Source organism: Acinetobacter psychrotolerans, from assembly GCF_048552595.1.
GTDB lineage: Bacteria > Pseudomonadota > Gammaproteobacteria > Pseudomonadales > Moraxellaceae > Acinetobacter.
Genome location: NZ_JBIMDK010000005.1, coordinates 173,015 through 230,685, shown reverse-complemented (window position 1 = coordinate 230,685; position 57,671 = coordinate 173,015). Strand labels below are relative to the sequence as shown.

The 57,671-nt window shown below is 36.6% G+C and carries 55 protein-coding genes and 1 pseudogene (1 of these 56 cut by a window edge); 33 read left to right on the top strand and 23 right to left on the bottom strand.

The window, feature by feature from the left end:
• The 3 genes from rbtA to cxpE all read right to left on the bottom strand — a co-directional run.
• Window positions 1-643: the beginning of a rhombotarget A gene (rbtA, locus tag ACG94X_RS06955; protein WP_419383009.1), read on the bottom strand. 1,169 nt of this gene lie to the left of the window's left edge; 643 of the gene's 1,812 nt are visible here — the first part of the coding sequence; the start codon lies at window positions 641-643; the stop codon falls past the left edge of the window.
• Window positions 644-823: 180 nt separating this feature from the next.
• A complete protein-coding gene (hda, locus tag ACG94X_RS06950; protein WP_419383008.1) occupies window positions 824-1,531 on the bottom strand; it encodes a DnaA regulatory inactivator Hda in 708 nt (235 codons plus the stop codon).
• A gap of 15 nt (window positions 1,532-1,546) precedes the next feature.
• Window positions 1,547-2,752, bottom strand: a complete 1,206-nt coding sequence (cxpE, locus tag ACG94X_RS06945; RefSeq protein WP_419383007.1) for a chloramphenicol efflux transporter CxpE — start codon at window positions 2,750-2,752, stop codon at window positions 1,547-1,549.
• A gap of 135 nt (window positions 2,753-2,887) precedes the next feature.
• Between cxpE and purM the strand changes: the two genes are divergently transcribed.
• A complete protein-coding gene (purM, locus tag ACG94X_RS06940; protein WP_419383006.1) occupies window positions 2,888-3,958 on the top strand; it encodes a phosphoribosylformylglycinamidine cyclo-ligase in 1,071 nt (356 codons plus the stop codon).
• 9 nt (window positions 3,959-3,967) lie between these two features.
• On the top strand, window positions 3,968-4,600 hold the full coding sequence (purN, locus tag ACG94X_RS06935) for a phosphoribosylglycinamide formyltransferase (protein WP_419383005.1): 633 nt from the start codon (window positions 3,968-3,970) through the stop codon (window positions 4,598-4,600).
• Window positions 4,601-4,673: 73 nt separating this feature from the next.
• Here the strand turns inward: purN and ACG94X_RS06930 are convergent, their stop codons facing one another.
• The gene (locus tag ACG94X_RS06930) at window positions 4,674-5,477 is read right to left on the bottom strand and encodes an alpha/beta fold hydrolase (protein ID WP_419383004.1); all 804 of its coding nucleotides are present in this window, start codon (window positions 5,475-5,477) and stop codon (window positions 4,674-4,676) included.
• Window positions 5,478-5,726: 249 nt separating this feature from the next.
• On the bottom strand, window positions 5,727-6,758 hold the full coding sequence (gene sppA / locus ACG94X_RS06925) for a signal peptide peptidase SppA (protein ID WP_419383003.1): 1,032 nt from the start codon (window positions 6,756-6,758) through the stop codon (window positions 5,727-5,729).
• Window positions 6,759-6,895: 137 nt separating this feature from the next.
• Here sppA and ACG94X_RS06920 point away from each other — a divergent pair, with 137 nt between their 5' ends.
• Window positions 6,896-7,843, top strand: a complete 948-nt coding sequence (locus tag ACG94X_RS06920) for a lysophospholipid acyltransferase family protein (protein ID WP_419383002.1) — start codon at window positions 6,896-6,898, stop codon at window positions 7,841-7,843.
• Here the strand turns inward: ACG94X_RS06920 and ACG94X_RS06915 are convergent.
• From ACG94X_RS06915 to ACG94X_RS06900, 4 genes are all read right to left on the bottom strand, one after another.
• Window positions 7,811-8,653, bottom strand: a complete 843-nt coding sequence (locus ACG94X_RS06915; protein ID WP_419383001.1) for a ComEC/Rec2 family competence protein — start codon at window positions 8,651-8,653, stop codon at window positions 7,811-7,813. The genes ACG94X_RS06920 and ACG94X_RS06915 overlap by 33 nt on opposite strands.
• Window positions 8,654-8,668: 15 nt before the next feature.
• Window positions 8,669-10,321, bottom strand: coding sequence for a ComEC/Rec2 family competence protein (locus ACG94X_RS06910; protein WP_419383000.1), 1,653 nt, complete (start codon window positions 10,319-10,321; stop codon window positions 8,669-8,671).
• Between the two features lie 180 nt (window positions 10,322-10,501).
• Entirely contained in the window at window positions 10,502-11,185 is a 684-nt protein-coding gene (lolD, locus tag ACG94X_RS06905; RefSeq protein WP_419383032.1) for a lipoprotein-releasing ABC transporter ATP-binding protein LolD, read from the bottom strand.
• 7 nt (window positions 11,186-11,192) lie between these two features.
• Complete coding sequence (locus ACG94X_RS06900) at window positions 11,193-12,425, bottom strand: lipoprotein-releasing ABC transporter permease subunit (protein WP_419382999.1); 1,233 nt, start codon at window positions 12,423-12,425, stop codon at window positions 11,193-11,195.
• Window positions 12,426-12,448: 23 nt separating this feature from the next.
• Between ACG94X_RS06900 and ACG94X_RS06895 the strand changes: the two genes are divergently transcribed.
• On the top strand, window positions 12,449-13,018 hold the full coding sequence (locus ACG94X_RS06895; RefSeq protein WP_419382998.1) for a PilZ domain-containing protein: 570 nt from the start codon (window positions 12,449-12,451) through the stop codon (window positions 13,016-13,018).
• Between the two features lie 32 nt (window positions 13,019-13,050).
• Here ACG94X_RS06895 and ACG94X_RS06890 read toward each other — a convergent pair whose 3' ends face one another.
• Together ACG94X_RS06890 and ACG94X_RS06885 are read right to left on the bottom strand one after the other, a co-directional pair.
• The gene (locus ACG94X_RS06890) at window positions 13,051-13,959 is read right to left on the bottom strand and encodes a DMT family transporter (protein ID WP_419382997.1); all 909 of its coding nucleotides are present in this window, start codon (window positions 13,957-13,959) and stop codon (window positions 13,051-13,053) included.
• A 196-nt stretch (window positions 13,960-14,155) separates the two neighbouring features.
• Window positions 14,156-14,626, bottom strand: a complete 471-nt coding sequence (locus ACG94X_RS06885; RefSeq protein ID WP_419382996.1) for a YaiI/YqxD family protein — start codon at window positions 14,624-14,626, stop codon at window positions 14,156-14,158.
• 312 nt (window positions 14,627-14,938) lie between these two features.
• On the opposite strand from ACG94X_RS06885, the gene ACG94X_RS06880 reads away from it, so the two are divergent.
• Window positions 14,939-15,868, top strand: coding sequence for a hypothetical protein (locus tag ACG94X_RS06880; RefSeq protein ID WP_419383031.1), 930 nt, complete (start codon window positions 14,939-14,941; stop codon window positions 15,866-15,868).
• A gap of 975 nt (window positions 15,869-16,843) precedes the next feature.
• On the opposite strand, the gene serC is transcribed toward ACG94X_RS06880, so the two are convergent.
• Entirely contained in the window at window positions 16,844-17,923 is a 1,080-nt protein-coding gene (gene serC / locus ACG94X_RS06875; protein WP_419382995.1) for a 3-phosphoserine/phosphohydroxythreonine transaminase, read from the bottom strand.
• 361 nt (window positions 17,924-18,284) lie between these two features.
• A complete protein-coding gene (locus tag ACG94X_RS06870; protein ID WP_419382994.1) occupies window positions 18,285-18,710 on the bottom strand; it encodes an SRPBCC domain-containing protein in 426 nt (141 codons plus the stop codon).
• Between the two features lie 183 nt (window positions 18,711-18,893).
• On the opposite strand from ACG94X_RS06870, the gene ACG94X_RS06865 reads away from it, so the two are divergent.
• The 5 genes from ACG94X_RS06865 (at window position 18,894) to gltP (ending at window position 25,457) form a co-directional block, all read left to right on the top strand.
• Window positions 18,894-20,387 carry a TolC family protein gene (locus ACG94X_RS06865; protein ID WP_419382993.1) on the top strand — a complete coding sequence of 498 codons (1,494 nt, stop codon included), beginning with the start codon at window positions 18,894-18,896 and terminating at the stop codon, window positions 20,385-20,387.
• A gap of 11 nt (window positions 20,388-20,398) precedes the next feature.
• Window positions 20,399-21,643: an HlyD family secretion protein gene (locus tag ACG94X_RS06860; RefSeq protein ID WP_419382992.1), complete on the top strand. Its 1,245-nt coding sequence runs from the start codon at window positions 20,399-20,401 to the stop codon at window positions 21,641-21,643.
• 23 nt (window positions 21,644-21,666) lie between these two features.
• Entirely contained in the window at window positions 21,667-22,788 is a 1,122-nt protein-coding gene (locus ACG94X_RS06855) for an ABC transporter permease (protein WP_419382991.1), read from the top strand.
• Window positions 22,781-23,890: an ABC transporter permease gene (locus tag ACG94X_RS06850; protein ID WP_419382990.1), complete on the top strand. Its 1,110-nt coding sequence runs from the start codon at window positions 22,781-22,783 to the stop codon at window positions 23,888-23,890. The genes ACG94X_RS06855 and ACG94X_RS06850 overlap by 8 nt, the downstream gene beginning before the upstream one ends.
• 277 nt (window positions 23,891-24,167) lie before the next feature.
• Window positions 24,168-25,457: a glutamate/aspartate:proton symporter GltP gene (gltP, locus tag ACG94X_RS06845; RefSeq protein ID WP_419382989.1), complete on the top strand. Its 1,290-nt coding sequence runs from the start codon at window positions 24,168-24,170 to the stop codon at window positions 25,455-25,457.
• Window positions 25,458-25,682: 225 nt separating this feature from the next.
• On the opposite strand, the gene ACG94X_RS06840 is transcribed toward gltP, so the two are convergent.
• From ACG94X_RS06840 to purL, 3 genes are all read right to left on the bottom strand, one after another.
• The gene (locus ACG94X_RS06840; protein ID WP_419382988.1) at window positions 25,683-25,808 is read right to left on the bottom strand and encodes a KGW motif small protein; all 126 of its coding nucleotides are present in this window, start codon (window positions 25,806-25,808) and stop codon (window positions 25,683-25,685) included.
• Window positions 25,809-25,932: 124 nt separating this feature from the next.
• Window positions 25,933-26,460, bottom strand: coding sequence for a hypothetical protein (locus ACG94X_RS06835; RefSeq protein ID WP_419382987.1), 528 nt, complete (start codon window positions 26,458-26,460; stop codon window positions 25,933-25,935).
• Between the two features lie 53 nt (window positions 26,461-26,513).
• Window positions 26,514-30,347 carry a phosphoribosylformylglycinamidine synthase gene (purL, locus tag ACG94X_RS06830; protein ID WP_419382986.1) on the bottom strand — a complete coding sequence of 1,278 codons (3,834 nt, stop codon included), beginning with the start codon at window positions 30,345-30,347 and terminating at the stop codon, window positions 26,514-26,516.
• An 855-nt stretch (window positions 30,348-31,202) separates the two neighbouring features.
• On the opposite strand from purL, the gene ACG94X_RS06825 reads away from it, so the two are divergent.
• From ACG94X_RS06825 to ACG94X_RS06790, 8 genes are all read left to right on the top strand, one after another.
• On the top strand, window positions 31,203-32,543 hold the full coding sequence (locus tag ACG94X_RS06825; protein ID WP_419382985.1) for a deoxyguanosinetriphosphate triphosphohydrolase: 1,341 nt from the start codon (window positions 31,203-31,205) through the stop codon (window positions 32,541-32,543).
• A gap of 132 nt (window positions 32,544-32,675) precedes the next feature.
• Entirely contained in the window at window positions 32,676-33,278 is a 603-nt protein-coding gene (gene ruvA, locus ACG94X_RS06820; protein ID WP_419382984.1) for a Holliday junction branch migration protein RuvA, read from the top strand.
• Between the two features lie 17 nt (window positions 33,279-33,295).
• Window positions 33,296-34,300, top strand: a complete 1,005-nt coding sequence (gene ruvB / locus ACG94X_RS06815; RefSeq protein ID WP_419382983.1) for a Holliday junction branch migration DNA helicase RuvB — start codon at window positions 33,296-33,298, stop codon at window positions 34,298-34,300.
• A 401-nt stretch (window positions 34,301-34,701) separates the two neighbouring features.
• Window positions 34,702-35,016: a hypothetical protein gene (locus ACG94X_RS06810; RefSeq protein WP_419382982.1), complete on the top strand. Its 315-nt coding sequence runs from the start codon at window positions 34,702-34,704 to the stop codon at window positions 35,014-35,016.
• A gap of 732 nt (window positions 35,017-35,748) precedes the next feature.
• Window positions 35,749-36,684, top strand: coding sequence for a hypothetical protein (locus ACG94X_RS06805; protein ID WP_419382981.1), 936 nt, complete (start codon window positions 35,749-35,751; stop codon window positions 36,682-36,684).
• A 251-nt stretch (window positions 36,685-36,935) separates the two neighbouring features.
• The gene (locus ACG94X_RS06800; RefSeq protein ID WP_419382980.1) at window positions 36,936-37,490 is read left to right on the top strand and encodes a lipocalin family protein; all 555 of its coding nucleotides are present in this window, start codon (window positions 36,936-36,938) and stop codon (window positions 37,488-37,490) included.
• A 196-nt stretch (window positions 37,491-37,686) separates the two neighbouring features.
• Window positions 37,687-38,187, top strand: a complete 501-nt coding sequence (locus ACG94X_RS06795) for a GNAT family N-acetyltransferase (RefSeq protein ID WP_419382979.1) — start codon at window positions 37,687-37,689, stop codon at window positions 38,185-38,187.
• Window positions 38,188-38,835: 648 nt separating this feature from the next.
• Window positions 38,836-39,279: an N-acetyltransferase gene (locus ACG94X_RS06790; protein ID WP_419382978.1), complete on the top strand. Its 444-nt coding sequence runs from the start codon at window positions 38,836-38,838 to the stop codon at window positions 39,277-39,279.
• 39 nt (window positions 39,280-39,318) lie between these two features.
• On the opposite strand, the gene ACG94X_RS06785 is transcribed toward ACG94X_RS06790, so the two are convergent.
• Entirely contained in the window at window positions 39,319-39,468 is a 150-nt protein-coding gene (locus ACG94X_RS06785; protein ID WP_419382977.1) for a glycoside hydrolase family protein, read from the bottom strand.
• 102 nt (window positions 39,469-39,570) lie between these two features.
• Here ACG94X_RS06785 and ACG94X_RS06780 point away from each other — a divergent pair, with 102 nt between their 5' ends.
• On the top strand, window positions 39,571-40,008 hold the full coding sequence (locus ACG94X_RS06780; protein ID WP_419382976.1) for a hypothetical protein: 438 nt from the start codon (window positions 39,571-39,573) through the stop codon (window positions 40,006-40,008).
• 197 nt (window positions 40,009-40,205) lie between these two features.
• Here the strand turns inward: ACG94X_RS06780 and ACG94X_RS06775 are convergent.
• A pseudogene (locus tag ACG94X_RS06775) lies at window positions 40,206-41,150 on the bottom strand (IS5 family transposase).
• A gap of 525 nt (window positions 41,151-41,675) precedes the next feature.
• Here ACG94X_RS06775 and ybgC point away from each other — a divergent pair.
• The 6 genes from ybgC to pal all read left to right on the top strand — a co-directional run bounded on the left by ybgC (window position 41,676) and on the right by pal (window position 47,011).
• Window positions 41,676-42,083, top strand: a complete 408-nt coding sequence (gene ybgC, locus ACG94X_RS06770; protein WP_419382975.1) for a tol-pal system-associated acyl-CoA thioesterase — start codon at window positions 41,676-41,678, stop codon at window positions 42,081-42,083.
• Window positions 42,084-42,106: 23 nt separating this feature from the next.
• Window positions 42,107-42,805 (top strand): protein TolQ, encoded by a 699-nt coding sequence (gene tolQ / locus ACG94X_RS06765; RefSeq protein ID WP_419382974.1) that lies wholly within the window; start codon window positions 42,107-42,109, stop codon window positions 42,803-42,805.
• Window positions 42,805-43,260, top strand: coding sequence for a protein TolR (gene tolR, locus ACG94X_RS06760; protein ID WP_419382973.1), 456 nt, complete (start codon window positions 42,805-42,807; stop codon window positions 43,258-43,260). The genes tolQ and tolR overlap by 1 nt, the downstream gene beginning before the upstream one ends.
• A 3-nt stretch (window positions 43,261-43,263) precedes the next feature.
• On the top strand, window positions 43,264-44,742 hold the full coding sequence (gene tolA, locus ACG94X_RS06755) for a cell envelope integrity protein TolA (RefSeq protein WP_419382972.1): 1,479 nt from the start codon (window positions 43,264-43,266) through the stop codon (window positions 44,740-44,742).
• Window positions 44,743-45,097: 355 nt separating this feature from the next.
• Window positions 45,098-46,381 (top strand): Tol-Pal system beta propeller repeat protein TolB, encoded by a 1,284-nt coding sequence (gene tolB / locus ACG94X_RS06750; protein ID WP_419382971.1) that lies wholly within the window; start codon window positions 45,098-45,100, stop codon window positions 46,379-46,381.
• A 60-nt stretch (window positions 46,382-46,441) separates the two neighbouring features.
• The gene (gene pal / locus ACG94X_RS06745) at window positions 46,442-47,011 is read left to right on the top strand and encodes a peptidoglycan-associated lipoprotein Pal (RefSeq protein WP_419382970.1); all 570 of its coding nucleotides are present in this window, start codon (window positions 46,442-46,444) and stop codon (window positions 47,009-47,011) included.
• A 58-nt stretch (window positions 47,012-47,069) separates the two neighbouring features.
• Here pal and ACG94X_RS06740 read toward each other — a convergent pair whose 3' ends face one another.
• Window positions 47,070-47,255, bottom strand: coding sequence for an NF038105 family protein (locus ACG94X_RS06740; protein ID WP_419382969.1), 186 nt, complete (start codon window positions 47,253-47,255; stop codon window positions 47,070-47,072).
• Window positions 47,256-47,434: 179 nt separating this feature from the next.
• On the opposite strand from ACG94X_RS06740, the gene ACG94X_RS06735 reads away from it, so the two are divergent.
• The 5 genes from ACG94X_RS06735 to ACG94X_RS06715 all read left to right on the top strand — a co-directional run bounded on the left by ACG94X_RS06735 (window position 47,435) and on the right by ACG94X_RS06715 (window position 50,800).
• Window positions 47,435-48,409 (top strand): class 1 fructose-bisphosphatase, encoded by a 975-nt coding sequence (locus ACG94X_RS06735; RefSeq protein WP_419382968.1) that lies wholly within the window; start codon window positions 47,435-47,437, stop codon window positions 48,407-48,409.
• A gap of 115 nt (window positions 48,410-48,524) precedes the next feature.
• Entirely contained in the window at window positions 48,525-49,301 is a 777-nt protein-coding gene (locus ACG94X_RS06730; RefSeq protein ID WP_419382967.1) for a TrmH family RNA methyltransferase, read from the top strand.
• A gap of 168 nt (window positions 49,302-49,469) precedes the next feature.
• On the top strand, window positions 49,470-50,084 hold the full coding sequence (locus tag ACG94X_RS06725; protein ID WP_419383030.1) for an RNA polymerase sigma factor: 615 nt from the start codon (window positions 49,470-49,472) through the stop codon (window positions 50,082-50,084).
• On the top strand, window positions 50,077-50,403 hold the full coding sequence (locus tag ACG94X_RS06720) for a hypothetical protein (protein WP_419382966.1): 327 nt from the start codon (window positions 50,077-50,079) through the stop codon (window positions 50,401-50,403). Before ACG94X_RS06725 ends, ACG94X_RS06720 begins: the two co-directional genes overlap by 8 nt.
• On the top strand, window positions 50,393-50,800 hold the full coding sequence (locus tag ACG94X_RS06715; protein ID WP_419382965.1) for a DUF3106 domain-containing protein: 408 nt from the start codon (window positions 50,393-50,395) through the stop codon (window positions 50,798-50,800). Before ACG94X_RS06720 ends, ACG94X_RS06715 begins: the two co-directional genes overlap by 11 nt.
• A 366-nt stretch (window positions 50,801-51,166) precedes the next feature.
• Here ACG94X_RS06715 and rnk read toward each other — a convergent pair whose 3' ends face one another.
• The 3 genes from rnk to ACG94X_RS06700 form a co-directional block, all read right to left on the bottom strand.
• Entirely contained in the window at window positions 51,167-51,574 is a 408-nt protein-coding gene (gene rnk, locus ACG94X_RS06710) for a nucleoside diphosphate kinase regulator (protein ID WP_419382964.1), read from the bottom strand.
• 178 nt (window positions 51,575-51,752) lie between these two features.
• Entirely contained in the window at window positions 51,753-53,003 is a 1,251-nt protein-coding gene (gene glyA / locus ACG94X_RS06705) for a serine hydroxymethyltransferase (protein WP_419382963.1), read from the bottom strand.
• A 150-nt stretch (window positions 53,004-53,153) separates the two neighbouring features.
• Window positions 53,154-54,392 carry an alpha/beta hydrolase gene (locus ACG94X_RS06700; RefSeq protein ID WP_419382962.1) on the bottom strand — a complete coding sequence of 413 codons (1,239 nt, stop codon included), beginning with the start codon at window positions 54,390-54,392 and terminating at the stop codon, window positions 53,154-53,156.
• Window positions 54,393-54,859: 467 nt separating this feature from the next.
• On the opposite strand from ACG94X_RS06700, the gene ACG94X_RS06695 reads away from it, so the two are divergent.
• The 3 genes from ACG94X_RS06695 (at window position 54,860) to ACG94X_RS06685 (ending at window position 56,769) form a co-directional block, all read left to right on the top strand.
• On the top strand, window positions 54,860-55,555 hold the full coding sequence (locus ACG94X_RS06695) for a putative quorum-sensing-regulated virulence factor (RefSeq protein ID WP_419382961.1): 696 nt from the start codon (window positions 54,860-54,862) through the stop codon (window positions 55,553-55,555).
• A gap of 92 nt (window positions 55,556-55,647) precedes the next feature.
• A complete protein-coding gene (locus ACG94X_RS06690; protein WP_419382960.1) occupies window positions 55,648-56,313 on the top strand; it encodes a hypothetical protein in 666 nt (221 codons plus the stop codon).
• 165 nt (window positions 56,314-56,478) lie between these two features.
• The gene (locus tag ACG94X_RS06685; protein WP_419382959.1) at window positions 56,479-56,769 is read left to right on the top strand and encodes a hypothetical protein; all 291 of its coding nucleotides are present in this window, start codon (window positions 56,479-56,481) and stop codon (window positions 56,767-56,769) included.
• A gap of 111 nt (window positions 56,770-56,880) precedes the next feature.
• On the opposite strand, the gene ACG94X_RS06680 is transcribed toward ACG94X_RS06685, so the two are convergent.
• Entirely contained in the window at window positions 56,881-57,105 is a 225-nt protein-coding gene (locus tag ACG94X_RS06680; protein ID WP_419382958.1) for a hypothetical protein, read from the bottom strand.
• Between the last annotated feature and the right edge of the window lie 566 nt (window positions 57,106-57,671).

Here is a 57,671-nt window from a genome sequence, read left to right as displayed (position 1 = left end):
CTTGTTCAGCTTTATTGCCTTTAATCAAGGTACTACTAATCAGAACAGAGCTTAATACTTTATTAGCCTCATAGGCACCTGCATTATAAATTGCACCACCTTGACGTGCGATGCCATTAAGAAGCTGTCCATTGATGATAACCAGTGACTCTGTGTTATAGATCAGACCACCTTGATCTGCACACACCGACTGACCACAGCCTTTCATCGTGATTTCAGTGAAAGAAACGCTCAGCATCGCAGGAGTAGTCGTCACACTCGAATCAATAATTTTTTCGATATGAAATAAACGATCTTTGCCGGACATGCTAATAATTGCATTTTTTTTGCCGACTACATTTTCTACGTCAGTGACATCTTTCTCATAACTAGAAGAAAAATCCATATCTTTTGAGATACGTATTTGACTATTCAAGACATATTCTTTATTTGCTTCAAGGAGAATTTTAGCCGTTGAATCCTTACCACCACAACCATTGTATCCCGCTTCTGGCATACCCTGATTGACATATTCGACGGCTTCTCGTAATGAACACTGAGTATCAGCTTTTATCACGTCTTCTGTTGTATTCACAGTAATATTGGCACTGAATGCGTGACCACTAATACATAACAATCCTAAGCCTATGCCCCGTTTGAGCATTATAGTCTCCTTGATTTCTTTTAATTATTTCTTATTAGCCAGCATTATGCTTGGCTATAAATCCTTTTTGCGTACTCTGTCACAGCTAAATAAAATTCTCAAGAATTTTTATTATTAATTCTGTTGACATTGCATCACTGCCTAAAACCTTTTAAGCCAAAACCAAGACTCTTCCAACCATTACTGTCTATATTCATCAATCAAAGCATAGATTTGTCTTAAAGTAGCAAGAGATAACTTTGTTTTCTCACCTTTCAATAACTTTTCTAGTTGTTCAACCGATTGCAGCAGTGTACTGGTTTGGTGTGGTCCATGTAATAGCAAATATTCCGTTATTTGTGGGTCAAAATGTACACCCCTGCGTTCCAAGACTGAATAAAGAAGAGATTGGCGATCTGCATATGAGTGCCCACTTGGCACTTTTACACTAACTGCTTGAGTTAAACGAGATTGTAAATCAGGTAATTCTAGCTTGAGCTCGATTGGTGCAAATCTTGATGAAAACACCAATTGCCCACCATCTTCAGTATTATTATTAATGAGATGAAAAACTGCTTTTTGCCAATGCGGCACACCACTAATTGCCTCAATATCATCCAAAGCAACCAAATCATAACTTTCAAGTGATGTAATGGCTTCAATGGGTGCATCGAGTAGTTCAAGTAACGACACTTTTATCGCCGATTTACCTACCTCTAAATAGGAATCGCATATTGCAGTGAGTAAATGACTTTTCCCCGTACCTGCACCACCATAAATATAGAAACGACTCATCAGTCCTGCATGCAATTGACGCACAGCATCAATTACAGGACCCCATCCTGGTCCAGAAAAATCACTAATTCTAGCATCCAGTTGTGGTTCTATATCCAACTGCAATTGACGCATATATTCAAATCATTCCTAAAGTGGGTCTTGATCAGACTTGACCTTTTCTTCATTATCTTGCGTGTTTTTGACTTCAATATCAAGATTAACATGCTGACTATCGATAGAAATCGTTTCTGAATTTCCATCATTTTGAATAACCACTGCTGGCTGTGTACTCAATTGATAAAATTGACTTTGCTCATACCATTCTTTTACATGTTTGAGCAGCACAACAATGACCGCAGCAACAGGGAGTGCAATTAGCATTCCAATAAAACCACTCAGTTGAGCACCAGCTAATACAGCAAAAACCACAGCTACTGGCGATAAACCAATTTTATCTCCAAGTAAAAAGGGTTGAAGAATATATCCTTCGATAAGCTGCCCAATACCGAATACCGCAAGTACCATCAACAAATGTTTCGGATCTAGACCAAACTGGAAAAAACAAGCAATCACTGCGGCAATAATACCGACACCAAAACCAAGATAAGGGATAATGCTACATAAACCTGCCACCATGCCAATAATCAGACCGACTTCAAGCCCAACTAGCTGCAATCCAACCGCATAGACGATTCCGAGTAACACCATCACCAAGAATTGCCCTTTAACAAATGCGCCAAGCACACTATGACATTCCGAAACAATTTTCAGCGTACTGGCTTCATATTGACGAGGAATGAGGCTCTTAAGACTGAGTAACATGCGATTCCAATCTAACAAAAAGTAGAATGCAATAATTGGAATCAGGACAATCGTACCACCCACGGAAATAAAACTGAGTCCCGATTGCGCTATTTTTAACGCCAGACTTTGAATGCTGTCCGCACTATAATTAGTTTGCACATATTCCATTACCACTTTGGAAATTTGATCTGTGTCAATCTCCATATGTTCTACACTAAACGTGTTGGAAACCCATGGTAAAAATGTTGAGTTTATCCAATGAATCCCTGCTGGAATTGAGTCTCTCGCATAAATCAATTGCTTCCAAACCAATGGTGCAACAAACCACATTGCCCAAGTGAACACAACACCTATACCAATAAAAACGATGGCTATAGACATCCAACGAGGTAAAATTTTTGATAATTTTTCAACCACTGGGCTAAATAAATAAGCAACCAGAAAAGCGGCAACAAAAGGAATCACTACTGGTTTAAGCAGATAGAGGATCCATAGAATTAAAGCAATTCCTGCTAGGATAAAAATTCGTTTTAATGTCCGATCGTGCATGCAGTCACGCCTTTTTCAGATTTAATCGTTATTGGAAGTAAAATATTTCAATAAAGATAACATTTTAGTTCAGAAATAACATAAGAGTTTCGTATATTCGGGTATAATCTCCGCGCGAATGCGGAGACTTCAAATATGAGCAACTCAACTTCTACCCCAAATACTGGTTTAAGCTATAAAGACGCAGGTGTCGATATTGAAGCGGGCGACGCACTTGTCGATCGTATCAAATCTGTCGCGAAACGTACTTCTCGTCCTGAAGTTATGGGCGGATTAGGCGGCTTCGGCGCACTTTGTAAAATTCCTAAAGGTTATGAAGAACCTGTTCTCGTATCTGGCACAGATGGTGTAGGTACAAAATTACGTTTAGCATTGAATCTAAATCGTCATGACACAATTGGTCAAGACTTGGTGGCGATGTGTGTAAACGACTTACTTGTCTGTGGTGCTGAACCATTATTTTTCCTCGACTACTATGCTACTGGTCACTTAAATGTAGAAGTTGCTGCGAATGTCGTAACAGGAATTGGTGCGGGTTGTGAACTTGCAGGTTGTGCATTGGTCGGTGGTGAAACTGCTGAAATGCCAGGTATGTATGAGGGCGAAGACTACGATCTTGCAGGTTTCTGCGTAGGTGTCGTTGAGCAAAGCAAAATTATTGATGGTACCAAAGTCAAAGCTGGCGACGTATTGATCGGTGTTGCTTCTTCAGGTGCACATTCAAACGGTTACTCTCTACTTCGTAAAATTTTAGACGTGAAAAACGTTGATCTTAAACAAATTGTCGATGGTCGTCCACTTGCCGATGTTGCAATGGAACCAACGCGTATTTATGTGAAATCTATTCTTGAATTGCTTAAGCACGTTGATGTTCATGCAATGGCGCATATCACAGGTGGTGGCTTACCTGGTAACTTACCTCGTGTACTTCCAAATGGTGCGCAAGCGATTGTTAATGAATCTTCTTGGGAATGGCCAACATTATTTCAACTTCTTCAAAAAGAAGGTGGTGTAGAACAATTTGAAATGTACCGCACATTTAACTGTGGCGTAGGTATGGTTCTTGTTGTTGATGCAGCAGATGCGGATAAAACTGTTGAACTATTAAACTCACTTGGTGAAAAAGCATGGGCAATGGGTACTATTCAAGATAATGCTGAATCTGTTGAAGGTGCTGACGAAAAAATCCGTGTGATTTTTGCATAAGTAGCACTCATGATCAAAATTGCTGTACTTGTTTCGGGTAGTGGAAGTAACCTACAAGCCCTGATTGATGCAAATCTTTCAGGGAAAATTGTTGGAGTAATTTCCAATAAACCTGAAGCTTATGCACTTGAACGTGCAAAAAAATCAAATATTCAAACTGCAATTATCGAACATAAACAATATCCAAACCGTGAAGCTTTTGATGATGTCATGCATCAACAATTACTCGCTTGGGATGTCGATTTAGTGGTACTTGCAGGCTTTATGCGAATTTTGAGTGAAGGCTTTGTGCAGAAATGGCAAGGGAAAATGGTCAACATTCACCCTTCCCTATTGCCACATTACAAAGGTATGCATACTCATCAACGTGTGTTAAACACAGGTGATATTCTGCATGGTTGTACTGTTCATTATGTCACTGCTGAACTCGATGCAGGACAGGCTTTAACACAAGGTATCATGCAAGTTAATTTACACGACACAGTACCTACTTTAGCCGAACGCATACATCGCCTTGAGCATGTGATTTATCCGCAAGCTATTGAATGGATCTGCAATGGAACCATTCAACATCACGAGAATGGTCAAGTTCTGTATAAAGGACAACAACTCGAAAAGCCTATTCAATTCTGTCAGTTTTAACTGAGTTTGAATTAAAATTTTGCATAAAAAACGCATCTTAGGATGCGTTTTTTATTGACGATTAGATTAACTTTTAAATCTTTATAATCAGAGATTTGACGACTTTGACTGTTTCATCAGGATGCTCTAAAGGAAACATATGTCCACCCCCTATGACCGTAAAAGGGATGCCTAATTTCTTTTCAGCCATCTGAGGAAATTTTTGCTGTAAAAAAGGACTCTCACTTCCTGCAACCATATGTACAGGAACTTGAGTTTTTTTATGGGGTAGCCACCAACTGGATGGCCCACTTCTAAAAATGGCCACTTCAGCTGCTTTAGGAATAGTCAGAGTGACACCACCTCTTTCTACATCTTCAACCAATGCATAGTCTATATAAGCTTGAAAGCAAGATTCATCAAACTTCTGATATAAGCTTTTAGGGCGCAATAATTCATATGCCTGTTCACGGCTATTCCAATGATCACGGCGTCTAAGACTTAACTTTGCAGGTGTCATTTTATCTAATTGATTTGGAAAAAAACGTTTTGCCACATCAAAAGCGAAAGAAGCTTTACCCATAATTAATGGCGGATCAAGCAAAATAACTTGTTCAAATAAATCAGGACGTTTAAATGAAGCAAGTAGAGTTGAAACAGCACCCAATGAATGCCCGACACCAATCACCTTACGACCTTGAGCCTGTTGTTCAATATTATTGATGATTTGATCTGCAAAATTAGACCAATTTTTATCGGTAGGATAACTCGGATCTGTACCTAATGTAGAGACATAAACCACATCATATTCATCTGCAAATAACTCAAATAACTTTTTATAGACCAGAGATGGAATGCCATTGGCATGTGCAAAATGTATTAATGGGCGGCTAATCATCATTTTTCCATTATTTGTTTTATAAAAAATAAACTTCTTTCATTCGTCTTTTATTTCTCTGAACTTTTCATTTTAAGAAAAGTTCAAATCACTTAAGTAGCAATGAAAGAAGTCTAATTTATATCATCTTTTAAAATTTACTTGCTGACTCTCAAGTCTAAATATTGCCACACTGAATTTTTAATTTCTAAAAATGTGACAATACTTAATCCCTAGACCTACAAATGAATCTATAAAAACATTGACAGATTATTGCATGGTCACTGTTTTACTTGTTCCCAATTGCTGATTGATAGATTCCGCTACCCCATGTCCCATTTCAGAACCTAAGCGCCCTAAAACTGACTCAAAAGGACTACGTTCAACAGTGTAATTCACAGTCTTTCTCACTTTTAATTCACGTTTTAGTGACTCAATATTACCCGCTTTATCTGCAATGCCGAGTCCAATCGCTTGCTCACCCGTCCAAAATAATCCCGAGAAAATAGCAGGATCATTAGACTTCAACTTCGCACCACGACCTTGTTTAACTGCAGTAATAAAATGCGAATGAACATTATCCAACAATGCCTGAATATGTGCTTTTTGCTCAGGTTTAATTGGCTTAGTCATGCTTAAAATATCTTTATTACTCCCAGAAGTCATGGTTCGATCCTCTACACCCAATTTCTGAGCTAAGCCATTCACACCATAATTTGGCATAATTACGCCAATCGAACCGACCAGACTTGATGGATTAACCCAAATTTCATCGGCAGCGGAAGCAATATAATAAGCACCTGAAGCCCCCATATCACCAATCACAGCATAGACTTTTTTATCTGGATTTTGCTTTTTAAGATATTGAATCTCTTGCCAAATATCATCAGATTGTACTGGCGAACCACCTGGTGAGTTCACATTTAAAACCACAGCTTTTGCCGATTTTGCTTCAAATGCTTTTTTAAGTGATTTAATCGTATCGGTACTATTCACACCTTGATTACTGGAATCAATGGTTCCCACAATATTGACCACACCTAAATGTTCACCTGTCGATGTCGCATCATCACTTTCATCCGACATAGAACAGCTCTTCATCATAGTAAAAAGGATGAAGAAAATATAAAGGAACGTTAGAATTTTAAAGAATATTCCCCAACGTCGACTACGGCGTTGCTCTTCTACAGAAGCAAGAACAGCCTTTTCTAAAATCTGCCATTCTTTTCCTGTAGGTTGTTCACCCGCAGATGAAGTCACTTGGGTATTATCATTTTGTGGTTTCGGTGGCCAATCGGACATATATACTATCCAAATTAATTATTTAGGCATCATTATATACAAGGAATACGTATAATCTGTTTAATCGTTGCAATTTAACCTATAATATTTCGCTAAATCACAACATTTTTTAAACTCAGCATTTACTTTTGACTTCAATGACTGAAAAATATAATACTATAATCAATCGACTTTTAAATTTCTTCAGTCGACAGCCCATTCCTATAGCGCGTTTTATTGCTCGCTCATTGGCAGGACTTGTCAATTTATTACATATCACCAAGACTTCAGAAACGATTCGCCTCAATATTGAAATTTGCTTGCCGAATTTAGATAAACAACAACGTGAGTCTATTACACGTCATGCAATTAGTAATGAAATTCAATCGTATATGGAATTTTTTACAATTTGGGGAAGTTCTAACCAAAAAAATATTGCTCGCATTCATAATATTCAAGGTGAAGATTACTTTCATAAAGCCATCGCACAAGGTAAAGGTTTAATTTTAATCGCCCCCCATTTTGGTACATGGGAAATCATGAATGCATGGTTAGCGCAATATACGCAAATGACCATCATGTATAAACCCATTAAAAATGAAGATGCTGACCAATTTGTTCGCGCAGCGCGCAGCCGTGAAAATGCCCATCTTGTGCCTACAGATGAATCAGGGGTTCGTCAAATTTTCAAAGCATTAAAACAAGGTGGTACAACTGTAATTCTACCTGACCACACTCCACACCATGGTGGCGAACTGATTGAATATTTTGGTGTTCCACTTTTTTCCAGTAATTTAAGTGCAAAACTTATCCAGAAGACGAAAGCTCAAGCCCTATTTTTACATGCAAAACGAAATGATGAGCATGGTTTTGACATCATCATTGAGCCTATCGATCGTAATATTTATCAAGTCAATGCCAATGAGGGTACGCAAATCATTTATACCGCTTTGGAAACATTGATTCACCAATATCCAGAACATTATCATTGGAGTTATAAACGCTTTAAGGCAAATCCGCAGCTTAAGCAGATTTATAACATCCCACATAATGATGCAATTGCTTTAGTAAATTCAGTCAGAGAGAGTTCGATCACTGAAATTTAACCATTTTCGAGTGGATCTAAAATCTATAATCTTCATTTGGCCATCAGACTGTAAATTGAATTCGATTGAACCCTGTTCAATCGTGGTTTTTAATGGAATATCCAATTCTTTTAATCTTTTTAAAACAATTGGATGTGGATGACCGTAGCGATTTTCAAAGCCTGCTGATGCAATCGCAAGTTTCGGTTTCAACTGTTTTAAAAAAGCATATGAGGAACTGTGCTGACTGCCATGATGACCCAATACCAAAACATCAACTTTTAGATCGGGATATTGCTGTAACAACCTAAATTCGGTTTCCCAACCTGCATCACCCATCAATAAGAAATTTTGATATTGCTTGGATTGCGGAACCTGAATATAGATCACACAAGAGAGTTCATTTTGATTATTAGGAACTTCGCTTAGGCTATTTTCAGGTGGCGAAAGCACTTGAATGTTCACACTTCCATGCTGCCACTGTTGCCCTGAATGACAATATTCAAAATTAGCATGATCAAAGCGTTGATCTTTTTGATTTGAGAACACCTTCTTAATATTTATTATGTCAGCAACTTCCGTGTATGCACCACTATGATCCAAATCCAAATGCGTCAAAACCACCTGATCTAAACGAGGAAAACTCTGCCGCATTAAAAATGGAATGATTAAGCTCTTGGCAACGCTAAACTTTTTCTCATCAAAAGTACCACCTGTATCAACCATCATTTTATGATCTGGTAAATTAATGAAAATAGCTTGCCCTTGCCCAACATCGAGTATATTTAACTGAAATAATTCATGATTTTTATTGGGAAATAATACAGGCAAAATACAAATCAATGCCTAAAATTTAGGAATAACACCTCTCGGTAAAAATAAGACCAGAACAGCTAAAGCAATACATATGATTTCAGCTGTATTGAACGCCCACCAATTCAATTTGAAATTGAATAACTGATCTAAAGCAATAAGTAAGCTATTTAATAGGCTCAACAAAACATCTGAAAATTTAAACAAAAATAAGCCTAGAGGTTCAAATAGCAAACTTATACATGCTGCGAACACTTCAATCGGTACAATTAAAGTGCCGATCATGGGAATTGCGATTAAATTACTGAATGGTGTGACCCATGAAAACTGTTGAAATATCCACAAAACTAACGGTAATAATGCAATAAAAGTTTTCCATTGTGACGCAACCAGAACATGTAGATAAAGTTTTAGCTTACTTTTCCATGTCTGTATTTGCGCATTGGATTGCTGTTGAATGGTCTGATAAACACGAATCAAAATCAGGCATGCGCCAAAAGACAACCAAAATGCTGCAGATAAAATACTAAATGGATCAATCAGTAATAAGAGACTGGCTGTAAATAATAAATGTTTAAACGGTTGAATTTTTTGTTTTAATAATAAAATCAGACTGAGAATAGCAACCGTCAGCATCGTTCTCAATGCAGGAATTTCAAAACCGACAAATGCTGTATAAAAAATTACACAACACAAAAATGGATAAACCAATAAATATGGACGCGGAATTTTCAAATAAATTTGTGGATAAATTCGTTGAATCATCCAGTTAAAAATAAAACAGAAAATTGCTGCAAAAATCAGAACGTGTGGACCTGATATTGCCAATAAATGTGAAATTCCCAATTTTTTAAATAAATTTTGAATATCATCAGAAAGTAAACTCTCATCACCTGTTAACAATGCCAATAATAAGCCTTTATTGTGCAATGATGAATGTTCAATTAGGTCTCTAAAATGCAGCCTTAAGTTTTCTATTTTCAAGCTAAGCTGTTGAAAAAATGCATTCTGCTGAGATACAAATTTTAAGTAACCCAATTGCTGAACCTGATACTCATCAATGCTTTCAATATTTTGAATTTTCAAAATACCCAGTATATTTTCTTGAATAAACCAGCGTTCTTTATCAAAAGTTCCCTCAATTGCATAACCGTGAATCGATTTCACTTGCCCAATGACACGATAATACTGCCCTATTCTAATCTTTTCAGCTTGCTGTTTATTGATATACATCAACATTTGAATGGGTTGTTGATTGGCATTGAGCACCACAACTTGTTGTTGGATCGATTGCTGAAATTGACTTTGCTGTGGAAAATTTTCTGCTGGTTCAAGTTTTTGGATATTCTCCACACGCTGACTAAAATACGTTGAGGAATCATTTAAATGTGTTGTTTGTAAATCCGTCGTTTTATTTTTAATTTTATTGATTGAAGCAATATAAATAATATATTCAGTTTGTTGTTGTGGAATAGATTTTAAAGCCAAACGCTTTTCTAAAGCATGGTCTGCATAATATAAACCGATGAAATAACTGAGTAACCCGACTAAAATCCAACTTAATATCATGAAGAAAAAAAGTTGTGTGAATCGAAATTTCAACCAATTCAATGTAAATAGTATTGCACTCAAAGCAATGACTAAGTACAGATAAAGATTGAAATATTGCGGTATTTGATGTCCCATGAATGAGATACCGAGTATCCATCCAATAAAAAGCAGATATATATACATAATTAATTATTCTAATTTATTGTTATTTAATTTTTATTTACAGACCAAGCACAATTGAATTGGACTTGGTCTAATCATTTATACTAATGGATTCAAACAACACATGCAGCATTGTTTTTTAACACAAGAAAGCTATTCTTTTATCCACAATCCATCTTGCATATGCAAAATTCGATCTGCCGATTTCGCCAACTGTTCATCATGAGTCACGATAAGCATTGCCATATTAAATTCTTGACGTAAATCACGCAACAGTTCAAAAATAGATTTCGCCGTTTTACGGTCTAAATTTCCTGTTGGCTCATCTGCCATCATTAATTTAGGCTGCGTAACCAAAGCACGTGCCAAAGCCACACGCTGACGCTCACCACCTGATAATTCACCAGGTTGATGCGTTAAACGATGCGAAAGCCCAACGCGTTCAAGTAAATACTCTGCCTGCGCTTTAGCTTTCTTAAACTCCACATCTTTTCGCAACATCAGCGGCATTGCGACATTTTCAAGCGCAGTAAATTCTGGCAATAAATGATGGAATTGATAAACAAATCCAAGATGTTCATTACGTAAATAGCCACGCTCTGTTTCATCTAGACGGTCAAAAGGTTTGCCATTTAAATTTACTGAACCTTGACTCGGACTGTCTAAGCCGCCCAAAATATGCAAAAGCGTACTTTTACCCGAGCCACTCGATCCAACAATCGATACAAACTCGCCTTGATTGACTTGCAAAGATAAACCTTTGATCACATCTACAGTCGATTTTCCATCTGTAAACGATTTATAAATATCTCGGGCTTCTAATACAATTGGGCTCACTACAGCACTATTCATAACGAAGTGCCTCTGCTGGTTGAATTTTAGCTGCACGTCTTGCAGGATAAATTGTCGCTATAAAACTTAATAAGAATGATAAGGTGACAATAATGACAACATCAGACCATCTTAAGTAAGACGGTAAATAGCTAATAAAATACACATCAAACAAATGCAACTGGAACGTCGTATCTATCCATCCAACAATTTTACCAATACTCAATGCAGAGATAACGCCTAAAATTGTTCCTGCAACCGTACCGACCACACCTATCACAGTGCCTTGAACCATAAATATTCGGGTAATGGTTTTAGGAGATGCTCCTAATGTTCTTAAAATCGCAATATCTGATTTTTTATCAGTCACGACCATCACCAACGAAGACACAATATTAAAAGCAGCAACGACAACGATTAATAAAAGTAAAAGCCCAACCATTGCCTTTTCCATTTGGATCGCACTAAATAAATTGCCTTGTGTATACGTCCAATCTGAAGCATAAAAATTGCCAGGTAATTCCTGAACAATTTCTTTTGAAACAACAGGTGCTTGGAAAATATCATCAAACTTCATACGTACACCTTGCGCACCATCTGGTAGGCGCAACAATGTAGACGCGTCATTTAAAGCAATATAACCAAAGGTGCTGTCGACCTCTCCAATACTGAAAATACCAACAATAGTAAACCGTTTAAAACGTGGCACGACACCTGCTGGCGATGGTGTTGCTTCAGGCAATACGAGCGTAACTTTATCGTTCATTCTCAAGCCTAAGGCATCAGTCATTCGTTTACCTAAAACAATGCCATACTCACCTTTTTTTAACTGATCTATGCTACCTTCAACCATGTGATTTTGGATAATTGAAACTTTCTTTTCATATTCGGGTTCAATGCCCGTGACCATGATTCCAGCCACTTGCCCTTGTGCTGTAAGCATTCCTTGTAATTGTGTGAATGGTGCAGCACCTGTTACATGCTTATGTTGTTCAATTTTGTTTGCAAGAACGGGCCAATCTGTTAAAATTTGTGTTGAAGAAACAGTGGCTTGAGGAATCATTCCTAAGACACGGTTCTTAAGCTCGCGGTCGAAACCATTCATAACAGATAAAACTGTAATAAGTACAGCAACCCCTAAGGTTAGACCGATCATGGAAACCAGAGCGATAAAAGAAATAAAGTGATTACTACGCCGTGCGCGAGTGTATCTCAACCCTATATACAGCGAAATTGGTTTAAACATACCATCTAAGTCCGAGGTGTTTTATGGAAGCGTTACAGCAACAGAATGAAGCAACTGAACGTCGTGTAATGTCACGTATTGATGTAGCATTAAGAATCAACTATCAAGTCATTTCTGAAGAAGTTGCGCTAAACGATCCATATGATCCAAATTTTGTATTGCCGCGCTATTTTCTACTACTTGCAGAATTAGATCAATTTGATCATGCACTTCACTACGAATTAGAACAATTAAATGAAAAAGATCAACAAATTGCTCGAATATTATCCTTATTCAACCAAAAATTAAACCTTATTACGGGTTCTCTTTACGATTCTATTGTACAAACCATGTTACCAGTACCCCAAAATGTGAATTTTTCAGAGAGTGGCTTTAGCTTTAATAGCGAACAACACCTCAAACAAGGGACATTTATTCATGTCACCCTGAGTCATCCTGAAAATTTCTTTCACATCGCGGCTACAGCACAAATTGCCTATTCAGAAGAAGAAAATGAACGATATCGTGTAGGTGCATACTTCATTACCTTACACCCACAAGACAAAGTAAAACTTTCAGATTGTATTCAAAAAAATCTAATACCGAGTGATTAATAGCTAGAACAATTGAATGAATACATTAAAGCTCAAATTTTCGTTTTTCTAGCAAGAAAACGGCTCGATTTAAAATCTTTATAGAAATACAAAAGTACCCCAAAAATTAAAACAGCAGCGCCTAAAAATACGCTTATTGTCAGTTTTTCATTATTAAGCATAGCGCCCAAAAGCATTGCTAACAAAGGGGTCATGACTGTCGTTAAGGATAATGTCGTTGCCTTGATATTTTGTACCAATTTAAAATAGCAAAACATAGCCAATAACGATGCTATAAAGACTGTATATAGCAATGCAATCAAAGACCTTGCATTTGGAATATGTGTAGGTGCGTATTGCCAAATAAACGGAATAATACAAATTGCAGCAATCGTCGAAAGTAGAATCGATCCTGTTGCTTGAGCCATTGGAGCAATTTCCGCATTGATTTTTTTCACCCAAAAAATCGATATTGAATATGCAAATACACTCATGAACATCAAAGCGATTCCAATCGGATGGACATGCTTACTTGCCCCACTACTGGTACAGATAATGGTTAAACCAGACAGTGCTACGAGCATGCCGATCCATTGAATATTGTGTAATTTTTGCTGAAATCCAAAACGTCCAATCAGACCTGCAATAATCGGAGCTAGACCAAACATTAAAGCAATAATGCCTGAACTGAGATAATGGGTCGCTGCATAGGTAAATATTTGCGAACCAATCAAACTAAAAGAACCTGCAAAATAACTATGCATCGCTATTTTATCGCAAGGTAATTTAATTTTTAAAACGACCAATAAAAGAAAAGCGATTGGTAATGCGATTAAGAAGCGTAAAACTAACGCCCACATCATATTTAAATCGGTCACACTCCAGACAATCGCTAGCGGTGTACTCGCCCAAATGAAGACCAATAACACATACGTCGTTACAAGGTTTGATTTGGAGGGCATACACGTTCCTAACTAATATTGAATAGAATGAATAAAGTTCTTACTCAAAAATCCTGTTCATGAGCAACCCTTTATTGTTCATCATAAAACGATGATATGAATTTTTAAAATAGTCATACGATATCTAATCGAACGACTTCATTGAACCCATACATACATACATACATGGATTCAATTTTATTGTATTGAGAATAGCTTACACTGCGGTTTTTCGTTTTTGCTTTAAAATAGTTTGATCTAAGCTGCTTGAAAACTCACGTTTATCACGTTCTGAAATTGGGGAAGGTCCACCTGTTTGCACACCTGCGCCACGTAACGTATCCATAAAGTCACGTAAATGTAGTCGTGCCTTAATATTTGACTCGGTATAAATTTCACCACGAGGGTTAATAGCAATACCACCTTTTTCAATGACTTGTGCAGCAAGGGGAATATCTTGTGTCATGACAATGTCATGCTCTTTCATACGGTCAATAATTTCTTGATCTGCTTGATCCGCACCTTGCATAACTTGAAGAGAATTTATACGCACTGAAGGTGTAATCCCGACAGGCTGGTTCGCAACAAAAGTGACTTCTAATTGATAACGATCTGAAGCACGTAAAATCACTTCACGGAGAATTCTAGGTAAAGCATCTGCATCAACCCAAAGCTTAAATGGCAGCACAACGCATCTCGATTTAAATCTATAAGTTTATTCTAACAAAATGCCCTTCCAGTGTCTTATTCATATCATGTTATTTCTGCTTTCATTTCCCGTCATAGAATTCTGTCTAAACAAATGATAAAAAATTGCATCAATGGTGATTTTAAAAGGATCGAAAACTTAACTTTGATGGTTTTAAATACGATTTTTATCTTAATTCACTACAATGCAATTTAATATTCTGATTTTTTTTATCATTTTACACTTCGGGACTTGAAATATAACAATCACCCTCGATTTAATAGCATAAGAGAGGCATTTATAACTGTGAAAATGAACAATCAAAATAGACCAGAAACCATTATTATTGAAGATCAAAGTTTCGGCAGCCATGTCGAGCATTGGAATTTGCTAACAGAAAATCCTGCCACTGAAGTACCTAAATGGTTAGGTCAGGCTTTAGATGCTCCAATTATGCCCATGGGTTTATGTTCAAAAGAATGCGACATGGATGAAGCAACATGGCTAATCCAAGGTCCAAGTGGCTCAACTGTACAACTGTGTCAGGTCATTGATGTTGAAAATAATAAGCCTAAAGCGGTGAAAACAGCATTTCCAAGTTTTGAAAGTCCTTACCAATTAAATGCTTCGATTGACCGAATTATTACCTGTAAAACCAATACCCAAGCTGTATTGAGTTTAAACGTCGGTACAAATTGTACAGTCTATGCTTTTGATAGTTTATATAGCGTCAACTACCATCAATACCAAAAAGATCAGCAATATAAAGTTCAATTAAATGCTTGGGCTTATGAACTTGAAAAAGTCTCTGACCACGAACAAATTATTGTCGATGATCCTGCTTCGATCAAACATCATCGCGCTTTAAATGATATCCTTTCGCAAAATAATGGTATCGCACCAGACAACCTACAAGAACAGATAGATGCTTGGGAAGCAAAGTCAGAAGATGATAAAGCACCTGTAACTGTAGATTTCTCTAAAATGGTTGCCTATTTATACGGCGAAACTTTAGGGCAAGAAGATGAAGCTTGGTTCCAAGGTAAAATTGTGGGCAAGACTCAAATGCAGTTTATGCAACAAGAATATACCCTTTATGATGTCACTTTGATTCTAGAAGAAAACCAACCTGCAATTCTTGTACGAATCGCAACCAAAGATAGTACTTTTAAAGACTTTGACATTGGACAATATATTCGTGGCAATATTTGGATTCAAGCCAATATTTATGCTGCTGCCTAGTTTCTATTCTTTCGTTTTGTATTGATAGGTTTTTTATACTTCGGATTAACCTATATCGTTGATTTTAAAATTCTTAAAAAGCATGATGTATCACATCATGCTTTTTTATCAACGAATTTTTACCCTACTTGTAGAATCTAGTTTTTCATAATTTAAAAAATATAAAATTTTCAATACAAATCAAAAATTGATAAAAATTACTCTCGTGAAAAGCCTACTACATATTTTGTAACACTTTTATTCAATAAGAATGATTCGATCTTAATTCTACCTTTTGAATTCAAAAAACAGAGTTATCCACAAACAAAAATCAAAAATCCTTAATATCAAAATTTGATTTTGATTTAACTCAAGGAATAAACAACGTTTAATGGCTTAATATAAAACTTTAACCTATTTAAAAAATGAAGATAATATAAATTCAAAATTGAATTTAAAAACACCATCTTATATAGAAATTTTAACTTAATAAATATCATGTGCTTGTTGAATAATAATTAAACAACATTCCATTAAAAGTTAATATTTACTAGATATTGACTAAAATTCAACCAAGTTATCCACAGATCAACATCAAAACATCGTATTTTAAATTCAGAATATTTTTATTTATTCAGAGATAATAAAATCTTATGCCTATATATAATGCAATTTAGCACTTTATTTAACCGATTAACTATGTTAAAAATACGACGAACCAATAGGATTTAACAATAATTTAAAAATCTAGGCTCAGTAATGAAAATTATACCTGAACAATCGACTAGTCTGATTCATGAAAATAGCGGGTTTCTCTTACGCTTGGATAAAGGAGCTTGCTGCTTTTTTGTTCTAGGTATGTTTTTAGCTGCAATCATTATTCATCTGTTAGGCATTTTCCCAAGCGCTTAATTCGCACTGAATGCAATGAAAAGCGATCTATACAAAAAATCCCTCAATATTGAGGGATTTTTTATTCTTTCTATAATTTAATACTTAACCATTACGTTTAGCAAAATCATCCATAAAGTTTACAAGTGCTTGTACGCCTTCAAGCGGAACAGCATTGTAAATACTTGCACGCATGCCACCCACTGAACGATGCCCTGCGAGATTCAATAAATGATTTTGTTCAGCTTCTTGTAAGAACAATTTATCCAAAGCGTCATCTGCAAGTGTAAATGGTACATTCATAATTGAACGATTAGGAACAGCAATTGGATTGCTATAAAAATCACTCGCATCGATATAACCATAAAGCAGTTTAGCTTTTCCTAAATTGATTTTATGCATTGCGTCTACACCGCCACGCTCTAGCAACCATTCAAAAACTAAACCAGACAAATACCATGCATAAGTTGCAGGTGTATTCACCATTGAATCATTTTTTGCTTGCGAAGCATATTTTAACAAGCTTGGAATTTCAGGTTTTGCTTGATCCAATAAATCATCACGAACAATAACCAGTGTTAAGCCCGCAGGACCAATATTTTTCTGCGCGCCTGCATAGATTAATCCAAATTTAGATACATCTAATGGTGCCGATAAAATACTTGATGACAAATCTGATACTAAAGGTTTATCTGTTTTTGGAATATTGGAAAATTGAATACCGCCAATCGTTTCATTATCTGCATAATGGACATATGCAGCATCATCAGATAAGTTCCATTGGCTTTGGTCAGTAATAGCAAGTTTACCGTCGATGCTTGTACCCGCCTCTACAATGTTGATGTCGCCATAACGCTGTGCTTCTTGAGTCGCTTTTTCTGACCAAATTCCTGTGTGGATATAATCTGCTTTTGAGTTTTTACCCAATAGATTCAAAGGAATTGCAGAAAACTGTAGTGATGCACCACCTTGTAAGAACAATACTTTATAGTTCTCTGGAATGTTCATCAATTTGCGTAAGTCTGCTTCAGCTTTTTCAGCAACAGCCACATAGTCTTTGCTACGGTGGCTCATTTCCATGATGGATAAACCTTTACCACGCCAATCTAACATCTCTTGTTGAGCTTTTTCTAAAACGGCAGTAGGTAATGCAGCAGGACCAGCACAGAAATTGTACGCGCGCATGATTTTTCCCTTTTATAAAGTGAAACGGATGAAATAGGCGCATTTAACCACAAAACAGCTTTTCTTGCAGCAGCTTTGTTAGTCAATCTTTCAATCTAATCATGCTTTTAAAGTTAATATTTCAATAACAAATTTCAATTTTATTTTCATCTGTTCAGAGTAAGATCAGTGATTGATTTATATTTTTCTTCACAAGAACAATTTATTGCAATTCCATTTGATAGCGTTATAAATTCAAAGCTTTCATCTGCGTCATGTGTTGTAAAAATTGTAAGATCAAATGAGCCGAAATAATCTGCAAAGTATCTATGCAGATTATTATCGATAAAAAATGATATGTTCAATAATCTTAAATTAAAATTTATGCATTTTTGGTTTCTACATATTTGGCGAAATTATCCAAAATTGCCTGCCACCCTGCACGCTGTTGTTCAACTGGATAAACATCCTCTGGATCAAAACTAATCTGCACAAGAATAGCTCGACCCTGCTGATCATGCTGTTGTTTGAAAAGGATTTCTGCATTTCGATCACCAAAACTATAAGCAATTTTTTGATCTGGAACGATTTCGGTATACGTGCCAGAAAAATCAAAGCCCATACTACCATCTTTGGCTTCCATACGATTTGAAAATTGCCCACCAATACGTAAATCATTTTTAGAGTTAACCGTATGCCAATCTGCTGACGCAGTATTCCACTGTTCGATATCCTGCGGATTATTATAGCTATCCCATACAACTTCTAAAGGTGCTTTTACCAATGATTCAACAACAATTTTTTCCATATTGATAATCCATGCTTATTTTTAGACATATTTAACCACTTTAATTATTTTAAATGCAAAAAATATTTAACTTGAGCATAAACTACAAAATTTACACATTTCGAAATATGCTTTTAGATTATTTATTCTAGTCATTACAGGTTAGAATGATTTAAATTCAAACAAATATTGATGATTTTTCAGATGAAATTTAAAATACTATATTCTCGAAAAGCATTATTTTTATCTATACAACAAGTCGCACTATTGAGTGTATTTTCATGTGTGAGCACTTTTAGTTTTGCCGAAAACCTAAGCTATGCACAAGCCGAACAGTCGGTTTTAGACAGTTCTTATACCACTCAAGCCAATACAGCATTAGACCAAGCCGCTAAACTTCAAGCAGATGCTGTTAAAAATATTGGTTTACCTCGCATCGATCTGAATGTACGTGCTTATAAATTTCACACTGAAACTGACATTCCACTCAATGGTGTAAAAAATAATTTAGAACAAACATTGTCTTATGGTGTAAACGAAAAAGTAGATCAGTGGCAATCTCAGCAAAATATTCCCAGTAATATCATCGATCCGTTAAAAGAAGCTTTAGGACAAGGTATTCATAGTGGAATTGGGCTATTCCCAGATACTGCACATGTGGTGTTGGAGGATGAAACAATTCGCCCAACGGTTTCGGTGATGATGCCGATTTATACAGGTGGTTTGACCACATCGACTAAAAATATTGCCAATTTAAAATCTGAACGCAGTCAACTGAATAGCAAGCAACTTCAAGATACTCAACGCTTTGAAGTGATTCAGGCTTATTTCAATGTGCAATTACAACAACAACTTTTGCAAGCTGCATCTTTTAATTTGTCTGCGATGCAAAAACATTATGATAATGCTTTGAAAATTGAACGACAAGGTTTCATCAGTAAAGGTCAGCGTATGCAGTTTGAAGTGGCTCATAATAACGCACAACGTGGTTTTCAAAATGCTCAGGCCAACTTACAAGCCAGCCAATTCCAACTACAAAACCTACTTAATAAAAATTCAGTAGACCAATTAACTACGCCATTGTTTATTAATAATGAAAATAATCAACAATTCATCACATTTTTAAAATCCTATCCAGAGTCTTCAAGCCTCGTTCGTAAAATGCAAATGGATACACAATTGGCGAATGAAAATATCAAAATACAAAATGCAGCAAAAAAACCGACACTATTTGCCTTTGGCGAATACAGTTTAGATCAGGATCAAAATTGGATCGTCGGTGTGGCTGCTCGTTATAATTTATTTTCAGGCATTGATAAAAATAAAAATGTGCAAGCGGCTGAATTACAACACCATGCCACTGAATTAATGACCGCTAGAACTAAGCAAGAGATCGAAAATTTAATTTATAAATCCTACAATGAAATGAATTCATCACAGCAAAGTCATCAACTTTTACGCCAAAATGAGAAAGCGGCTCTAGAAAATTTACGCATTCAAACGCTTTCATTTAAAGAAGATATGGGTACTGCAACCCAAGTGATTGATGCACAAAATCAATTAAGTGCTTTAAAAACCGATATGGCGTTGAATGCTTATAAATATGTGATTTCACTTGCTAGTTTATTACACAGTCATGGCTCAATAGATCAGTTTAAAGGCTATGTAAATCAAATTCATACTGACTATATTCGTTAAGGATTCAGCGCATGACTCAAGAGCAAAATAACAGTAAAGACCTAGACAATATTCTGCAAAATGATCAAAAAAGTGATCAAACTAAGGTAGATGAATTAGCGCCATCGAATCATCAATCATCTGTAAATATCACAAAGCCTATTGTAAATGATGAACAAACTGAACTATCAAATACTCAATTATCAAATATTGACAATGTAAATACTGCAGAAGAAAGTAAAAATAACGATTATCAACAGAAACAAAGCTCACAAGTGCCAACACCTAATAAAAAGAAAGCTTTGCTTGTAATCGGTTTGGTCGTATTGATTGCTCTACTTGGGCTTATTGCTTTTGGTCTATGGAAAAGTTATCAACCTAAAATAGTGGATGTACAAGGTCGTGTTGAAGCCGAAACGTTGCATGTGAGTACCAAAGTACCGAGTCGTATTGAAGAAATTTTTGTGCAAGATGGTCAAAAAATCAAAAAAGGACAAGTACTGGTACGTTTAACCAGTCCCGAAATTGATGCAAAAAAACAGCAAGCTTTAGCCACTTTACAATCTGCATTGGCATTACAATCCACTGCAAATAGAGGCTCACAACAAGAAAATATTGAAACTTTGTATGCCAATTGGCAAGCCTTTAAAGCCCAAGAGAATCTTGCGAATACAACCTATCAACGGGGTGAAAATTTATATACTCAAGGTGTTATTTCCCGCCAACGCCGAGATGAAATGCATGCCGCAGCAATTTCTGCTAGTCAAATGACTGAATCTGCGTATCAACAATACCTTCGTGCAAAACGTGGCAGCACGTCTGAGCAAAAATCGAGTGCCGATGCACAAGTAGAAATTGCCAAAGCAGCTGTTGCAGAAGCCAATGCACTTGAAGCCGAAACCCAATTGTCTTCTCCCATCAATGGTACTGTTTCAAAAATATATGGTAAGCCTTCTGAATTGGTTGCAATAGGTGTACCTGTAGTCAGCATTATTCAAGATGATGAAATGTGGGTCAGTTTAAATGTTCGAGAAGATCAATATGCACAAGTCTACACAACCCGATCGTTGCAAGGTTTTATTCCTGCCTTAAATAAAACAGCGGCATTTAACATTAAAAATATTGATGCTGAAGGTGAATTTGCCACTATTAAAACCACAAGACAAACTGGTGGTTATGACATACGCAGCTTTAAAGTAAAGTTAGCACCTGCTCAACCCATTTCAGATTTAAAAGTTGGAATGAGTGTGATTTTTAAATTACAAGAGAGCAAATAAAGATGATAAATGTGTGGCGAAGTATGCATCGAGAACTACTCTATTTGCTTAAAAACAAATGGGATTTATGTCTTGTCACGCTTGCCCCATTATTCATTATCATTCTTTTTAGTAGCATGTTTTATGCAGGTAAAGCTGAGCATTTACCCATTGTGATTATTGACCAAGATCATAGCGAATTGAGTCGAAATATTGAAAAATATCTGAGTCATAACAGCACAATTGATATTTATACAATTACCGAAAGCCAAGATGAAGCTGAAAAATTATTGAATCAAACTCAGGTTTGGGGCTTTGTCTTTATTCCTGAAGGCGCAGAACAACGGCTAGTCCAAGCTCAAGATGCTCAGATCAGTATTGCTTATAATCAGTCTTATTTTAGTATTGGTAATAGTATTTCTTCTGCAATGATGGTTTCAACTGTACAGGCTATTGGTGATTTTGCCAAGAATAGTCATTATGCCAATCAAATTCCTTATGTAGACATTGACACTGCGCACGTTAAAATTTCACCACTATTTAACCCAAATCTAAATTATGAATTGTATTTAGAGCCTTATATGATTCCTGCAATTCTGCATTTATTACTCTGTTGTTGCGTGGCTTTTGCAGTGGGTCAAGAACTGAAATACGGTACAGTCAATCACTGGGTCAATGGTAAATTGGTTTTTCAAGCGCTACTGGGTAAAAACCTACTTTACATCCTGATCTTTTGTTTTTGGACTTGGCTATGGATGATTTGGTTGGTCGTGATTCGTGGATGGTTTATTACAGGCAGTTTATGGATAATCTTACTTGGTCAGTTCTGTTTATATAGCGCCTATGCTTTTATTAGCAGCGCTGTCGTTTTAGCCACAAAGAATCTAGCAAAAAGTTTTGGATTTATTGCTGTGTATGGCGGTTCATCTTTAAGCTTTGCAGGTGTGACTTTACCTTTAAATAATGCCCCCATCTTTACTAAATTTTGGGCGCATATTATTCCCTATACACCTTATGCAAAATTACAAACCGAGCAATGGGTGATTGGCAGTCCTATCTATATTTCTTTAATTCCTTTATCTATTTTAGCAATATATTGTATTTTTTATTTTCTATCAGCGGGATGGTTCTTGAAAAAAGTAGTTCAGGAGACTCCTCATGATTAAATTTATCCAAGATATTTTTAAATATTATTTACAAACATTTAAAAATATTGGGAAGAACTCATCCATTCTCACAACCATGGTGTTCTCTGTTTTTTTATACAGTTTCTTCTATCCAACGGCTTATAAAGCAGAACATGCGGCATCTTTACCTATTGTGATTGTAGATGAAGAACAAAGTGTGGTGACCAACAGCATTATTAGCCAAGTTGCCAATAGCCCAAATGTTAAAATTATAGCTGTCACTGGAAATTTTGAGGATGCAAAAAAACAGGTTCAAAGCTTAAAAGCTGATGGGATTTTATTGCTTCCCGTAAACTTATCCAACAGTTTGATACGTGGTGAAGTCGGTGGAATTGGTTTATATTTAAGTAGCGCTAACTTTTTAAAAACCAAACAGATCGGTTTAGGTCTAGCTACTTCTGTAGAAAATGCACTTGCTGAACAAGCTGAAAAATTTGGGAAAATTTCACATTTTCATGCAAGCTTACCCATTCACCAAATTCCGCTATTTAATACATTGTCAGGTTATGGAAGTTATATTTTCCCTGCAATTGCGCCATTAATTATTCATCAAACCATTGTACTTGGTTTATGTATGCTGCTCGCAGGCTATAGAGAACAAAAATGGCGCGCAAAACCTGCCGAATTTTGGGGAATTTATTTTTCAGCTTTGACCATTGGCTGTTTAGGCTGTTTATATTTTTTTGGCTTTACCTATTGGCTGAATGATTACCCACGAGGTGGAAATTTTTGGGGAATGTTAATCGCCCTTCCTATTTTCATGAGTTGTGTGATTGGAATGGCAATGGTCTTAGCCAGTTATCTCGATATTTCTGAACGCGCTGGACATTTGATCATTTTCACCTCTATTCCTTTATTTTTACTTTCAGGTGTCGCTTGGCCATTACAAGCCATGCCACAGTGGATACAAGGATTATCGATAATTTTACCGTCTACACATGGGATTAATGTATTCATCCAACTGAATCAAATGGGTGTTCCACTTGAAATCGTGATTCCGAAACTGATTTACTTACTCTGCCTTGGTAGCATTCTACTGGTTTGGGCTTATTACCGTTTGGCTCATATTAATAAAAAATAAGACTGAATGCTCACAATATTATTTATATAATGAATTAAACTTAACATTCCAATCGTATAATTAAATTAAACTGAACTAATTTCAATCAATCAGACCCCAATATTGAAATAACATTAGTAGCTTGTTAAGAATGTATGCAAAATGCACCATTTTCGAAATACTCTTAACGTTTACAATCTCCCATGCTGAGACTCCCACATAGATTTGTGAGGGGGATTTTTACGTTTTTTTCTTAGAGATTTCCTTTTCGCCAAAATCTGAAATTTAAGGGCTCAGTATGAAGAGAATGAAAATTAGCCTTGCTTGGCAAATTGTTATTGCGCTCATTTTAGGTGTTCTGGTCGGTGCTTTCCTGCACAACGCACCTGAAATCCGTGATGATATTGTCGCTAACTTCTTACAACCATTGGGTAAGATTTTTATTAATCTTATTAAAATGATTGTCATACCACTTGTACTGTCGATGCTTATTTTAGGTATCGCCAATGCTGGAGACAGTAAAAGTATTGGTAAACTTGGTTTTAAAACCATGGTTTATTTTGAAGTTATTACTACAGTTGCCATTATTGTTGGTTTAGTCGCTGCCAATGTATTCCAGCCAGGTGCTGGTATTGATATGTCGAAATTAACCACTTCAGACATTTCACAATATCAACAAACGACACAAGAAGTGAGTCACCAAGCTCACGGTTTAGTGAATACTGTTCTTTCACTTATTCCATCGAATATTTTCTCTGCAATGAATGATGGGCATATGCTGCCAATTATTTTCTTTGCTGTGATTTTCGGTATTGGTTTAGGTTCTCTTGCAAAAGAAACCAAACAACCGCTGATTGATGTCCTAAAAGCTGTTTCTGAAACCATGTTTAAAGTAACGCACATGATCATGATGTTTGCACCTTTTGGTGTATTCGGTTTGATTGCTGCAACTGTTGCAAACTTTGGTTTTAGTTCACTTGTACCACTCATCAAATTAGCAATTTTAGTATATGCATCAATTTTCTTCTTTATCTTTATTGTGCTTGGTTTTGTGGCTAGATTCTGTGGATTCAGTATTTGGACAATTATCAAAATATTAAAAGATGAATTGATTCTTGCCTATTCTACTGCAAGCTCTGAAACCGTTTTGCCACGTATGATGGAAAAAATGGAAGCTTATGGTGCGCCAAAATCAATCACCAGTTTCGTTGTTCCAATCGGTTATTCATTTAACTTAGATGGCTCTACGCTTTACCAAAGTATTGCAGCAATTTTTATTGCTCAGCTTTATGGAATTGATTTAAGCATTACCCAACAAGTCGTTTTAGTTTTAACTTTAATGATTACGTCTAAAGGTATTGCAGGTGTTCCAGGCGTATCTTTCGTTGTGTTATTAGCAACTTTAGGCAGTGTTGGTATTCCACTTGAAGGTCTTGCATTTATTGCAGGTATTGACCGTATTTTAGATATGGCACGTACTGTATTGAATGTAATTGGTAATGCACTTGCTGTTCTTGTCATTAGTAAATGGGAAGGCAAATTCGATACCGAAAAGCAAAAATCTTATAATTTTGATGCCACACATTAAGTTATAAAATTTTGATAAAAACCACCTTCGGGTGGTTTTTTTATTTCGAGATTTATCCAAAAATGGACTGATGAATTTTGATTTTATAAGACTCAAACAATACTGATGATCACAAAATTGCAGATGAATACTTATACTTTTATGAAAATATATTCACAGACTAGAATTAAATTTACTTCAAATCATTTTCAATCATTTATTTAACTCAAATCTACTTTCTCTCATTTAAGTAATGAGATACACACAAGCAATCATCAGCAATTGTAACCCCATTACCACAGCAAACCACTTCCAGCCTTTTTGACGTAAAGCCACTCGGTCTATACTTGAATAATTGACTGTTCTTATCATTTTATCACCTCAGACTTGCTACATTATGGAACATTTTTGGGGCAAAACATCGGTCTTTTAATAGACAATGTATAACATGCAAAAAATAAACCAACCCTAAAAGTGTAACAATTTTCCAATACCTTCATTGATGTTCATTCGAGGCTTCCCAGTAAAATTTTTTTTGTTCTAATGACAATGAGTCAATCAATTTTCTTTGTTGAACCCATTCAATATGAGGAAAACAATAACCATCCGACTCAGCAAAAAAACGCTGACCTTTTTGATCTATCAACTCGACTTGCACACAAAAATAATCCCCATATAACGTCGAGGCCTTTAAAAGATGATCGCGATCAATGTCAATTTTAATCATGGCTATGCTTAATTCAGTCACAAATTTATGATGGATAGTTAAATAATGGACTAAATATTTAGAGAATTTTTGATGGACTTTCTCTAAAAAAATATCGTTAATGTCATGGTGTTGATTCAACAATTTAAAAGTAAAACTCGATGTATTTAAATGCCTTGCATGGGTATACAGTACACCTATACCCCAAAAGCCATAATAATCATGATAGCGATTGCTAAACTTATCCAAAATAACTCTTGTCACATCCAATAATCTTTTTTTCATTTTTAGTAAATATGCAATATTTTCAAACATCATAGATTAAAAAAGCCCCTTTCGGGGCTTCTTTAATTAGCATTTGAAAAAATCAATTAACCGATAAATTTGCGGGCATTACGGAACATTCGCAACCATGCACCATCTTCAGTCCATTCTTCAGGTTTCCAAGAATGTTGAATCGCACGGAAGTTACGTTCAGGATGTGGCATCATAATCGTTGCACGACCATCTTTAGACGTTACGCCAGAAATCGCTTCAGGTGAACCATTCGGATTCATTGGATACTGTTCTGTAGCATTACCCAAGCTATCTACATAACGTAGAATGACCTGATTGCTTGTATTGAGTGCAGCAATTTTTTCCGCACTTGCAACAACACGACCTTCACCATGCGCCACGGCGATAGGAAGGATCGAACCATCCATACCTTCTAACAATACAGAGTTCGATTTCTCAACACGTACGTTTACAACACGCGCTTCAAACATTTCTGAAGTATTTCGATGGAAACGTGGCCAAGCTTCTGCACCAGGAATTAATGGAGATAACTGAGACAACATCTGACAGCCATTACAAATACCTAAGCTGAAAGTATTGTCACGGTTAAAGAATTTCTCAAACTGATCACGTAATTTTGGATTGAAAAGAACAGACTTCGCCCATCCGCCGCCAGCGCCCAATACGTCGCCATAAGAGAAACCACCACATGCAACGAGACCTTCAAAATCATCGAGGTCAATGCGTCCAGCAAGTAAGTCGCTCATGTGAACATCGACAGTATTAAAGCCGACTTTGTCGAATGCCGCAGCCATTTCCACATGACCATTTACGCCTTGTTCACGTAAAATCACCATGTTTGGACGACGTTCGTTAATAAATGGCGCTTCTACAGGTTCATTCAAGTCAAATGTCGGTAGTGCGATCAAGCCCTTGTGTTCTTTATTAGCAATCAGGCTATATTCCTGATCCGCTGTTTCTACGTTGTCACGTAAGCGTTGAATTTGATGAGAAACTTCAGTCCACGCCTGTTGTAATTCAGTACGTTCAAACACTAAACCATTGACAGACAATTGGTCAGTCGTATTTACAGTACCAATCACAGCAATTGCATCTTTTAATGTTGATGCTGCAACTTCTGCTTCTAGTGCAGTCCAATCTGCTTTGCTGATCTGTAACACTGCACCAATTTCTTCTGCAAATAAACTTGCAATCGATTGGTCTTCCAGTGCAACACCTAAACGTGAAGCAAACATCATTTCTGCAACAGTTGCAAGAACACCACCATCACCAATGTCATGGTAAGCCTTGATTAAGCCACTATTGTTCCAATCCTGTACTAATGCAAAAAATGCTTTGAAATCATCAAAACTATCTACATCTGGTGTAACCGAACCAATCTCTTTATAGACCTGAGTAAGAATCGAACCACCTAAACGGAACTGACCTTTAGATAAGTCCATACGAACCAATACAGATTCTTCATTTTTCAATTCAGGTGTTAATGTTTTACGCACATCCAATACAGGAGCAAAAGCAGTAATCACACCTGACATTGGTGAAGTTACAGCTTTGTCTTCACCTTCATCATTCCAAGTCGTACGCATTGACAATGAGTCTTTACCGACTGGAATTGCAATACCAAGTGCAGGACACATTTCCATACCGATGGCTTTTACGCCTTCGAATAATGCTTGGTCTTCGCCTTGTTGCCCTGCTGCTGCCATCCAGTTTGCAGACAATTTAATGTCGCTTATCTGTTCAATGTTGGCACACATAATGTTAGAAATAGATTCTGCTACAGCCAAACGTGCAGAAGCCGCAGGATTAAGCAATGCAACAGGTGGACGTTCGCCCATTGCCATTGCTTCGCCTGTAAAACCTTGCAAGCTTGTCGTTGTTACAGCAGCATCAGCCACAGGAACCTGCCAGCGACCAACCATCTGATCACGTGCAACCATACCTGTAATTGAACGGTCACCAATGGTGATGAGGAATGATTTAGATGCAACTGTTGGATTTTTCAAAACACGGAAAATCGCATCTTTCAAATCAACTTTAGATACATCAAAGTCAGTGCCTTTGCGTTCAATCGTTTCGTATGAACGGCTCATACGTGGTGTACCACCAAGCATAACCTGCATTGGCATATCCACGGCTTTATTGTCAAACAATGGATCATTTACAGTCAATTGACGTGCTTCAGTCGCTTCGCCCAATACAGCAAAAGGACAACGTTCACGTGCACAGATCGACTCAAACAATTCCAATGAACTTGGATGAATGGCTAAAACATAACGTTCTTGCGCTTCGTTTGACCAAATTTCCATTGGCGACATGCCAGGTTCAAGCGATGGAATTTTACGTAAATCTAAAATTGCGCCCAGTTCGTGATCATTCACAAGTTCAGGCATTGCATTTGAAACACCGCCCGCACCGACATCATGTACAGAAACGATTGGATTGTAATCTTCCATGCGCCAGCACGTATCGATCACTTCCTGACAGCGACGCTCCATCTCTGGATTTTCACGCTGTACAGAAGCAAAATCGAGGTTTTCACCTAATTTACCGCTGTCTACAGAAGATGCAGCACCACCACCTAAACCGATGAGCATTGCAGGACCACCCAGAACGATCAATAAATCGCCCGGCTGAATCGCATCTTTTTCTACATGGTCAGGACGGATGTTACCGTAACCACCTGCGATCATGATTGGTTTATGAAAACCTTTCACATCACCATTCACATTTTGTTCAAATGTACGGAAATAACCGTTTAATGCAGGACGACCAAATTCATTGTTAAATGCAGCACCACCCAAAGGCCCTTCAATCATGATCTGAAGTGGAGATGCCATACGTGATGGTTTGCCGTAATTGTCTTCCCACGGCTGTTCAAAACCTGGGATGTTTAAGTTAGAAACCGTAAAGCCTGTTAAACCTGCTTTTGGTTTACCACCACGACCTGTTGCACCTTCATCACGGATTTCGCCGCCTGAACCTGTTGCAGCACCTGCAAATGGTGCAATTGCTGTCGGATGGTTATGGGTTTCTACTTTCATCAGGATATGAGCAGCCTGACTTTTGTATTTGTAAATGTGATGACCTGTCGCCTCATCCTTTTTAGGATAGAAACGTTGCGTGTCAAAACCAACAATCACAGATGAGTTGTCTTTATATGCTGACAATACATCTGTAGGTGATTCTTTATACGTATTTTTAATCATTTGGAACAATGACAATGGCTGTTTTACACCATCAATTGTCCATTCAGAACCAAAAATTTTATGACGGCAGTGTTCAGAGTTTGCCTGAGCAAACATCATCAATTCAATATCATTCGGATTACGACCTAATTTATTGAATGCTGCTGTTAAATAATCAATTTCTTCATCAGAAAGTGCAAAACCAAACTCAGAATTAGCTCTGACAAGCGCTTCTTTACCCTCACCCAAAATATCGATTGAGTTTAAAGGCTTAGGTGCAGTTTCTGAGAATAAAGCAATCGCATCATCAATCTGAGCAAAAACGCTTTCTGTCATGCGATCATGCAAAACTTGTTTTACTTCTGTGGATACTTCAGAGATACCCTTTAAAGTAAACAAAACACCGCGTTCTAAGCGGTGTACAGGTGTATTACAGTTCGCAAAAATATCGGTCGCCTTAGACGACCACGGCGAAATAGTACCGAGACGTGGCGTGACTAAAATCTGAACTTCATCACTTGCAGCCTGACGAACTTCAAACGATGCGCCATCATTTAAAAGTTGTAATGCAGATTGCTGTTGTTGCTCGCTGAGCGCTTGGTCGAAAAGGTAAACCCATTGGCTTTCTATTGATTGAACAGAACTAATAGACGCAAGACGTGTTAATAGTTGTGTTTGCTTAAAAGAAGAGTGTGCAGGTGCACCGGCAACGATAAACATGCTGTTTTTGGCTCCACGGGCAGATTTAGACAACCTACCGCAATGTGACTTGAAGAGAGCGCATATTCTACTGCGAAAGCAAACTTTCAGCTAGTCATATCCAACTTAAAAAACGCTGAATACTTCATTTTAAATGTCCGAATTTCTTTGACTTTCGGCTGCAAACATGATTAGTAACAATTGATTTACTTCACCGAATAGATATATTCACGGGTTTGTAGGTTTTCTTTGGCAAGATTTCCACTTTTTTATAGAAAACATCGCCACAGGAAGTATCTTCATCAATTGCATACGATAATTGAATATTTTAGTGCTCTAAATATCGGTCTTCAAATGTAGATTCTATAAAATATGCTGCTACCCATCTTCGCTTTTTAATAGACAGAGAATTATAGGTATAAACAAAAAGGAAACGTGTATTTCTATGAAAATTAAATCCACTTCCATCGCAATAGGAATTATTTTATTCATATTCTTGACTATATTTACCTATTTATTCTCCAACCTTTGGATGCTAATGGTAGATAACAGTAACTACATTCCAAAAGACAGTAACATTTTCCAATTTACGCCAATTCAAATAGATAAAGGTTCAGGTGGATATTGGCGGTATGGTAAGGACACTCGATACTATTATTACTTTTCAGAAACTAACAATGATATTTATTATAAAATACTGATTAAAAATAATTGCTTGAATTTCGAACCTACAAATTTTCAAACTTGGTGTGAATCAGTCAAAGTAAAAAATTTGCAATAAATATTATTAGAAAAGACAACTTATGTCGCACTACTCTAGTACATTTTTAATAAATTTGGCATGATGCAAAATAAGCAATAACTGAATAACGATAAATGACTCAAATGCGTTGGTTAGAACTTCTATCTACAGTCCGTTTAGGCAGTAAAAAACAAAGTACAGAACAGGCACGTAGCCCATTTCATAAAGATTATGACCGCATTATTTTTTCGCAAAGCTTTAGACAACTCAATCGTAAAACCCAAGTTCATCCACTTACACAGCACGACGGGATTCATACACGACTCACCCATTCCCTTGAAGTATCTTGTATTGGACGTTCATTGGGTATGTTAGCGGCTGAAAAAATTAAAGATGGACTTCCTATGTGGATTTCCCCTGCCGATGTTGGCGCAATTATTCAAGCGGCATGTTTAGCACATGATATTGGTAATCCACCTTTTGGGCATGCAGGTGAATATGCGATTCGTGAATGGTTTGATGATGCCTCTCATACCGATTTTTTACGTGATTTAAGCCCCGAACAACAAGCCGATGTCCGACAGTTTGAAGGTAATGCCCAAGGTTTAAGATTATTAACTAAAATTGATTACCATCCGAATGATGGTGGCATGCGCCTTACTTACGCAACGTTAGGGGCTTACTTAAAGTATCCTTGGCTATCTAAAACCATTGAGTCACAGGGTGATACCCCAGCAAGCCAACGTGCAAAATTCGGATGCTATCAGGCGGAAAAAGATATTCTGAAGCAAATTGCAGATCAACTTGGTTTGATTCAATTGGGAGATTATCATTGGTGTCGCCATCCTTTAACTTATCTTTTAGAAGCCGCAGATGATATTTGCTACGCCCTGATCGACCTTGAAGATGGCATTATTTTAAATATGCTAACCTATGAAGAAGTTGAACCTATTTTTCTAGATTTGATTGGTGAATATGGCAGACCCATTGAACTGACCACGCCCTACACCACATGGCAACAAAAAATTGCTGCTCTACGTGGTCGTGTCATGAAACGTCTAGTTGATGAAGTCACGACTGCCTTTGCCCGTCATCATTTCCAAATTTTATCAGGGCAATTAAAAGGCTCTTTATTACAATATTGTTCGGAAGATATTGAATCAGGCATTAACAAAGCTAAAAACTTAGCCCGTGAGAAGATTTTTGAGCATCCACAAAAGTCAGGTTTAGAAATTATTGCCCATCAAAGTTTGCAATATATTTTGGATGCCTTTATTCCACTCACAACACCAAATAAAACCTTAAGCTTTAAAGATGGTCGTTTAATGTCTATTTTAGACCGCTTCGGTGCACGATTTAATGAAAGTCATTACGACAATATTATGCAAGTCTTAGATATTGTGAGTAAGTTTTCAGACCATCAAGCCTATAATCTTGCACAAGAGTTACAAGGCAATAAGGTCGGTTTTTTCTAATCTAGCGATATTATTCCGTCTAACTTAGATGATGATCTTTAACCTATCGTATATAAGTTTATCAATGTTATTTTGCGTTTAGAGCAAATGGCATCTACTATTCAACCATTAACAAATAAGTGAACAATATTAATGATCGGATGTCTAATTGGTGAAGTCTTAGCACTGGAAGCCCCAACTGTACTTTTAAATGTAAATGGTGTGGGTTATGAAATTGACACGCCACTTTCTACATTTTGCCAATTGCAAAAAGGACAAAAAGTAACATTATGGACACACTTAACAGTTCGTGAAGATGCTCAATTGCTGTATGGCTTTGCCAACACACAGGAAAAAACCATTTTCCGTACTTTACTTAAAGTAAATGGTGTCGGTCCTAAAATGGCTTTGGGTATCCTTTCAACCTTAAGCGTGGAAATGTTAGTTCACACAGTTGAACATAGTGATGTTAAAACTTTAGTTAAAGTTCCGGGCGTCGGTGCAAAAACTGCAGAACGCTTGATGATTGAACTCCGTGACCGCTTTAAGGCATTTACTATGGGTAGTACGTCTTCGAATTCGACATCTACACAAATACAATTTACAGGTCATTCAGCGGTTGCAGAAGCCGAAGCTGCTTTACAATCTTTAGGCTATAAACCATTGGAAGCACAAAAATTGGTGAATGCTGCAAAAGGTGACTTTACAGAAGCCAGTGATATTATCCGTGCCGCACTTAAATCCATGAATAAATAAGATAGATAAAGACACTCATGCAAGACCGTTTAATCAGTGGTTCTGAAAAACCAGAAGATCATTTTGATCGCGCCATTCGACCAACGTCACTCGATGACTATATTGGTCAGCCTGTGGTACGTGAACAAATGGAAATTTTTATTGGTGCTGCACGTGGTCGTGGTGAAGCCCTTGATCACACGCTGATTTTTGGCCCTCCGGGTTTAGGTAAAACCACACTGGCGAATATTATTGCTCGTGAAATGGGTGGAAATCTAAAATCTACTTCTGGTCCTGTTTTGGAACGTGCTGGTGATTTGGCTGCCATGCTGACCAATCTTGAAGAAGGCGATGTATTATTTATTGATGAAATTCATCGTCTTTCACCAGTCATTGAAGAAATCCTCTACCCTGCAATGGAAGATTACCAACTCGACATCATGATTGGTGAGGGCCCTGGTGCACGTTCGATAAAATTAGATTTACCACCATTCACTCTGGTTGCTGCAACAACACGTGCAGGTCTACTTACCTCACCTTTACGTGACCGTTTTGGTATTGTTCAGCGACTGGAATTTTATTCAGTTGAAGACTTAACCCATATTGTTTCTCGTTCAGCATTATTAATGAATGTGCCGACAACACCGAATGGTGCTTTAGAAATTGCTCGTCGTGCACGAGGTACGCCACGTATAGCCAATCGCCTGTTACGTCGTGTACGTGACTATGCGCAAGTTAAAGGTACAGGTGAAGTCACTCAGGACATGGCGCAGCGAGCTTTAGACATGCTGAATGTCGATAAAGATGGTTTAGACACATTAGACCGTCGCTATTTGTCAATGTTACTTGAACGTTTCGATGGTGGTCCTGCTGGTGTGGAAGCTTTAGCAGCTGCAATGGCTGAAGATTCAGGCACCTTAGAAGACGTAATTGAACCGTATTTAATTCAGCAAGGTTATGCGATGCGTACTGCTCGTGGGCGTATTGCAACCAATCAAGCTTATTTACAGTTTGGTTTAACACCGCCTGAACCTAAAAGTTAGTTTAAAGGGAGATTTTTTCTCCCTTATCTTTTTTTTATTAAATATATAGTTGAAAAATAAAAAGTAAATATTATGAATAAAGAACTAGTCATTAAAAAATTGAATCGGACTATTTCAAACAATTTTCCGCAGATTACGCAACACATATTCTTCCACGCCATGTCCCCGACCAATTCAACAAGCAAATGACCTGCTTAGTCGAGACGATGAATGTGGAAAATAATTTACATCTCGATATTATATTGAAGAATATTACGACTAATGAAACATTCAAATTTGAAGATTATGATTTAGAAAAAATTACACATGCACCTTCGAAATTTAGCATCAAAAGCATTCAGTTCAACTTAGCCTCCGCCATAATATTTATCGGACTGTATCATCAAGAAGATGTCTAAGACATGATGAAAGCCTACTCACCCAATGAAAAAATCAATACTTTGCATTTAAGTGTAGCAACCATGATTATTATAATTTGTCTCTACCTGATCTTTGTCATCAAGGATCAATATGGAAAAATACCTATATTGATCATATTCGCAGTTCGATTTTCCGCCATGGCATATATTTATGAGTCATTAAAATCATTGATGCCAAAGCAGAAAAAACTCAAAGAACAGGAGTATCAGTATTTAGTCGCTGAATACTTAGGCTTACAACTTAAACAAACAGCATGCAAAATTTTAAAGCTAGATTCTATTGAGTTTGAAAATTAATTTTAAATGTATATTTATAAGCGATCAAACCAACGAGAGATCGTATGAATGATAAGATTTGAAACCTTACGCCAATTCGTAAAAAAACTATGTGCTAAAATTCAAACCTTTGTAATGCCTTGCTCACAACTGTATTTACATTGAAAATATATACAACCTAATCGTTTTAAAAATTTAAATTTAGTGTGAAAATTGGAACATGAAAATGGCGAACAAGTTTGAATTTCAAATTCTACAACACGTTTAATATTTCGCAATAACGAACACTAATCAGTAAGAATAAAAGACCTAGAGCCATGATTAGTATTATTTTTATTTTAACACTACAATAATTAGCAATAACAAACACCAATAAACAACAGTCGAAAAGTATACTATCATTCTACTTTTCCTCAAACCACCCACAGTCAACTTCTTAAATAAGCTTCTTTTTTATGATAATTAAATAAACATTACGCATCGAATCATAAATAGACCACACAATTATCATATGAAGCATTGGGTATGATTAAAAAGATACCGCAACAAGCCTAAGTACAGCAGAAGTAAAAATACCTTTTAGTAAAATATCTTTTATGATTTTGAACAATTTTTATTTTTAATCACATAAAAATACTGCATAATTTTATACTTAATCCAATTTTTACGTGATTTGATGTGTGTAAATCCATTTATCATGGCATTAGATTAATATTTTTATAATTTAAATTTTTACATTTGGAATTCATGTATATGAATAAGTTATTACTTTCAATTATATTACCTACATCTTTATATCTAACCGCATGTGGCGGAGGCGGAGATTCAAACTCCAACTCTACAACACCTACAACACCTACAACACCTACAGTAAATTCATCACCAATGTATACTCAAGATAGTTCTGTATATAGCTTTGGTACATTCAGCTCTCAACTTAATAATCGTTACACTCACACTTTAAAAAATAACATTATAAATCAGGAATTTAATCAAATAAAACATTCAAGTTTTATTAATACATTTTCATCAGGTAATATTTATTTAGTGGACAAAAATAAAGTTTATGTTCAACCTCCAGCAACCAATACTACTAGAGGTACAGCTATCCCAAGTAATTATTTTATTTCTGATGATGGTTCTACCTTAACGACATCTTTCTATAATTCTGAAGGTATAAGCCCAACCATCAGAACGAGTATGGCTTATAAAAGAATCGATGTTTCAGGTATGGAAGTTAAAAAATATATTTATAAAAATTTATTGACCAGTACAACTAATCTAACCTCAGCTGCAGCATTGAATGCAAGTACAAACATATTTCCACAAGGTTCAGTAGTGTTCATTCCTGGAGAATACACTAGACTAGACGAATATTATGAATTACACGTTTATCAAAGGGTTTCTTATAATAGTTTTGAAGAAATACCAGATATTGCAAAATATCCCTTAACTCGTAATTTTGGTGGGATTACTATTCGATATTCGGATTCAACTTCATTAGGCTACGGACAATATAATGGAAAAGTTTATCAAACTTGGCATCATCCAGCGAATAGTAAAGAAATTATAGACCAAAATAACAACTATTTTTATAATTCTATAGCTGCGGATGCTGTTGCAAATGAGCTCATCAGCTCATGTGGAACAGAGAAATACAATAATAGTAACTCTGGTTGTATGTTTTAATTAAAAGCCATTTGCCTGATAATTTAATATAAATTATTAGGCAATTTTTTATTTTCAACTCAGCATGGCTTAGTTACATGCTACCTTTTTGAGTATGATAATATCGCTGAAAAATAAGAGTCCTAGGTTTAATTCGCAAAGAAATTTCGATAAAAAAATTACATGACACTTAATTAATTTTACAATTTATCATTCTTCCACTTCACCAAACTCTATATATTTATTAATTGTTTAACTAAACGAGCTATATTATGAACAACAAATTAAAGATTTTAGCCCTTTTATCTGGGGTAGCATTTCTTAGTGTTGCTGCATTAACATACGCTAGTGAAGAAAAGGTAAATACAGTCTCTAATGTTGACTTAAATAAATATTTAGGTACTTGGCATGAAATCGCACGCAAACCGTTATATTTTCAGAATAAATGTGATTATAACGTAACTGCAAATTATTCATTAAATGATAATGGTACTGTAAAAATTGATAATAGATGTTACAGCAAAGGTGGAAAACTTGAGCAATCCATTGGCGAAGCCTTTGTCGTAAATGCACCTGCTAATACAAAATTAAAAGTTAGTTTTTTACCAAAATCCCTTCGATGGCTTCCTGTAGGCCGAGGTGACTATTGGATACTAAAATTAGATGATAACTATCAAGTAGCATTAGTCGGCACACCAAATAAAAAATATTTATGGTTACTTAGTAGAACACCAAATCTCGACCCGACTGTTACTCAAGAGTTTTTAGATCATGCTAAAAATCAAGGCTATGATTTGAGTGATTTAATTAAAACCAAGCAAAAATAACTTAAGCCCTCAATTGAGGGCTTTCTCACTCAAACAGCTTTTGTTCTATTGATCAAATCACAACCGTGAATAGTCACAAAGAAACCATGATAGTGCGCTGAACCCATCATATCTTCATATAATATATTGATACTTATAAATAAATATAAATTATTTCGCATAAGGTGTATTATGTTAATTTTAGGTAAATTGAAAGATGGCTGTATTTGAAACGGAAAACTTATTATTAAAACCATTCGCCGAAGAAAACTTAAATGAAGCCATCACTCTATTTCAAGATAAAGACTTCATGGCTTTTTCACCTAACGGAACATTGGATGTTGAAGATGCAACAAATCGTTTTTATGAAATCTTAGGACATTATGAAAGATATGGGTTTGGAAAGTTAGCTATTATCTCGAAAAACACCAATAAGATTGTTGGTTACTGTGGTTTTGAAATATGTACTGTAGATGGGACAGATGAAGCAGAATTAGGTTTTAGATTGGTCAAAAGCGAACGAGGACATGGATATGTCATTGAAGCTGCTTCAAGATTGCTAGAAGACATGAAAAATAGAAAGTTTAAAAAGGTAATAGCATTTTCTGAAGAACAAAATGTGCCAGCTCATAATCTTTTAAAGAAGTTAGAATTTATTAAAACCTTTACTTCTAATTTTTTAAATATGGATGTGGTTTTCTTCAGTAAGGACCTATAAAGAGATCGTCCATTTAACATAAAGGGAGTTATGCGAAAAAGTCCCCTAAAGAGCTTTCTCAAACAACTTCCGCTCTTTAGCGCGACGATTCACTAAACCTTGCCTTTGACTTTTTTATTATCAGTGAACATATATACTATTTTTGACCACTGGAGGGAGTGGTTGATACCACAATAAAGAAATTACATATTAACCTGCTTGAAGCAGGTTTCTTTTTATCTAAAAATAGGGAGGTTTCTAAATTCCATTTATATCGACGTAAATAAACATTAAGAATATTGATGAAAGTAGAAACATGATAACCAATCTAAAAGAACTCACTACTCACCAAAAATAAACATTTAAATAACATGATTGCCACACATCCTATATAAAACCAAGCACAGTTGTCAATATTATTTAAAAAGTTGCAATGATTAACAATAATTATAAAACCTCCTAAAGGGCTTTCACAACAGCACCATGCTTCGCTTTACACTCATTGTATTTTGCAACAGCATCAATGAGCCATAGCGTGATTTCTTTGCCCTGCCCTGACTCAAGTTTTAATATTTTAAGGTAAGGTATGATTCAAAAATGAAGCGAAAATTATTAAGCATTCGTATAAGTGTATTATGTTAATTTTAATAAATTTAAGAGTAAAATGTTATGAGCTCAATAACTATTAGGCAGGCAAATACTAGTGATTTTAGTGGGTTAACAGAGATATGGTTTAATGCATCAGTTAAAGCTCATGATTTTATTCCGGAAATATATTGGGAAAATAATAAAGTACAAATGCAAAATACCTATCTTCCAATGTCAGAGGTTTATCTTGCAGAAGATACAACTAACATTTATGGATTCATCGCTTTAGTAGAAAATACGATAGCTGCAATTTTCGTATCACCCGAGCAGCAAGGTAAAGGGATAGGTAAACTACTAATTAATCATGCTAAGGGAATTAGAAACAATCTAGAATTAAATGTATATCAACAAAATACTAACAGCGTAAGATTTTATGAGTCTGTTGGTTTTAAAGTTTTAGAAGAAACCTTAGATGAAGAAACTGAATCAAAAGAGTTTTTAATGCGATGGGAACGATCGTTTTGAAACTTATTTAACATAATGGGCGTTATGCGAAAAAGCCCCCTAGAGGGATTTCTCATACAACTTCCGTTCTTTAGCGCGACGGCTCACTAAACCTTGCACAATCCTGCCTTTGACTTTATTCCATACATCAAACTGAGCGGCAGCACCTTTGTAGTCACAAAGAAACCATGATAGTGCGCTGAACCCCATCATGGTTTCATATAAAATATTGATGCTTATGATGAAATATCAAGCATTCATATAAGTGTATTATGTTAATTTTAGACAAACTACAATGTAATCATTAAAGCTATGGAAAGAAATGAATACCAAGAAGAAAAGCATACTAAGTTTATTTATTCGAGTAAAAGACGCATTCAGCGAAGAGTTCTACAGTTAGAAAAATCTACAGCGGAAGCGATTTATAGTTATATTCAGTTGAACCATCAAGACCAATGGTTTGAAAGCAATTTTGCTTTTTTAAGTTGTTGGAAATTTTCTAAAATAGATTTTGGTAAACCTTATATTTTTTGGTGTGACGCTATTTATTTTGAAGACTCGCATATAGAAAATGACAGAACATTTGTTTTTAGTGGACATGCTTGGATTGGCTTACTAAGCAATGTTGGATCAGAATGGAAAGTTCCAGTTACAGGAAAATTCTGTATCAGCTCGACAGGAAAAATATTAAAAAACTATACTTTAATTTTTTACAACGAAGGTCAGGAATTAATTCTATCGAAACAATAAAAAGACCTTAAATCATCCTCCATTTAACAAAATGGGCATCATTCGAAAGCCCTCAACAGAGGGGGTACTTTGCTTCATTCAAAGCACTGTAGTCGTTGTATTTTTTTTAATGTTACTATTACAAACCACTTAACAACTGAATAAGGTTTTGTTGCACAAAGGCTTGAAAGGACAGAGCTACCCTAAGTGAGCCAAATCTAAGTGGCAACTTGGGTATGAGGGCGACCTAATTCTGTGAATTTATTCAAGACTGCTACGCGTGCATGAATCTCGTTCACCTGACTAGGGAAACTCCTTGATGTTAATTTATCGCCTAATAATTTGATGCAATGCATCTTGGTTTCTGCCAAACTTCGACGGTGATAACCAGACCACTTTTTCCAAAGGGATCTTCCTAACTGTTTGGCTGTTTTCAATAACTCATTCCGCTCTATAGACCTCGCTTGCTGATCTTTCCATGGCTTTACATTTTTTTGGTGGAATGACCGCATGTGCTTGTCGATCTAAAATGACTTGTCGGCAGCATTTAGTGTCATAAGCTCCGTCGGTATAAACAGAGTCAATTCGCTCATCTGGTGGAATTTGATCAAGTAAATCCCCAAGTACTTGCGAATCACTGACATTGTGCGTCGTTAACTGAACAGCACGTATTTGCAGGGTTTTAGCATCTATACCGATATGCAGTTTACGCCATTGACGACGATATTCAGGTTGGTGTTTCTTACGTTTCCACTCACCCTCACCTAAAAACTTCAAACCAGTGGAATCCACGAGTAGATGTAGCCCATCGCTACTTTTTTGGCAGCTAATCGTAATATCAATATGCTTTTGTCTTCTACAAAGCGTGGTGTACGAATATCACTGATATTCGGGGCTGTCCAATCTAATCCGCAAAGTTTAATCAGACTTTGAAGAAAACCTGTAACCATGCGTAGAGAGAGCCGAAAGAGAGATTTGATCATTAAGTAGCATTGAATAGCTGTATCGGAGTAGGTCTGATTTCAACCTTGCTTGCCTTGTGATTGTGCATACCACTCAGTCTTTGGATCAAACCAAATTGATATATTTCCTCGATTGATCAGTGCTTTATTGTAAGAAGACCAATTCGTTGTCCGATAGATATTAGCTGCAGGTTTATTCATTTTGAAATTATATTGATGAATAAGCCTCAAATGCTAGGTTTGTGCAACAAAGCCCTATTTTATTATCAAAAACCAATTGCTCTCTTTTTTCTTTTTTATTTAATTGGGATTGTAACCTTGCGCCATTTTAGATAACGCGCCCTGTGCTAAAATTCGTGCCTGAGCTAGTGTTAAGTTTCCATGTAGACCGATTGTAGACCTAACAGCCTTGCCATTAACTTTTTTTCAACAACGTAAGTTTTACAAGTTGTGTTAACTCTTATAGCAAACCCAATCAACTCACTATCACGGTAGATGCCAGATTCACTGATGCTATCTATATATGTTTTTGTGAGTTTTATTCTTGTGTTAGCCAGAGTAGAATTAAGTTAAGCAATATTTCGCAATAATACACACTATTATTTTATCGTCTACTATGCGTCTACAAATTAAACCTCAGCACTTATTCGCTCATTAATATGCTTGAATGATTTAAATTAAACCACTAATTTATATCAATATTTTAATTTATGAACGGTGTTAAAAATGGCGAACAAGTTTGAATTTCAAATCCGTGTTTATATTGAAGATACAGACGCTGGTGGTATCGTTTATCATGCCAATCATATTCGTTTTATGGAGCGCGCACGTACTGAATGGCTACGTGCTTCTGGAATACACCACTATTGGCATCAAAAAGATTATAATTTTGTGGTACATAAAATTGCATTGAAATATTCGCGCCCTATACTTATGGACGATCTTATTACTGTTACAGCAAGTGTAGTTTCGTGTAAAGCTTCGTCATTTGTATTGCAACAGAATATTTATCGTGGTGAAATCATGCTTGCTTCTGGCGAGGTAGAATTAGCATGTTTAAGTACAGCAATGAAACCTTGTAGAATTCCCGACGAAATCCGTGATTTAATTCAAAAAGAATTAGCTTACGAATAAAAAAACTATTGGCACATGTAACTATGGCAACACAACTAGAATCTTCGCTACACATCTCTGATTTAATCTTACAAGCGAGCCCTGTGGTTCAATTGGTCATGCTGGTCTTAGTACTGGCATCTGTTTTTAGTTGGTATCTCATTGCCAAGTTACATATGGGCTATAAGAAAGCACAGCAAGGTGATGAACATTTTCAAAAAATATTCTGGTCTGGTGCTGAACTCAATACCCTATATAACAATGCACAACTGAACTCTAAGCGGAATGGTTTAGAAGATATTTTCTACCAAGGTTTAAGCGAATTTCTTAAACTTAAAAAGCGTCAAGCTGAAACATCACCGATGATTGAAGGTACAGAACGTATTCTACGTGTCGGTTTAAGCCGTGACCAAACTCGTTTAGAACAAGGCTTAAGTGCTTTAGCCAGTATTGGTTCTGTTGCACCCTATGTCGGTTTATTTGGGACAGTTTGGGGCATCATGAATGCTTTCATTGGTTTAGCACAAGTAGAACAAGTCACTTTGGCTACTGTTGCACCAGGGATTGCCGAGGCACTAATTGCAACAGCAATTGGTCTTTTTGCTGCAATTCCTGCTGTATTGGCATTTAACCATTACACAGCGAAAGGCGAACAAATTTATTCAGATCGTGCATTATTTGCAGAAGAAATGGTGGCGCTATTACAACGTCAGTCTGTGGGAACTACACAGGAAACTGAATAATGGCTATCCAACGTTCTGGACGTTTTGATCGCGTCAAAAAACCATTAAAAAGTGATATGAATGTCGTTCCGTACATTGATGTCATGTTGGTTTTATTGGTGATTTTCATGGTCACTGCACCAATGATTACAACTGGGGTAAAAGTTGATTTACCTCAGGCCAATAACAACCCTATTCCATCGTCTGAAGACCGCCCTACTATTGTGACTTTAGAAGCCGATGGAACAATTAAACTTGAAGATAAAGAACATCAGAACGATGTCTTAACGCTTGATCAATTAAAAGTAGTACTCACTGAAAACCAGCAACAAGCTGATGCCAATAAAAAGCAACTCAGTATTTTAATCAATGGTAGCGAATCACGCCCTTATGGTGAAGTCATGAAACTTATGTCTACACTACAAGAAGCAGGTTTAAGCCAAGTAGGTTTATTGACTCAGTCTGTTGAAAAGTAAGTTATGAAAAAATTTCTAAAGCCACAATCTAAAGAAAAAGCGATTGCGCTTGGATTCACTATTGGAATCCATGTGGTGGCAATTACTGGCTTACTTTTTCTCGGCTTAAGTAAACCACCTGAACCACCGAAGCAAATTAAAACGGTATTAGTTAAACCTGAAGATTTACCACCACTCGAACCAAAGCCTTTAGTAGAAACAGATTCAACTGAAACAACAGACAATACAGTTGCAGAGAAAGTGAAACAAACAGCAGATCCTAATCAGACTGCGCCCGAACTTCCAACTGAAAACAACACAAAATCGGACCATCAACCCGATCAAAGTGTTATCGATGCTCAAAAAGCAGCAAATGAAGCGAAAGCTGCGGCAGCGCAACAACAATTGGCTATGGCTGCTGCTCAAGCGGCACAAAATAAAGCGACTAAACTTGCTCAATCTAAAGCAGATGCAGCAGAAAAAGCCAAACAAGAAGCTGCCGAAAAAGTGAAACAAGCAAAAAATGCTGCAGAAAAAACTAAAGCGGAGGCAGAAGTCAAAGCTAAAGCAGATATCGCAGCGAAAGCCAAGCAAGAGGCACTTCAACAAACGAAAGCTGATGCTGCAGAGAAAACCAGATTAGCTCGATTAAACGCAGATGCCCAACGTAAAGCTGAAGCTGCTGAAAAGGTAAAAAAAGACGCTGCTGATAAGGCCCAACAAGCCAAAGCGGATGCAATTGCAAAAGCTAGAACTGATGCAGCAAATAAAGCCAAGGCTGACACTGCTGCAAAAGCCAAAACCGATGCAACAAATAAAGCCAAGGCAGATGCCGAAGTAAAAGCTAAAACTGATGCTGCAAATAAGGCCAAAGTAGATGCTGCTGCAAAAGCTAAAACTGATGCAGCAAATAAAGCCAATGCAGATGCTTCTGCAAAAGCCAAAACTGATGCAGCAAATAAAGCCAAAGCAGATGCTTCTGCAAAAGCTAAAACTGATGCAGCAAATAAAGCCAAAGCAGATGCTTCTGCAAAAGCCAAAACTGATGCAGCAAATAAAGCCAAGGCGGATGCTGCTGCAAAAGCTAAAACTGATGCAGCAAATAAAGCCAAGGCGGATGCAGATGCTAAACGCAAAGCAGAACTTGCTCGTGAGCTAGAGGACGAGAAAAGCTCTGCTGCGGAAAAAGCCAGAGAAGCTGCTGCAACTAAAAAGGCTGAGGCTAAACAAGTTGCATCCAATGCAACACGTGATTTCACTAATAAAGTTAAATCAGCATGGAATGTCCCATCTGGCTCAACTGGAAAAAAAGTGAGTGTAAGGTTTACCCTATCTGATTCAGGTCAAGTTCTTTCTATTGTTCTCACAAACCCTAGTGGCGATGAACAACTAGATGCAAGCATTAAAGCCGCAATTAAAAATGCTGCTCCTTATCCTATGCCTTCGGATCCAGCTGCTAGAAATTTAGCTAAATCTGTAACGTCTACTTTTACTGCCAAATAATCCATTCAACCCTGCTTCGGTAGGGTTGATTTTTTACAAAAGTAAAAAATTGCATTGATAATGCTTCAATGCTGAACTGATTATTTTTCCAGTCATTTAAAAAATCATATTAAGATGAAACTATCTTGAAACAATTATTGTAATGAACTACAAATTTGAGCAAATAAATCACTTATATTCGACCGCTTTTGCATACTTTAAACGTGTTAAAAGCCTAAATTAAAACAATTTATCTTGTGTTTTTCCACTGTGTAATCTTTTCTACATAATTACATGCTTTATATAGATTAAAATCATGTCTTTATGCTACAAAGCTAAGCATAGTTAAAACCAATATTTGAGTACATGAAGTCCAATGAAAATCGTGCCTAAACATCTCTTAGGATTAGCAATTATTGCTGCATTTAGTCCTGCACTTATTACAACCTCTTATGCACAACTCCATTTGGAAATTGCTAAAGCACCAGAATCTGCACCTAAAATTGCGATTATTCCATTCAGTGGCGATCAAGCAATCTACCCTGTAGTAGAGCAAGACTTAAACCGTTCAGGTCGCTTTAGCAGTGCATCTAAAAATCTTCCTGCAACGGCTTCACTCAACAATGTCAATGCTGAAGCATGGAAAGCTGCGGGCGTTCCTTATGTGGTTTTGGGTGAAACTAAACCCAATGCAGATGGTTCACTTGTCGTTCAATACCAGCTTTATGATGTTGAAAAGCAAAAATTCTTACTCAATGAGCAATTAACTGTTCCTGCATCACGTGTTCGTTCAGCAGCGCATATGATCAGTGATACGATTTATCAAGCATTGACAGGCATTCAAGGTGATTTCAGCGGACGTATTGCCTATGTGCTACGCAACCCGACCACGCCTGAACAACGCTATACGTTACAAATTGCAGATACCGATGGTGAGCAACCAAAAACTGTTTTAAGCTCACGTGACCCAATTCTATCCCCTGCATGGACACCAGATGCAAAGAAAATTGCTTATGTGTCGTTTGAAACCAAACGCCCTGCAATTTATGTACAAGATTTAGCAACGGGTGCACGTGAAAAATTAGCAGCTTTCCGTGGTTTGAATGGTGCACCGAGCTTCTCTCCAGATGGTAAATCGATGCTATTCACAGCTTCTATGCATGGTAATCCTGAAATTTACCAAATGGATTTAGATTCACGCCAAGTCAAACGCATTACCAACGATAGCGCAATTGATACAGAAGCACGTTATTCACCAGATGGAAAGTCCTTTATCTTCACATCTGACCGTGGTGGTTCAGCACAAATTTATCGTTATAACTTTGCAGATGGCGCAACCAAGCGTCTGACGTTCCGCGGCGCATTTAATGCACGCGGTAGCTTAAGTGCCGATGGTAAATATGTGGCATTGGTACATCGCCCATCAGGTAGTAATTACAAAGTTGCAATTCAAGAAATTTCAACTGGGATTACCAATATTCTGACCCCAACCAGTTTGGATGAATCACCAAGTTTCTCTCCAAATGGACAGATGGTGGTTTATGCAACGCGTGAAGGCAATCGTGGCTTATTGGCTATTATGTCTACAGATGGTCGCTTCCGTATGAATCTACCAAGCGAGCAAGGCGAAGTTCGTGAACCTGCTTGGGCACCTAAATAATTTTTAAGCTTTTCACTATTCAATGTTATCTAATTTAAAATTTAAGTACTGGAGATTGTAATGAAGTCTATCAAATATTTAGCTTTACCATTTTTAGCTGTAAGTCTAGTCATGACAGGCTGTGCGAACCGCAAACCTGCTGCAATGACTGAACCTGGAACCAATCCAAATGGTTCAACAACGGTAAATACCAATGGTTTAAGTGAAGATGCTGCATTAAATGCTCAAAATTTAAATGGTGCATCATCTAAAGGTGTGACGGAAGCAAATAAAGCATTTTTAGCAAAACGTGTGGTTCATTTTGACTATGACAGTAGTGATCTTTCAAATGAAGATTACCAAACTCTTCAAGCACATGCACAATTCTTAATTGCCAATGCAGCATCAAAAGTCGCATTAACAGGTCATACGGATGAGCGTGGTACACGTGAGTACAATATGGCATTGGGTGAACGTCGTGCGAAAGCGGTTGAAAGCTATTTAATCACCAATGGTGTTAAATTAACTCAATTAGAAGCAGTAAGTTATGGTAAAGAAATGCCTGTGAATGCTGGACATGACGAATCTGCGTGGAAAGAGAACCGTCGTGTAGAAATTAACTACGAAGCTGTTCCACCACTTTTAAAATAATATTTTGCCGATCATAGCCTCATAAAAAATGCCCAATTGATATTGGGCATTTTTTATTTTAACAATCTGTTTTCTCTTGCTTAGGACTTTGCATAGATTCAATTAAATCGTGCTTATTGAACTTTTTAAATTCAGGTTTAGCCTCGTAATTTTTCCATGCATCCTTTACATTTTCAGCACTAATTTCATTTAAATCGATGCTTTCATTTGGGGTTGGAGTCGCTTCAAACTTTGTCGTTGTCATTTTAGTGCTCCTTGTACATTATTAATCCATTTCTTCAACATAACACTTTCAAAAATACTTACAAGGGTAATTTCACGACAAATAACACAGGATAATTTCTATTTTGTGTCGAACTCATCTAAAATAGCCGCATTCTTTAATTTGTTAAAAATTTACCGCTTTATTGGAGCAGCCTTTTTATGTCATATCGCACATTATCCCAGTATTTAGAACTACAACAAGGGAACCTTACACCTGAACTTGCTGATGTTATTGAAACTATTGCGACTACGTGTAAAGCCATTGATCAATTATTACAAAAAGGTGCTTTAGCAGGTGTATTGGGCAGTGCGCAGCATGAAAATGTTCAAGGTGAAGAACAAAAGAAATTAGATGTAATTTCAAATGATTATTTAATTGATGCACTTAAAATCAATAAAAATGTTGGTGGTTTAGCGTCTGAAGAATTAGATGAATTCACCCCTGCTCAAGACAATGGTAAATACCTTGTGTTGTTCGATCCACTTGATGGTTCAAGCAATATTGATATTAATATGTGCGTGGGTACAATTTTTTCAATTCTGCCTGCTAAAAATGCGGTAACTCTAGCTGAAGATTTCATGCAAGCAGGCCATCAACAAGCTGCTGCCGGTTATGTACTTTATGGCCCATCAACGATGATGGCTTTGACAGTTGGTGCAGGCACAGTATTCTTTACTTTTGATCCAGAATCTAAACAATTTTTGCTCACTTCTGAAAATATTCAAGTTGCAGCAGATACCAAAGAATATGCAATTAATACATCGAATGCACGTCACTGGGAAGCACCTGTAAAACGCTATATTGATGAACTTGAAGCAGGTAAAACATCTGTACGTGAAAAAGATTTCAACATGCGTTGGGTAGCATGTATGGTAGGTGATATTCATCGTATTCTTTGCCGTAGCGGTATCTTCTTATATCCATACGACACGAAAGATCCGAACAAAGCAGGTCGTTTACGTTTAATGTATGAAGCAAACCCAATGAGTATGCTCATGGAACAAGCAGGTGCTACCTCTACAACTGGTCGTGTACGCATCATGGACATTCAACCGACTGAGTTGCATCAACGTGTACCTGTTGTGATTGGTTCTAAAAATGAAGTTGAGCTTGTCACCAGCTATCACAACTAATTTCTTTGCGTTTTTATGACTCACTATTTTAGCGAGTAATGCCATTCAGGGTCTGTTGCATTTTCCAAAAGGAATAATCAGCAGACCCTACTTACTTTATTGGATGTACTCTCTCATGCCTACGATTTTTTTAGAATCACGTGACAATCCTAAAGTTAAGCACTTACGTGGCTTAATTGAACAGAATACTTATCGTAAAAAACAAGGTCAGACCGTGCTTGAAGGCACACATTTAACATTGGCTTGGCTTGAGAAAAACCGCCAGATTAAATCTATTTTCACGACAGAACACGCACTTGAACATGCCGATTTTGATGAAATTTTATCGCAATACACGGGAATCATTTTCGTATTAAGCGAAGCCTTATATAAAGATATCAGCACATTGGGTACATCTATTGCGTGTCTTGCCATTGTAGACCTACCCTCTTCTCGTGAAGCTTTGAACTTTACAGAAGACACTTTAATTCTAGAAAATATTCAAGATCCAGGGAATGTTGGTACATTGTTGCGTTCAGCAGCAGCAGCAGGTATTGACCAAGTGGTATGTACTAAAGGCTCCGCATCTTTGTGGTCACCACGTGTTCTGCGTGCAGGCATGGGCGCACATTTTGCTTTGAATACCTACGAAAATGTTGCCTTAGAAGACATCATGGATCAATTCAAAATTCCTGTTTATGTCACCAGTTCGCACAATGCAGAAAGCTTATATAGCAAACAATTGCGTAAACAATGTGTTTGGATTCTGGGCAATGAAGGTCAAGGTGTTTCAGATTTCGCACTTAAACATGCAGAAGCTGTCACTATTCCACAACCAGGTGGTCAAGAATCTTTGAATGTTGCGATCGCAGGTTCTATCTGTTTCTTTGAAATGGTACGTCAACGCATATAATCTACGACTGTTTTAGTTAAATTATCTTAAATATTGCCCGTTGTTAGAGAAAATCATTTAAACTGAAAAATATATGATTTTCATGTCAACCTATTCACTATTTTAAGCGTTATATATATACGAATTTAAAATAATGGTGGGTACCCAATGACGGGATTTTCCATCTCTATGGACTTAGCACCGAAGAAGTCACAGTCTGAAATAACGAGTGCTCAAACGAGTACCGTGGAACAGCGCCTGAAATTTTTTATGCAGGATGTGACGGGTCGCGCTTTAGTCATGATGGAAAGTGCAACGCAGGGTCACAACGGTATTGCCATGGATTTAGTACAGGAAGCATTTATCTCCTTACATAAATCCTATTCAGAAAAATCGACTGAAGAATGGTATCCGCTGTTTTACACTATTTTAAATAACAAGTTACAAGATTGGCGTCGTAAAGAGGCACGTCGTTCAAATCCTTTTTCATTATTTCGCAAAATTAATTTAGATTCTGATGATGAAGAAGCAATGGATATTGTGGATGAATCAACACCAAATCCATTACATTTTCTGAATCAAGATGTCACGATTGAAGAAATTCAAGAAGCGATTAGTCGTCTTCCAGTCAGACAACAACAAGCGTTCATGTTACGTGCTTGGGAGGGTTTTGATACCCAAACCACAGCTTCGATTATGAATTGCTCTGAAGGTAGCGTAAAAACCCATTATCACAGGGCGATTCAAGGATTGAAAATATCGCTATCCCATTTAAATCCATATGGAGACTCATCGAATGAATAAAGATGATTTTACCAAACAAGTGACGAACAAACTTGATGGACTTGCACATAATCATCGCAACAAAGCTGTCGTGATGAATAAAGTGTTGGATCATATTGAGAATAAATCAACTTCTCGTTATGGTGCATGGAAAATGACAGGCTTCGCACTCGCTGCTGCGATCACAGGTTTTGTCGTTATTCCAAATGCTTTCAATCCGTCAAATGAACCAAATAATCAACAACAAGTTATTGTAAATCCTAAACTTTCACCCCAAATGATGGAAGATTTAGAAATGTTATCGGTCTTTGGTGAGGATAAAAATTCACATGGCAGCTAGAAAATTAGCTTTGGCATTCTGTGCTATTGGTTTTCTACAGACAAGCTTTGCTGGTTTTGAACGTTTTTGGATTTTTTCCAAAGATGCAAACAGTCAAGTCAACGAAACATGGGAAGCTTTATCTGAAGATGAGCAAAAAGCACTGATCAAACGTTATCAAAATTTAAAAGAAATACCTGCTGAACAAAGTACTGCACTGCAACAACGCATGGACTGGTTTACCCAACTCCCAGACCAAGAAAAGCAAAAAATGCGTGAAGTTTGGCAACAAATGAGCAGTACTGAACGAAATGAATTACGTAAGAAAATGCAGAAAGCATCGACTTCAGATCAACGTAATGAAATTCGTGAACAATATATGCAAAAATACCAAGCGACGACCATTGCGGCTCATTAATTCATATTTTTGTTGATTTGAAAGCCTCTTTTGAGGCTTTTTATCTCTTTAAATTCCATCATTCAATAGAATCAAAATTCCTCATTATTTATACAAATTTGAAAAATGCCGAATCAATTGACTCAAAAAATCATGCTATTTTTTAAACTTATTTAGTTCCGTATTTGTTATTTTAATTTCATTCAAGTAACGCAACAAAATTCTAAAATAAAAACTAATGCTATAAAGACTTAAGCTAAGGATTAAAATCTGAATTGATGACTGCCATCTATTCAATCTGCACGATAAAAATTCAGTTTCATATAAAAGCCATCAATACTGATGGCTTAAATATAATAACAACTGTCCTATTCAGAAGTGAGAAAACTAGTTGTAATCGCCTGCTCTTTCAGGCTGATATAAGACTTTTTCAATCTTAACCCTCATAACATGACCATCAGGTTGTGGCCATTCAATTTCTTGCCCTTCAGCAAGACCTAGAATTGCAGCACCAATAGGTGCAATGACATTCACCTGCCCTTTTTCCCCACGAAAATCATGCGGATATACCAATGTTATTTCAGTTGCTTCCATAGAAGGCGCTATTGTAATCAATACTTTCGCATTCATACTCACCACATTAGCAGGTACTTGGTCTGGCTCTACCACTTCCGCTCGAGCGAGTTCATCCTCAAGATGTTTCATCGTTTCAGTCAATTTTCCCTGCTGATGTTCCAACATTGTTTCTAAACGATGTAAATCTTGTGCTGAAATTATAATATTTGGTTTAGCCATATACCTTTTTCCTTTGGTCTCCTACATCAGGATCTTATCCAACAACGATGTAGTTCATTTAAATCCATCTCATTTATAGCAGATATTGCGCTATAAGTTTGAGCATTTCAATTTTTTCAGTTTTTATTCATTCATAAAAAAAGCTCCCTTGAGGGAGCTTCTCATAAGTTAATGCAAATTATGCATAAACTGGAAATTTAGCACACACAACTGCAACTTTTTCTTTCACAGCATTGATGACAGCTTCATCACCTTTTGCATCTAAAATATCTGCGATCCAACCTGCAAGATCACGCACTTCCGCTTCACCAAAACCACGAGTCGTCACAGCAGGCGTACCAATACGAATACCTGAAGTAACAAACGGTGAACGTGGATCATTTGGTACAGCATTTTTGTTCACAGTGATATGAGCAGCGCCTAACCAAGCATCAGCTTCTTTACCCGTAACGTCTTGTTTAATTAAAGACAATAGGAATAAATGGTTTTCTGTACCACCTGATACAATATCATAACCACGAGTGATTAATACTTCAGCCATTGCTTTAGCATTAACAACAACTTGTTTTTGATATTCTTTATATTCAGGAGCCATTGCTTCTTTAAAGCAAATTGCTTTAGCAGCTATAGCGTGAACTAATGGACCACCTTGGTTACCAGGGAAAACAGCCGATTGAAGTTTTTTCTCAATCTCTTCGTTCGCTTTCGCAAGGATTAAACCAGAACGTGGGCCACGTAAAGTTTTATGTGTAGTTGTAGTTGTTACATCTGCAATTTGTACTGGGCTTGGGTAAACACCCGCAGCAACCAAACCTGCAACGTGAGCCATATCTACAAATAAATAAGCGCCAACTTTATCCGCGATATCACGGAAACGTTGCCAATCTACAATTTGGCTATACGCAGAGAAACCCGCAACGATCATACGTGGCTTATGTTCTACTGCTAAACGTTCAACTTCTTCATAATCGATTTCGCCAGTTTCTGTGTTTAAACCGTACTGAATCGCATTATATGTCTTACCAGAGAAGCTTACTTTAGCACCATGTGTCAAATGACCACCATGTGCCAAGCTCATACCTAAAACAGTATCGCCAGGATTAAGAAGTGCTAAGTAAACAGCTGAGTTTGCTTGAGAACCGGCATGTGGCTGAACATTTGCATAATCAGCACCAAAAAGTTCTTTAGCACGATCAATCGCCAATTGTTCGATCACGTCTACATATTCACAACCGCCGTAGTAGCGTTTGCCAGGATAACCTTCCGCATATTTGTTTGTGAGTTTAGACCCTTGTGCTTCCATTACTGCTGGTGAGCAATAATTTTCAGATGCAATAAGTTCAATGTGAGCTTCTTGACGGGCATCTTCTTTAGAAATTGCCTGAGCGATTTCCGGATCAAATTCAGAAATAGAGATATTGGCGAACATTAGCGAGGTCCTATGTATTAGGGCTTTTAAGCCGTGCTAAGATTGCGCACATTGTAGCATGAAGTTTCTGACTATATAGAATGAACTTTACTCAGGATGTAATAAAAATAGCTCATATTTAAAAAATATGAGCTAAAATTGAATGTAAATTTATTTTGCAGGCATTAATTTATTCACATCATTTAAGATGTTAGAAAAATTCAATGTATAAGCCGTAATATGATCCCAATCATCATCACTATGATAGGTAATACTGCTCTGTTTTGCGCCCTCGCCTGCTAGCAATATATCTGTGACCTGTTTTGGTACTGTCGTATCTTTTGCCCCCTGATAAATAATAACGGGTTGATTCACTTTGGTTTGAAGCGGTTGAGAGTCCGTAGTTACGAATTGACTAACTACGGGTATTGCTAGAAAATTACTTTGCGTTCTTGGATATCCATCAAGAGAACCATTATTTTGAGTTGCAAATTGAGTCATCCCACCAGCAAAAGTAACTCCGACATCACCCGAACACACTGTCTCTGCATATTCTGCAAGCTTATCTGTTGGAGATTTAAAGATTTGACTAAACATCAGTTGCGGATTTTTATTTCTTAATCCTGCTGTAATTAATGCAGTATAGGTATCTAAAGAAGCTAAGGTCGCAATTTTAGCACTTAAATCTGTCATCGCCCCAGCTTGTGCTTCGCCACCTACAAGTATGAGTGTAAGATTTGAAGCAGGCGCAATTGCAATTGTTCCCTTATAGTTGAGCTGAGCTCTCGAAGCATATTGAGCAACACCCAAAGCAGCTTGTCCGCCTTGCGAATGCCCAATGGTCAACCAATCTTTACTTACAAGCTTACCTTGCTTGCTAATATAGTCACGTGCCGCAACAACAGCATCGGTAATTGAATAAGCTTCACTTTTTAAGTTTAAGAATGGGTGTGGTTCACGACCACTTGGCTCACCCAAACCCTCATAATCAGGTGCGACAACGACATAACCTTTCGCCAATAATAGTTTTAATAAAATTTCAGTGCCTTTTAAGCCTTGCTTACTCGGCGCACATTTATCTGCAACGCCTGTTGTACCATGCGCCCATGCAACCACAGGCCAACCCGTTGCTGGAGGTGCTGTTTTAGGAGTAAAGACTAATGCTGTTGCCAGAGTCTCGACATCATTGATCCCTTTCATCTTATACGTCATCAACACACTATCAGCTGCGACTGTGCTCATATCATCTGTTGTGTAAGCGGTAGGAATACCGACCACAGGCTTCTCAATATTATTCGCATTTGGGTCACTATTCCCTCCAGTACCTGAACCGTTATTGTCATCGTCATTACACGCACTCAACAATAAACCTGAACTTAAAACCAAGACTGATAATAATTTTCTTTTCATGTGACTTATCCTTAAACACATTTATTTTAAATAATGCCCGCAAAATAAATTTTGCATAGAATTCAATCAATACTGCAAAAAAATATGATAAGCAAGCCATTTGTTTTTATTTTTAACCTTTATTTAAAATGAATAATTTGAGCGATAAATAACTTCATCAAAACTTAACAACCAAGCCCTCAAATACCTGATGTATTTTATAAATAATAAAAATAGCGAGCCATTCATCACCTTATTCATTGCTTTTCTCATGAATTGGATAAAGTTCATTTTTATTCAACTTAATCTATGTATTTTGGTATTTGTTAATATCTCAACAAGTCATAACCATGATCGGTAAAATAATGGATAACATCTAAGCTAAAACTCACCAAAAAACTGATTTCGATTAAGTTTAAATTGAATTTAAAATCCAAAAAAGCTAGTGTTACTCGGACTGATCTTTTGCACTTATTTTGGAGCAATGCATGCAAGCCATTATCTTAGATACAGAAACCCATAGCTTAAATGGTTTACCCATTGAGATTGCTTATGCACCCATCCAAATAAATGAAGGCAAATTAAGCTTAGATCGTGAGCTTATTTTTGATCAGTTATATAGTATTGGTGATGAGAAAATTTCTTATGGCTCGATGGCGGTACATCACATTTTAGAGTCTGATTTAGTGGGTCAACCCAACTTCTCAGAATTTAAATTACCACCAGAAACCATTTATATCATTGGTCATAATATTGATTATGATATTCGTGCAATTCAACAATGTGGTGTGGATACATCACATATCAAAGCCATTTGCACTTTGGCTCTAGCTCGTTTGGTTTGGCCAGATGCAGAAGCCCACAATATTTCCGCACTGATTTACATGATCAGTAAAGGCAGTGAAAAAGCGCGTGAAATGTTAAAGGGTGCACATCGCGCAGATGCGGACATTATTTTGACTGCAAACATTTTGATGCACATTGTGTATCAACTAAAAATTCAAACCATTGAAGAATTATTTGAAGCTTCTGAAGATGCTCGAATTCCACGTAGTATCAATTTTGGTAAACATCGTGGAACTGCAATTATCGACCTACCTACTGATTATGTGCAATGGTTACTACGCCAAGAAGACCTCGATCCTTATTTACGTAAAGCGCTCGAAAATGCTAAATCATCATAACTTAAGCTTCTGATGTGTAACAAAATAGTCATATTGGTGTAATTTTCACGCATTACTCTAGAGCCAATTTATTAAAGTGAATCGATTGGCTCATGGATCGTTATGTAAAAACTGACTTAGGGATTCAAGCGTTAAAACAACGCTCATTTCAACTGAATGCTCGTCAAAGACAACTGCTACTTCTCATTGGTACTGATGACTTTCGGGTTTTGAATGGCGCGATGAAACAACGCCTTGCAACACCTGAAATCATCCAACAACTAGAACAATTGGGCTTGATTTTCCAGAATAATATCGCTCAAACGCATCCGACTGAAAATTCCTTCAAAAGAAACACCTATAACAAAGACATACCCTTAATTGAAAATACTGAAAAAATTATTGCTAATACCAATAGCACTCAACTTGAGGGTAATGCTAAAAACCAACAAGAATTAAATAATCATAATCAATCTGTTAATAGCTCTATTATCCATAACAAAGCTTCACCAATGCGGCATAACCAACCGCAACACGAAGAATTTTTAGATTTTGACGATATCAAACAAACGATGATCAGTTTACTCAAAACACACTGTGGCCTAATGGCGAAACAACTGATTCTAAAGATTCAAGCAGCGCAATCTATCCGTGAAATTAAATTATGCCAAATGCAGTGGATCACAGCTTTGCAAGAAACGCGTATTACACCTTCTGAGCTGAATCAAAACATGCAAAATATCAACCAATCCTTGCAGAATATTCACATATCATCATGATTTTAAAATATTTTAATTAATATTATTGATAACAAGGAAATGTCTTACGCTCCTAGCATATATTTCTCTAGAAATAATTCATATTTACTCACAAAATTAATTTGTCTATTTCGTGTGCTATACGTAGAATCAAAAAACACCATTATTAAGAATAAATAATCAATTATGTCTAAATTTGTACCTAAAACAACAAATCCAGTTGCTCGAACATTAGCAAATTTATATGCAACTTTTGAACAATGTCTTGAAAATATTTCAAGATTTGAATATCAAAGTGATTTTCGTATCAAAGCTGATCCTTTATCATCGCAATTTATTTTAGTAGAACGCTACAATAAAGGGTTACTTAAAGATAAATTCAGAATTGAAAAATCTGCAATTGAATATGCAGATCAAGATCGTTTGGCTTTATATCATATCGTTGCAGTTGTTTTAAATCATTTCCCAAAAGCCTAAATTTTGCACTTTTGATGAATTTATAAAACTCATGTGTTTACAAACCGAATAACGCTAAAAGGCACTGATTTTAAAAATTAGTGCCTTTTTATTGCAAATTCATCATTCAAATTAAATGATTTGTTCAACCACACGATAAATACTATCACTACTTTTACTTTCAAAAAGTAATTCGATATTAGGTAAAATTTTTTCACCATCAATTAGAATATGATCGATACGTTGAAATAATGATAATGATTCATTCTCATGCTCTTTCAACTTATTTAACCAAGCTAAAGCATCAATTTCATTGCTATATTGATCTTTAACTTTCACTGTAATCATTTCAGACATTTTAATAGCCTCCATTTTGTACATGGCCTTTTATAACATGCCTATTCGCTGTTGTACTTTTGAAGATGTTAGATTTTATGGCATTGTTAAAATAGTTTATTTTTCTTCTTAAATTAAAGATAAGTCCTTGTTTATATAAGCTCAGAATTGAATTAGCTTTACATAATTACTATGCTCAGCTTACAAACTAAAATGTCAAAATTAAAAAAGCCCACATTGCTGCGGGCTCTATGTTGGAAGGCTAGTGCTGATTTTATTGTTAAATATTAAGTCTGAACTTTCATTCATTCTCAGATTTCAAACTCAAACAGCTGTCATTGATCCGTCCAACTGAGGAGTAGTCGCTGAACGATCTACTATGATCTAACTATAATCCTGCTTTTCAAATCGAGCAAGATGGCATAACAATTCTGCACACTTCATCAGCAAAACATCAATTGATTAGCTATTGATAAGGCGTATTATTATTGATCGGAATGTAAACCAAACAATTCATTACGGAATACCTAAGTAGATCTTGGCTTTTCGACATTCGGTAAAAGTATCCGTCAATTATTCTCATAATT

What these genes read in the sequence shown, in the direction of transcription:
- ACG94X_RS06855 (WP_419382991.1), top strand. Translation starts at nt 21,667, where the DNA reads ATGCATCGAGAACTACTCTATTTGCTTAAAAACAAATGGGATTTATGT.
- glyA (WP_419382963.1), bottom strand. Translation starts at nt 53,003, where the DNA reads ATGTTCGCCAATATCTCTATTTCTGAATTTGATCCGGAAATCGCTCAG.
- ACG94X_RS06895 (WP_419382998.1), top strand. Translation starts at nt 12,449, where the DNA reads ATGGAAGCGTTACAGCAACAGAATGAAGCAACTGAACGTCGTGTAATG.
- purN (WP_419383005.1), top strand. Translation starts at nt 3,968, where the DNA reads ATGATCAAAATTGCTGTACTTGTTTCGGGTAGTGGAAGTAACCTACAA.
- ACG94X_RS06720 (WP_419382966.1), top strand. Translation starts at nt 50,077, where the DNA reads ATGAATAAAGATGATTTTACCAAACAAGTGACGAACAAACTTGATGGA.
- ACG94X_RS06800 (WP_419382980.1), top strand. Translation starts at nt 36,936, where the DNA reads ATGAACAACAAATTAAAGATTTTAGCCCTTTTATCTGGGGTAGCATTT.
- tolR (WP_419382973.1), top strand. Translation starts at nt 42,805, where the DNA reads ATGGCTATCCAACGTTCTGGACGTTTTGATCGCGTCAAAAAACCATTA.
- tolQ (WP_419382974.1), top strand. Translation starts at nt 42,107, where the DNA reads ATGGCAACACAACTAGAATCTTCGCTACACATCTCTGATTTAATCTTA.
- ybgC (WP_419382975.1), top strand. Translation starts at nt 41,676, where the DNA reads ATGGCGAACAAGTTTGAATTTCAAATCCGTGTTTATATTGAAGATACA.
- ACG94X_RS06835 (WP_419382987.1), bottom strand. Translation starts at nt 26,460, where the DNA reads ATGATGTTTGAAAATATTGCATATTTACTAAAAATGAAAAAAAGATTA.
- ACG94X_RS06685 (WP_419382959.1), top strand. Translation starts at nt 56,479, where the DNA reads ATGTCTAAATTTGTACCTAAAACAACAAATCCAGTTGCTCGAACATTA.
- ACG94X_RS06810 (WP_419382982.1), top strand. Translation starts at nt 34,702, where the DNA reads ATGATGAAAGCCTACTCACCCAATGAAAAAATCAATACTTTGCATTTA.
- purL (WP_419382986.1), bottom strand. Translation starts at nt 30,347, where the DNA reads ATGTTTATCGTTGCCGGTGCACCTGCACACTCTTCTTTTAAGCAAACA.
- ACG94X_RS06880 (WP_419383031.1), top strand. Translation starts at nt 14,939, where the DNA reads ATGAACAATCAAAATAGACCAGAAACCATTATTATTGAAGATCAAAGT.
- ACG94X_RS06825 (WP_419382985.1), top strand. Translation starts at nt 31,203, where the DNA reads ATGACTCAAATGCGTTGGTTAGAACTTCTATCTACAGTCCGTTTAGGC.
- hda (WP_419383008.1), bottom strand. Translation starts at nt 1,531, where the DNA reads ATGCGTCAATTGCAGTTGGATATAGAACCACAACTGGATGCTAGAATT.
- ACG94X_RS06920 (WP_419383002.1), top strand. Translation starts at nt 6,896, where the DNA reads ATGACTGAAAAATATAATACTATAATCAATCGACTTTTAAATTTCTTC.
- ACG94X_RS06865 (WP_419382993.1), top strand. Translation starts at nt 18,894, where the DNA reads ATGAAATTTAAAATACTATATTCTCGAAAAGCATTATTTTTATCTATA.
- serC (WP_419382995.1), bottom strand. Translation starts at nt 17,923, where the DNA reads ATGCGCGCGTACAATTTCTGTGCTGGTCCTGCTGCATTACCTACTGCC.
- ACG94X_RS06790 (WP_419382978.1), top strand. Translation starts at nt 38,836, where the DNA reads ATGAGCTCAATAACTATTAGGCAGGCAAATACTAGTGATTTTAGTGGG.
- pal (WP_419382970.1), top strand. Translation starts at nt 46,442, where the DNA reads ATGAAGTCTATCAAATATTTAGCTTTACCATTTTTAGCTGTAAGTCTA.
- sppA (WP_419383003.1), bottom strand. Translation starts at nt 6,758, where the DNA reads ATGTCCGATTGGCCACCGAAACCACAAAATGATAATACCCAAGTGACT.
- ACG94X_RS06870 (WP_419382994.1), bottom strand. Translation starts at nt 18,710, where the DNA reads ATGGAAAAAATTGTTGTTGAATCATTGGTAAAAGCACCTTTAGAAGTT.
- ACG94X_RS06850 (WP_419382990.1), top strand. Translation starts at nt 22,781, where the DNA reads ATGATTAAATTTATCCAAGATATTTTTAAATATTATTTACAAACATTT.
- ACG94X_RS06735 (WP_419382968.1), top strand. Translation starts at nt 47,435, where the DNA reads ATGTCATATCGCACATTATCCCAGTATTTAGAACTACAACAAGGGAAC.
- ACG94X_RS06900 (WP_419382999.1), bottom strand. Translation starts at nt 12,425, where the DNA reads ATGTTTAAACCAATTTCGCTGTATATAGGGTTGAGATACACTCGCGCA.
- ACG94X_RS06840 (WP_419382988.1), bottom strand. Translation starts at nt 25,808, where the DNA reads ATGATAAGAACAGTCAATTATTCAAGTATAGACCGAGTGGCTTTACGT.
- ACG94X_RS06930 (WP_419383004.1), bottom strand. Translation starts at nt 5,477, where the DNA reads ATGATTAGCCGCCCATTAATACATTTTGCACATGCCAATGGCATTCCA.
- rnk (WP_419382964.1), bottom strand. Translation starts at nt 51,574, where the DNA reads ATGGCTAAACCAAATATTATAATTTCAGCACAAGATTTACATCGTTTA.
- ACG94X_RS06780 (WP_419382976.1), top strand. Translation starts at nt 39,571, where the DNA reads ATGGAAAGAAATGAATACCAAGAAGAAAAGCATACTAAGTTTATTTAT.
- ACG94X_RS06890 (WP_419382997.1), bottom strand. Translation starts at nt 13,959, where the DNA reads ATGCCCTCCAAATCAAACCTTGTAACGACGTATGTGTTATTGGTCTTC.
- ACG94X_RS06715 (WP_419382965.1), top strand. Translation starts at nt 50,393, where the DNA reads ATGGCAGCTAGAAAATTAGCTTTGGCATTCTGTGCTATTGGTTTTCTA.
- ACG94X_RS06805 (WP_419382981.1), top strand. Translation starts at nt 35,749, where the DNA reads ATGAATAAGTTATTACTTTCAATTATATTACCTACATCTTTATATCTA.
- ACG94X_RS06910 (WP_419383000.1), bottom strand. Translation starts at nt 10,321, where the DNA reads ATGGGACATCAAATACCGCAATATTTCAATCTTTATCTGTACTTAGTC.
- ACG94X_RS06690 (WP_419382960.1), top strand. Translation starts at nt 55,648, where the DNA reads ATGGATCGTTATGTAAAAACTGACTTAGGGATTCAAGCGTTAAAACAA.
- ACG94X_RS06795 (WP_419382979.1), top strand. Translation starts at nt 37,687, where the DNA reads ATGGCTGTATTTGAAACGGAAAACTTATTATTAAAACCATTCGCCGAA.
- ACG94X_RS06785 (WP_419382977.1), bottom strand. Translation starts at nt 39,468, where the DNA reads ATGGGGTTCAGCGCACTATCATGGTTTCTTTGTGACTACAAAGGTGCT.
- ACG94X_RS06730 (WP_419382967.1), top strand. Translation starts at nt 48,525, where the DNA reads ATGCCTACGATTTTTTTAGAATCACGTGACAATCCTAAAGTTAAGCAC.
- ACG94X_RS06680 (WP_419382958.1), bottom strand. Translation starts at nt 57,105, where the DNA reads ATGTCTGAAATGATTACAGTGAAAGTTAAAGATCAATATAGCAATGAA.
- tolB (WP_419382971.1), top strand. Translation starts at nt 45,098, where the DNA reads ATGAAAATCGTGCCTAAACATCTCTTAGGATTAGCAATTATTGCTGCA.
- purM (WP_419383006.1), top strand. Translation starts at nt 2,888, where the DNA reads ATGAGCAACTCAACTTCTACCCCAAATACTGGTTTAAGCTATAAAGAC.
- ACG94X_RS06740 (WP_419382969.1), bottom strand. Translation starts at nt 47,255, where the DNA reads ATGACAACGACAAAGTTTGAAGCGACTCCAACCCCAAATGAAAGCATC.
- cxpE (WP_419383007.1), bottom strand. Translation starts at nt 2,752, where the DNA reads ATGCACGATCGGACATTAAAACGAATTTTTATCCTAGCAGGAATTGCT.
- gltP (WP_419382989.1), top strand. Translation starts at nt 24,168, where the DNA reads ATGAAGAGAATGAAAATTAGCCTTGCTTGGCAAATTGTTATTGCGCTC.
- ACG94X_RS06725 (WP_419383030.1), top strand. Translation starts at nt 49,470, where the DNA reads ATGGACTTAGCACCGAAGAAGTCACAGTCTGAAATAACGAGTGCTCAA.
- ACG94X_RS06860 (WP_419382992.1), top strand. Translation starts at nt 20,399, where the DNA reads ATGACTCAAGAGCAAAATAACAGTAAAGACCTAGACAATATTCTGCAA.
- ACG94X_RS06695 (WP_419382961.1), top strand. Translation starts at nt 54,860, where the DNA reads ATGCAAGCCATTATCTTAGATACAGAAACCCATAGCTTAAATGGTTTA.
- ruvA (WP_419382984.1), top strand. Translation starts at nt 32,676, where the DNA reads ATGATCGGATGTCTAATTGGTGAAGTCTTAGCACTGGAAGCCCCAACT.
- tolA (WP_419382972.1), top strand. Translation starts at nt 43,264, where the DNA reads ATGAAAAAATTTCTAAAGCCACAATCTAAAGAAAAAGCGATTGCGCTT.
- ruvB (WP_419382983.1), top strand. Translation starts at nt 33,296, where the DNA reads ATGCAAGACCGTTTAATCAGTGGTTCTGAAAAACCAGAAGATCATTTT.
- ACG94X_RS06700 (WP_419382962.1), bottom strand. Translation starts at nt 54,392, where the DNA reads ATGAAAAGAAAATTATTATCAGTCTTGGTTTTAAGTTCAGGTTTATTG.